The sequence below is a fragment of the Streptomyces sp. NPDC056580 genome (genome assembly GCF_042793175.1).
Classification (GTDB): domain Bacteria; phylum Actinomycetota; class Actinomycetes; order Streptomycetales; family Streptomycetaceae; genus Streptomyces.
This window is the reverse complement of the sequence record NZ_JBHTVE010000003.1, coordinates 134,552-192,222: the sequence shown is the minus strand read 5'-3', so window position 1 is coordinate 192,222 and position 57,671 is coordinate 134,552. Positions and strand designations below refer to the sequence as shown.

Below are 57,671 nucleotides of genomic sequence, written 5' to 3'. Positions count from 1 at the left end.
CACGGAACGGCTCCAGCCGGGCGCTGAGCCGCTCCCTCTCGGGGCCGTTCTGGAAGGCCTCGAGGGCCTCCCGGTCGGCCCAGTCGGCCATCACCAGATGCGTCCTGGGATCGCGCGGGTCCCGCAGCAGCGACTGGGCCACCGAGCCCGGCAGTCGCGCGGCGGCCCGCGCCGTCTCCAGCCAGGCCGCGCGGAACTCGTCCTCGCAGCCCTCCCGGACGGTCATCTCCAGCACGGTGCGGAGCACGGCGTACGGTCCCCTCCGGGTCAGATGCCACCGTCGGCGTCGAGCGTCGCGCCGGTGACGTAGCGGGCGGCGTCCGAGGCCAGGAACAGCACCGTGTCGGCTATCTCCGCGGGCCGGCCGAGCCGGCGCAGCGAGATCCGCTGTTCGTAGGCGGCCCGGCCCTCGGCGGTGACGGCCTTCATCTGGTCCGTCTCGACCAGTCCGGAGGCGACGCAGTTGACCCGGATGCCGCGCGGGCCCAGCTCCTTGGCCAGCGCCCGGGTCAGGCCCATCACACCGGCCTTCGACGCCACGTAGTGGGCGGCGCCCGGCATGCCGTGGTGGGCCACGGCGGAGCTGATGTTGACGATCGACGCGGTCCCGGCGAGGTGGGGCAGCGCCCCGCGGATCACGTGGTACATGCCCGACAGGTTGGTGTCGAGGACGCGGTGCCACTCGTCGGGTGGCAGGTCCGCGAGCGGAAGGTGGCTGATGACTCCGGCGTTGTTCACGACGACGTCGATCGCCCCGTACCGCTCGTGCGCCTCGGCCGCGAGCCGGGCGGCCTGCTCGTGGTCGGCGACGTCGCAGCGGACCAGGGTGCCGTCGGCGCCCAGTTGCGCCAGCTCCGCGCGCAGCGTCTCGGCCTGCTCGCCGCCGTTGACGTAGCAGGCCGTCACCGTGGCGCCCTGTTCCGCCAGGGCCAGCACGGTGGCCCGCCCGATGCCGCGGGCGCCGCCGGTGACGAGGGCGTGCCGGCCCTTGAGCCCGAAGTCCAGGCCGCTCACCGGGCCACCGCCGCACCGGCGCGGGCGGCCGCCTCCACCCGCTCCTTGATGAGCGCCAGCTGCACCTTCGAGTTCCGGTTGATGCGCTCGGTCATGGCTGCGTCGTCCACCGGGGCGTCCGGCTTCATGTGGAACTCCTGCCGCCAGCGCATCTCCACGCCGGCGCCGGTCTCCTCGTACGTCCAGTGGATGTTCATGAAGGCGAACGGACCGGTCTCCACCCGGTGCGCCCTGACCGTCCGGCCGGCGCGGTCCATGACGCGCTCGGAGACCCAGCTCCAGACCTTGCCGTCGGCCTCCGGGTGGAGGGCGAGACGGAAGCGCACCGTGTCGCCCCGCCGGTCCAGGATCTCGGCCGAGGCGTACTCGTCGAACAGCTTCGGCCAGTTCGCCACGTCGTTGGTCATCTCCCAGACCAGGTCGAACGGCGCGTCGATGACGATGCCGTTCTCGGTGCGGGCGGCCGCCGGCCGCAGTTGCTCGTTGATCAGGGCGCAGACCTCCGGGAGGCGGGTGAGGCCCTCGGCGTCCAGGCGGATGTCGTAGCGGTTCTCCACCTCGGTGAGGACGTTGATCAGGCCCAGCGAGTCGATGCCCAGGTCGACCACGCTCGCGGCCGGGTCGTCCGTCCGGAGCGTGTCCAGCGAGACGCCGGTGCACTGCTCGACGATGGTCAGGAAGAAGTCGTACTCAAGGGGCGCCGCGGTCATGGGCGGGTCCTTTCGCTGTCGCGCGGGTGGGAGTTCGTCTGGTGCGTCGTCACGCCCGGAGGTCCCGGACGACGAGCGCGGAGTTGAAGCCGCCGTGGCCGCGGGCGACGACCAGGGCCGTGCGCAGCCGTGCGGGCCGCGGCCGTGTGACCAGGTCGAGGCGGTAGGAGGGGTCCGCCACGACGCCCGGCCCGGTCGGCGGGACGACCTGCTCGCGCAGGGCGAGCAGTGCGGTCACCACGTCGAGCGGCGCGCCGCCCGCGTACAGCCGCCCGTAGCGCGCCTTGGGCGCCGTGACCGGCACGGCGCGCGGTCCGAAGACCGCGGCCAGGCAGTCCGCCTCGGCGCGGTCGAGCTCGGGGGTGCCGGCCGCGTCCGCGAGGACGACGTCCACCTCCTCCGGCCGGACCCGGGCGTCGGCCAGGGCGAGCAGCACGGCCCGGCGCAGCGCGTCGCCCGTGCCGGCCCCCGGTGCGCCGGGAGCGGGGTCGAAGGTGGCTCCGTGGCCCGCGATCTCGCCGTAGGGGGTCTCGACGCCGCGTCCGCGCGCGCTCTCCTCGTCCTCCAGCACGAGGATCGCGCCGCCCTCGCCCGGCACATGGCCCCGGGCGGCCGCGTCGAACGGCAGGTAGGCGCGCTCGGGGTCCGCGCTGTCGCTCAGCCGCCCGGAGGTGGTCTGGCAGGTCAGCGCGTACGGGCTCAGCGGCGCCTCGGTGCCGCCGGTCAGAACGGCTCTGGCGTCGCCCCGCCGGAGCGCGTGGCGGGCCTGCGCGATCGCGTCCAGGCCGCCGGCCTGCTCGGCGACGGCGACACCGCACGGTCCCTGCATGCCGTGCCGGATGGACAACTGCCCGGTGGTGGCCGCGTAGAACCAGGCGATGGACTGGTACGGGCCGACGTGCCGGGGCCCCTTCGACCACAGCGCCGCGATCTCGCGCTGGCCGAAGGCGTTGCCCCCGGAGGAGGACGCCGTGACGACGCCGAGGTCGTACGGGGAGAACTCGCCGGGGCGCACCCCGGCGTCGGCCAGCGCCTCCTCCGCCGCGAGCAGCGCGAACTGGCTCCAGCGGTCGGTCTGCACCGCCAGCCGGGGATCGATACCGGGCAGGTTGCCCTCCGCGAAGACCTCGCCGACGGTCCGCACGGGGAAGCCGTCCGCGTCGAAGTGCGTCACCGGGCCGAGGCCGCCGCGGCCCTCCAGCACGGCCTCGCGGAACTCCTTGACGCCGACGCCGTTCGGCGCCACCGCCGAGATACCGGTGACCACCGCACGGCGCGTGGCCGCCGCCCTGTCAGTCATCGCGGCCCGCCTTCCCCGGCGCGGTGAGCACCACCGCCGTCTGGAACCCGCCGAAGCCGCTGCCCACGCTGAGCACGGTGTCGGTCCGCTGCTCACGGGCCGTGAGCGGCACGTAGTCGAGGCCGAGTTCGGGATCCCGGGTGCGGAGGTTGGCGGTGGGCGGGATCGTGTCCTGCTCGATGGCGAGGGCGCAGGCGGCGACCTCCAGGGCGCCGATCGCACCCAGGGAGTGGCCCACCATCGACTTGATGGAGCTCATCGGGACGCGGTACGCGTGCTCGCCGAGCGAGATCTTCACCGCGGCCGTCTCGTGCCTGTCGTTCTGGCGGGTGCCGGAACCGTGGGCGTTGACGTAGTCCACGGCCTCGGCCGGCACCCGCGCGCGATCCAGCGCCACCCGCACCGCCTCGGCGAGTTCCCTGCCGTCCGGGCGCAGGCCGGTCATGTGGAAGGCGTTGCTGCGCTGGGCGTATCCCGCCACCTCGCAGTACACCCGGGCACCTCGGCGCCGCGCGGACTCCTCGTCCTCCAGCACCAGCACGGCCGCGCCCTCACCGAGCACGAAGCCGTCCCGGTCGCGGTCGAAGGGCCGCGAGGCGTGCTCGGGATCGTCGTTGTTGGGCGAGGTCGCCCTGATCGCGTCGAAACAGGCCACGGTGATCGGGGAGATGGGCGCCTCGGTGGCGCCGGCCAGGACGACGTCCGCCGACCCGTCCTCGATGAACTGGGCGCCCTGGGCCACGGAGTCGAGCCCCGAGGTGCAGCCCGTCGAGACGACCCGGACCGGCCCCTGGGCGCCCGCGGTCCACGCCACCTCCTTGGCGAGCGTGCCCGGGACCAGCGCCGCGTACAGGTGCGGGTACGGGTCCGAGGCGTCCACGACCCAGTTGCCGCCGCGGTCGCTGACCCGGACGTACTGCTGCTCCAGTGTGCTGGTCGCGCCCACCGCGCTGCCGATCGAGACGCCGACGCGGTGCGGCGGCACCCGTTCGGTCACGGCGCCGCTGTCGGCCAGCGCCTCCCGGGCGGCGACCACGGCGAACTGCGCGGCGCGGTCCATGCGTCCGGCCTCCTCCGCGGTCAGCCCCGCGGTGACGCCGTCGAAGTCGCACTCCGCCGCGATCCTCGAGCGGTACGCCGATGCGTCGAAGCGGGAGATGGTGCGGGTGGCGGTACGGCCGTCGGTCAGCAACTGCCAGAAGGCCTTGGTGCCGACGTCACCCGGAGCCACGACCCCGATCCCGGTGATGACGGCCCTGCGCCCGGTCACGCCGGCTCCTGGCCCGGCAGGGGCTCGGTGTCGACGTGGCCCAGTTCGGGCCGGGGCGCCAGCGGGCCGAGCTGGAAGACCATGAAGGCCGGCTGCGTGCCCTGGTTCTCCAGCCGGTGACGGACGTTGGTCTTCAGGTGCAGCGCCTCGCCCGCGGCGAGCGGGACGGGCTCCCCGTCGATCCTCGCCAGCAGGTCGCCGCTGACCAGGTACAGGAACTCCTCGGAGTACGGGTGGTAGTGCTCGGTGACGACCTCGCCGGGCTGCAGGGTGAGCACCCCCATGAAGCCCGCGGTGGCCTGCGCGGTCGCCGGGCTGAGCAGCGTGCGCAGGTCACCGCCCCGGCGCCGGTTGGACTCGACGTCCTTCGCCGCGATCTTGGTCATGCCTTCGCTGGCCACGCCAGCCTCCTCTCGCTGTCCCGCACCGGCGGTGCGGGCCCCCCAACCGGTGACGGTTCGTCGCCGGGCCGTGCGGGCGCGGGCTGTCTCAGCCCTCCGCGCGCCAGGTGTAGAACTCGTGGGCCATGGCGTCCTGCGGGCCGCGCCACGTCTCCGGGGCGTACGCCGCGATGTAGGGTCGCAGCCGCTCGCTGACATCGGCGAAGAGCTTGTGCCCCTTCAATTCGGATATCGGCCCGCGCACGTCCTCGTCGGACGCCATGTAATGCATGTAGAGATCGTGGAATCGGAACAGCCTGCGTTCCCTCACACCGATCAGACGGGGAAGTTCGCCGGCGTCGGATTCGGCGAAGATGCGCTTCACGTCGGCGTCGGCGGACGGCTTCATGCGAGCCACGATGAGAGTGCTGCGCATTCGGATTCCTTCCGTTCCGGGTCCGGTCGCTCGATGACCGGCCGAAACAGATTCACCCGGGACGATAAAGCGCGGATGAGGGCAGGGAAAAACGGCCGGGAAAAAAGCCGGGGGCACGTGGGCGCCGCGCGGCGGCCGGGGCCGCGGCCGTGGCGGCGGCCCTGGTCCGGGCCCGGCCGCCGGCTCTCCCAGATTGCCCAGTCAGGGGTGGCGGCCTGGCTCGAATCGTCCTCCCGACCAGTCCCTGAGCAGGGGTTACGTGATCAGCGCCGTGCTCAGGTAGGGGCGGCCCGGCCGAAAGTACGTCCCGTGTCGTCCTTTGGGACGTAGGCGGTGCCGAGCGGCCTCGTTAGGGTCGGGTGAAGCGCAGCCCGTTCCCGGTGCACGCTTCGCGCCGGCGAGAGAGGTGAGCGCGGTATTTCTAGGGGGAAACACGTTGGACAGCTTGACCGTTTCCATGACTGGAGATAGGGGCGCAGCGCCCGTGGAGACACGGGCGCTGCGCGAGGTCTGCGGCCGTTATCCGACCGGAGTCGCCGTGGTGACGTGCCGGGGGGCCGACGGGGAGGGCCCGGTAGGAGTCACGGTGAATTCCTTCACCTCGGTCTCCCTCGACCCGGCCCTGGTGCTGTTCTGCATGCACCGGGATTCACGGGCGCTCACCGCGGTCGAGAAAGCCGGCGCTTTCGCCGTCAACATTCTGGCGGCCGACCAGGCGGCCCTGTGCCGTGCGTTCGCGCGCCGCGACACCGCGGATTTCGGCGGCCTGCCGCACGGCGCCGGCGCGACCGGCTCCCCGGTCCTCGGCGACGCGCTGGCCTTCCTCGACTGCCGGCTGCACACCACCTTTCCCGGCGGGGACCACACCATCGTCGTCGGCGAGGTGGTCGACCTGGGCCTGCTGCGCGAGGAGCAGCCGCTGACGTACTTCCGCAGCGGCCACCCGCGTCTGGAGGTGCTGGGATGACCCTCACCATCGGGGAGCAGCCGGCCCGCGGGCTCGCGGACGTCACCCCGCGCGGGGTCGCGCTGCGTCTGCTGGGCCCGCTGGAGATCGTCGTGGGCTCGTCCGAGGTCGCCCTGCCCCAGCGCAAGCTGCGGCAGCTCCTGGCCGCCTTGCTGGTCCGGCCCAACGCGACGGTGTCCAACGAGGCCCTCATCCGGGAGCTGTGGGGGGACAGGCCGCCGACCACGGCACTGGCCGCCCTGCGCGTGTACGTCTCGCAGCTGCGCAAGTTCCTGATCCGGCACGAGCTGGACGGCCGCTGGTGCACCCTGCGCACCCGGGCGCCCGGGTACCAGCTCCAGGTCAACGAGGGCATCCTCGACACCGTGTGCTTCGACCGGCTGTGCGCGATGGCCGCGGAGTCCGCGGCGGCGGGCCACCACGAACTGGCCTCCAGGCAGTACCGGGAAGCCCTGGACCTCCGCCGCGGGCCCACGCTGGAGGGCCTGCGGGAGAGCTCGGCGCTGTCCGGCACCGCGCTGCAGTACGACGAGGCCTGGATGACCGCGCTCAAGCGGCGCATCGACCTGGACCTGGAGCTGGGCCGGCACCTCGAACTCATCGGCGAACTCAGCAGGCTGGTGGCGGAGAACCCGCTCAGCGAGGGTTTCTGCGCCCGGCTCATGACGGTGCTGCACCGCAGCGGCCGCAGCGGTGACGCGCTCGCCTCCTACCGCCGCACACGGGCGCACCTCATCGAGGAGCTCGGCATCGAACCGGGTCTGGAACTGCGCATGGCGCACCAGACGGTGCTCGCCGACGACAAGGCGTTCCACACCGCGATGCGAGCGTCCGCCTAGCGGCGGCCGACGGCCGGTCATGAGGAAATCCGGGCTTTATCCCTGCTTTTCCATGACCGGCCACGATGTTCCCATGCGTTTGTTCCTGAGGTCCCTGTGGCGCTTCTGCGCGGACAGTTTCACCGCCTACGGCCAGAGCCAGTTCTTCATCCCCACCCCGGACACCGGCCCGCCGGCGGTGCCCGGGCACCCCGAACGGATGCTCTGGAACCAGCCGTTGACCGAGACGGAGCTGGCTCTCGACCGTCAGCTCGAAGGCCTGTCCGAAGGGGTCACGCGCGGCCCCGAGGCGCTCTGAGCGATGACGAGCAGGACGAAGGCGGCCACGGCCGTGGCGGTCCGCGTCCGGTTGAACAGGTCCCAGCGGTGCAGGATCTCGACGTGGTCGGCCGGTGCCGAGGTGACCGCCCAGGTCTTGATCCGCGCGTTGATCGGGACGTTCCCGAAACGCGTCACCAGGAACGACGTCGCGGTCAGCGCCGTCGCCCCGGCCGCGAGCAGGCGCTCGCGGCCCCTCGTCTGCAGGGCCAGCGCCAGTGAGCCGGCGGTGGCGGTGCCCATCGCCGTCAGCATCACCGGCGAGTTCATCTTCATGAGTTCGGCGTGGAACGACAGCCGCGTCTCCAGCGGCACGCTCCAGAAGGTCGGGCCCAGATTGACCGCGCCGTAGCCGAACGCGCCGGCGAGCAGTCCGGTGGCGGTGACCGCAATGGCCTTCGTGACGCGAACACGCATTTCATTTCCCTCAGTTGAGCAATCCGGCTCTTGCTGCACACGTCGCCGCGGGGACGAGGAGTCCACGGTAGCGGGGGCCCACGACCTGGAGGTCCCATGTCATCAGCACTACAGACCGGCGCGGGCCCCGACGCGGCGGCCGCCGGGGGGTTCAGCCGCCGTCCGGTGCTCGCCCTGCTGGTCATCGCCGCCGCGGAGCTGATGGTGGTGCTCGACGCCACCATCGTGAACATCGCGCTGCCGAGCATCCAGAGCGGGCTGGGCATGTCGGACAGCGGTCTGGCCTGGGTGGTCAACGCGTACGCGGTCGCCTTCGGCGGACTGATGCTCCTCGGCGGGCGGGCGGGCGACCTCTTCGGCCGCCGCCGCGTGTTCCGGCTCGGCATCGTGACCTTCGTCCTGGCCTCCGCGCTCGGCGGCCTGGCCCCCGGCGCCGCGCTGCTCATCGGCGCCCGGGTGCTCCAGGGCCTGGGCGCGGCCGTCGCGGCGCCCACGGCGCTGGCGCTGATCGCGACGAACTTCCCCGAGGGCAGACAGCGCAACCGGGCCATGGGCACGTACGCCGCGATGGCCGGCGTCGGTTCGGTGCTGGGCCTGATCCTCGGCGGGCTGCTCACCGAGTACCTCGACTGGCGCTGGGTGCTGCTGGTGAACATCCCCATCGGCATCGGCGTGCTGGCCGGGACCTCGGTGCTCGAGGAGGCCGACCGCGACGACGGCGGGCTCGACGTCGTGGGCGCGGCGGCCGGCACGGCCGGACTGCTCTGCCTGATCTACGGGGTCACCCGCGGCGGGCAGACCCACTGGACCGGCCTGGTCACGGCCGTGTACATCGCGGCCGCCGCGGTGCTGCTGGTGGTGTTCATGGAGCGGCAGACCCGCAGCGCACACCCCATGCTCCCCTTGCGCGTCCTGCGGGACCGCAGCCGCGCCGGCACCTACGCGACGCTGTTCCTCACCGGGTTCGGCATGTTCTCGACCTTCTACTTCCTGACCTTCTACATGCAGCACGTGCTGGACTACGGCGCGGTCCGGACCGGCCTCGCCTACCTGCCGTTCAGCGCCGGCATCGGGATCATGGCCCCGGTCGCCTCGAAACTCGTGGTCAGGCTGCCGCCCCGGCTGGTGGCGGCGCCCGGCCTCGCGGTCGCCGCCGCCGGGATGCTGTGGTTGAGCCGGCTGACCCCGCACTCCTCCTACACGGGCACCCTGCTGCCCGCCATGTTCCTCACCGCAGCCGGCCTCGGCTGCTGCTTCGTGCCGCTGACGCTCGGCGCGGTGAGCGGGGTCGACGAGTCCGACTCGGGCAGCGCCTCCGGCCTCCTCAACACGGCCCAGCAGCTCGGCGGCGCCTTCGGCGTGGCGAGCCTCGCCATGCTGGCGGCCACGGTCGCCGACACCCGCCTGCCGCGGGCCGGCCTGGTGTACCTGGACGCGGTGGACGACGGCGACACCGCCCTCGTCAGGCGGGCCCAGGAGGCCATGACGTACGGCTACACGCGCGCCCTGGCCTGCGGGGCCGGGGTGTTCCTCACCGGCGCTCTGATCATGGCCTTCGTGGTCACCGCCGGCAAACCGGACAAGCCCTCCGACCGGACGCGATGACGGCCGCCGCGGGCCCGTGTGCGGCCGCGACCGCCACCCACGCCGAACTCATCGCCACCGACGCGCACTACCGCGACCTGGTGGAGAGCCAGCAGGGGTCCCCGCTGGGCGGCGGCGCGACCCCGGCGGCGCTCACACCCTGACAGGCCCGCCCGGCCCCGGCCTCCGGCCCGCCCGCCCGCACTCCACGGACGGACGGGCCGGACGGCTTCCACCGGCGGCAGGCCGCCGGGGCGACCCGCCGCGCCCTTACGCGCGGGCGCCTCAGATGTCCCGGAAGATCTCGATCTGCGCCCCGACCGAGTTCAGCCGCTCCGCCAGGTCCTCGTAACCCCGGTTGATGACGTACACGTTGCGCAGGACCGAGGTGCCCTCGGCCGCCATCATCGCGAGCAGGACGACGACCGCCGGGCGCAGGGCCGGCGGGCACATCATCTCGGCGGCCCGCCAGCGGGTCGGGCCCTCGACCAGGACGCGGTGCGGGTCCAGCAGCTGCAGACGGCCGCCGAGGCGGTTGAGGTCGGTCAGGTAGATCGCGCGGTTGTCGTAGACCCAGTCGTGGATCAGGGTCTGGCCGGAGGCCACCGCGGCGATGGCCGCGAAGAAGGGGACGTTGTCGATGTTCAGGCCCGGGAAGGGCATGGGGTGGATCTTGTCGATCGGGGCTTCGAGCTTGGAGGGGCGGACGGTGAGGTCGACCAGGCGGGTGCGGCCGTTGTCGGCGAAGTACTCCGGCGACCGGTCGTGGTCGAGGCCCATCTCCTCCAGGACCGCCAGCTCGATCTCCAGGAACTCGATGGGCACCCGGCGCACCGTCAGTTCCGACTCGGTCACCACGGCGGCGGCCAGCAGGCTCATCGCCTCGACCGGGTCCTCGGAGGGGGAGTAGTCGACGTCCACGTCGATGTTCGGGACGCCGTGCACGGTCAGCGTGGTGGTGCCGATGCCCTCCACCTTGACGCCCAGCGCCTCGAGGAAGAAGCACAGGTCCTGCACCATGTAGTTGGAGGAGGCGTTGCGGATGACCGTCACGCCGTCGTGCCGGGCGGCGGCCAGCAGCGCGTTCTCGGTCACCGTGTCGCCGCGCTCGGTCAGGACGATCGGGCGGTCGGGGCGGACGGCGCGGTCCACCTGGGCGTGGTACTGGCCCTCGGTGGCCGCGACGTCGAGGCCGAACCGGCGCAGCGCGATCATGTGCGGCTCGATGGTCCGCGTGCCGAGGTCGCAGCCGCCGGCGTACGGCAGCTTGAAGCGGTCCATGCGGTGCAGCAGCGGACCGAGGAACATGATGATGGAGCGGGTGCGGACGGCCGCCTCGGCGTCGATCGCCGCCATCTCCAGCTCGGCCGGCGGGACGAGTTCGAGGTCGACGCCGTCGTTGATCCAGCGGGTGCGCACGCCGACGGAGTTGAGCACCTCCAGCAGGCGGTACACCTCCTCGATCCGGGCCACCCGGCGCAGCACCGTGCGCCCCTTGTTCAGCAGTGAGGCGCACAGCAGGGCCACGCACGCGTTCTTGCTGGTCTTGACGTCGATGGCGCCGGACAGCCGGCGACCGCCGACCACCCGCAGGTGCATCGGACCCGCGTAGCCCAGCGACACGATCTCGCTGTCCAGGGCCTCACCGATCCGGGCGATCATCTCAAGGCTGATGTTCTGGTTCCCGCGCTCGATGCGGTTGACGGCGCTCTGACTGGTGCCGAGCGCCTCCGCGAGCTGTGCCTGTGTCCAGCCACGGTGCTGCCGGGCGTCACGGATGAGCTTGCCGATGCGTACGAGGTAGTCGTCTGCCATGAGGCTGAGGTTATCTCAGATATGAGATGGTGCCTCTTGGGGGGTCCGTTCGGGTGATGCTCCGTCAATGGTCCCTGCTCGTACGGGTGCGGCGCCACCCGAAAGGTCCAGGCAAATCCACTGATGTCGTACGTCGTCCGGTGCTGCTGTGGGTGTGTCGCGGCCCGTGCTTGCCGCCGGTGGTGATGGACCAGGAGTGCCGGTTGATGTTCAGCCGCACCCCGGGCAGGATCCGGAAGCTCTTGCGGAACGTGAGCGGCATGGATGCCTCCTTCGGTGGATCGCGGATCTGGCCGCTCCACCCCGGATACCCCGTAACCGCGCGGAGATGGCGCACGGCCGCGGACGGGTGCGGGGGTGTCCGGTGTGCGCCGGTCCGCCCGGTGTCCGGGTGCCGCGCTGTGGCGGACGCCACCGAAAAACGGCGGGGGCCGGGTGCGGCCGGACATGACCAGTCGGCCCCCATGTACTAGAGTTATCTCGACATCGAGATATCTGCCGAGGCGCACCGTAGTCGCCACCTGGGATAAGGCTTGCCTAACTTAGCCTGACCTCACTGGAACGGCCGAGCCGGCGTGGCGGCACGATTGACGGTGGTACGCGCACATCAATGAAGGAGACTGTCGTGTCGGCGAACAGCTTCGACGCCCGCAGCACGCTGCAGGTGGGCGACGAGTCGTACGAGATCTTCCGGCTGGACAAGGTGGAGGGCTCCGCTCGCCTGCCGTACAGCCTCAAGGTCCTGCTGGAGAACCTGCTCCGCACGGAGGACGGCGCGAACATCACCGCCGACCACATCCGCGCCCTCGGCGGCTGGGACTCCCAGGCCCAGCCCTCCCAGGAGATCCAGTTCACGCCGGCCCGCGTGATCATGCAGGACTTCACCGGTGTCCCCTGCGTGGTGGACCTCGCCACCATGCGTGAGGCCGTGAAGGAGCTGGGCGGCGACCCGGCGAAGATCAACCCGCTGGCGCCGGCCGAGCTGGTCATCGACCACTCCGTCATCGCCGACAAGTTCGGCACCAACGACGCCTTCAAGCAGAACGTCGAGCTGGAGTACGGCCGCAACAAGGAGCGCTACCAGTTCCTGCGCTGGGGCCAGACCGCCTTCGACGAGTTCAAGGTCGTCCCGCCGGGCACCGGCATCGTGCACCAGGTGAACATCGAGCACCTGGCCCGCACCGTCATGGTCCGCGGCGGCCAGGCGTACCCCGACACGCTGGTCGGCACCGACTCGCACACCACGATGGTCAACGGCCTCGGCGTGCTCGGCTGGGGCGTCGGCGGCATCGAGGCCGAGGCCGCCATGCTCGGCCAGCCGGTCTCCATGCTCATCCCGCGCGTCGTCGGCTTCAAGCTCACCGGTGAGCTGCAGCCCGGCACCACCGCCACCGACCTCGTGCTCACCATCACCGAGATGCTGCGCAAGCACGGTGTGGTCGGCAAGTTCGTCGAGTTCTACGGCGAGGGCGTCGCCGCCACCTCCCTGGCCAACCGCGCCACCATCGGCAACATGTCGCCGGAGTTCGGCTCCACCGCCGCGATCTTCCCGATCGACGACGAGACCCTGAACTACCTGCGCCTGACCGGCCGCAGCGACCAGCAGGTCGCGCTCGTCGAGGCGTACGCCAAGGAGCAGGGCCTCTGGCTGGACCCGAAGGCCGAGCCGGACTTCTCCGAGAAGCTCGAGCTCGACCTGTCCACCGTCGTGCCGTCCATCGCCGGCCCGAAGCGCCCGCAGGACCGCATCGTCCTCGCCGAGGCCGCCGACCAGTTCGCCAAGGACATCCTGAACTACGTCGAGGCCCCCGTCGCCCAGACGCCGGCCGCCGCCGCCTCCGTGGTCGACGAGGCCAGCGCCGAGTCCTTCCCGGCCTCCGACGCGCCGGCCTACGGCCACGAGGAGAACGGCGCCGGCGCCCCGCGGCACGGCCAGGGCGCCGGGTCCGTCCCGTCCAACCCGGTCACCGTCACCGCCCCCGACGGCACCTCGTACGAGCTGGACCACGGTGCGGTGACGGTCGCGGCCATCACCTCCTGCACCAACACCTCCAACCCGTACGTCATGGTCGCCGCCGCCCTGGTGGCCAAGAAGGCGGTCGAGAAGGGCCTGACCCGCAAGCCGTGGGTCAAGACCACCCTCGCCCCGGGCTCCAAGGTCGTCACCGACTACTTCGAGAAGGCGGGCCTGACCCCCTACCTCGACAAGGTCGGCTTCAACCTGGTCGGCTACGGCTGCACCACCTGCATCGGCAACTCCGGCCCGCTGCCGGAGGAGGTCTCCAAGGCCGTCAACGACCACGACCTCGCCGTCACCTCGGTCCTCTCCGGCAACCGGAACTTCGAGGGCCGCATCAACCCCGACGTCAAGATGAACTACCTGGCGTCCCCGCCGCTGGTCGTCGCGTACGCGCTGGCGGGCTCCATGAAGGTGGACATCACCCGCGAGCCGCTGGGCACCGACACCGACGGCAACCCGGTCTTCCTGAAGGACATCTGGCCCTCCGAGGCCGAGGTCAACGACGTCGTCGCCAACGCCATCGGCGAGGACATGTTCGCCAAGTCCTACAGCGACGTCTTCGCCGGCGACGCCCAGTGGCAGTCCCTCCCGGTCCCGACCGGCAACACCTTCGAGTGGGACCCGCAGTCCACCTACGTCCGCAAGCCCCCGTACTTCGAGGGCATGGGCATGGAGCCGGCCCCGGTCGAGGACATCGCCGGCGCGCGCGTGCTCGCCAAGCTGGGCGACTCGGTCACCACCGACCACATCTCCCCGGCCGGCGCCATCAAGGCCGACACCCCGGCCGGCCAGTACCTCACCGAGCACGGTGTGGAGCGTCGTGACTTCAACTCCTACGGCTCGCGCCGGGGCAACCACGAGGTCATGATCCGCGGCACGTTCGCCAACATCCGCCTGCGCAACCAGATCGCGCCGGGCACCGAGGGCGGCTACACCCGCGACTTCACGCAGGACGGCGGTCCGGTGTCGTTCATCTACGACGCCTCCCGCAACTACATCGAGCAGGGCATCCCGCTGGTCGTCCTGGCCGGCAAGGAGTACGGCTCCGGCTCGTCCCGCGACTGGGCCGCCAAGGGCACCGCGCTGCTCGGCGTCAAGGCCGTCATCGCCGAGTCCTACGAGCGCATCCACCGCTCGAACCTGATCGGCATGGGCGTCCTGCCGCTGCAGTTCCCCGAGGGCCAGTCCGCCGAGTCCCTCGGCCTGACCGGCGAGGAGACCTTCTCCTTCACCGGCGTCGAGGAGCTCAACGACGGCACCACCCCGCGCACGGTGAAGGTCACCACGGACACGGGCGTGGAGTTCGACGCGGTCGTCCGCATCGACACCCCCGGTGAGGCCGACTACTACCGCAACGGCGGCATCATGCAGTACGTGCTGCGCAGCCTGATCCGCAAGTAAGCGGCACGGCACAGTGCGGACGAGGGCCGCACCCCCGGCAGTCGGGGGTGCGGCCCTCGCGCCGTCTCCGCTGCTCACTCCCCGAGGAGCGCCGAGAGGTCCGGCAGCGCCACCTCCGCCCAGATCACCTTGCCCTGGGGCGTGTACCGGGTGCCCCAGCGCTCGGTCATCTGGGAGACCAGGAACAGGCCCCGGCCTCCCTCGTCGGTGGTCGCCGCGTACCGCAGGTGCGGCGAGGTGCTGCTGCCGTCGGCCACCTCGCAGATCAGCACCCGGTCCCGGATCAACCGCACATGGATCGGGTCCGAGCCGTAGCGGATGGCGTTGGTGATCAGCTCGCTGAGGACCAGCTCCATGCCGAACCCCAGCTCCGACAGGCCCCACTCCTCCAGCTTGGCGGACACGGCGCCGCGCATCCCCGACACGGCCGCCGGGTCCCGCGGCACGTCCCAGTCGGCGACGTTCTCCGGCGGCAGCGCCCGGGTGCGCGCGATCAGCAGGGCCACGTCGTCCTTGGGGCGCTCGGGCAGCAGTTCGTCCAGCACCGCCCGGCAGCTCTCCTCCGGTGAGCGGTCGGGATGGCCGGACAGCGCCTGGCGCAGCAGCTCCATGCTCACGTCCAGGTCGCGCCTGCGGTCCTCGATGAGCCCGTCGGTGTAGAGGACCAGGCGGCTGCCCTCGGGCAGCTCCAGCTCGGCCGTCCTGAACGGCATGCCGCCCAGGCCCAGCGGCGGCCCGGCCGGCACGTCGGGGAAGGTGACCCGGCCGTCGGGGTAGGCCAGCGCGGGCGCCAGGTGCCCGGCCCGCGCCATGACGCAGCGGCGGGTCACCGGGTCGTAGATCGCGTACAGACAGGTGGCGCCGACGATCTCCGCGGCCGCCTCGGCGCGCGCCTCGTCCTGGTCGATGCGGCCGACCAGGTCGTCCAGATGACTGAGCAGCTCGTCCGGCGGCAGGTCGAGGGTGGAGAAGTTGTGCACCGCGGTCCGCAGCCGGCCCATCGTCGCGGCCGCGTGCAGCCCGTGCCCGACCACGTCGCCCACGGCCAGCGCCACCCGGCCCCCGGGGAGCGGGATCACGTCGAACCAGTCCCCGCTCACGCCGGACTGCGCCGGGAGGTAGCGGTAGGCGACGTCGAGGGCGCTCTGCTCGGGCAGCGCCCGCGGCAGCAGGCTGCGCTGCAGGGTGACCGCGAGGGCGTGCTCGCGGGTGTACCGGCGGGCGTTGTCGATGCTGACCGCCGCCCGTGCCACCAGCTCGTCCGCCAGCGACAGCTCCTCCTCGTCGAACGGCTCCTGTTTGGAGCGGTAGAAGTTGGCCATGCCCAGGACGACACCGCGCGCCTGGATCGGGGCGGCGATGAGCGAGTGGATGCCGTAGTCCAGTATTCGCCGGGTGCGCGAGGGGTCCTGGGCCTGCCAGCCCTCGGCGGTCGACAGGCTGGGCACCAGCTCGGAGCGCCCGGCGCCGTAACCGCGCGCCTGCGGGGTGGTGGGCAGGAAGTCGATCAGCCGGCCCTTCTCGTAGAGCGGGTGGTCCTCCCGGATGCCGTGCACGGCGACCCGCCGGATGTCCGTCGCGGTGGGGGCCGGCTCCTCGCCGTGCAGCACGTTGTCGGCCAGGTCCACGGTGACGAAGTCCGCGAAGCGGGGCACGGCGACCGCGGCCAGCTCCTCGGCGGTGCGGACCACGTCCAGGCTGGTCCCGATGCACAGGCCCGCGTCGTACAGCAGCTCGAGCCGCTCCCTCGCGACCTCGGCCCGGCCGGAGACCGCCTGGAGCTCGGTGGAGTCGCGCAGCGTCACCACGGTCCCGCCGCACGCGCCCGCGCCGTCGGTGGGCCGCTGGTTGACCACGAGCAGCCGCCCGCCGGCGAAGTGCACCTCGTCGCTGGCCTCGCGCCCGGAGCCGAGCAGCTCCACCGTCTCGGGCTCGAGGTGGGACAGCTCCCGCACATGGCGTCCCTCGGCCTGCGGGGGCAGCTCCAGCAGCCGCCTGGCCTCGTCGTTGGCCAGCAGCAGCCGGCCGTCCTGGCCGACGATGAGCACGCCCTCGCGCACCGAGTGCAGCACCGTGTCGTGGTGCTCGTACATACGGGTCATCTCGTCCGGGGCCAGGCTGTGGGTCTGCCGCCGCAGCCGCCGGCCCACCAGGGCCGTCCCGCCGGTCGACAGCACGAGCGCGCCGGCCCCGGCGCCCAGGATGATCGGGAGCTGCCGGTCCACCTCGCTGGTGACGTTCTTGACCTTCAGGCCGGCGGAGACCAGGCCGGTCACCTTGCCGCCGGCGTCGCGGACCGGCACCGTCGCCTGCACCTCGTGGCCCAGCGGGCCGTGGACGCTCTCGGTGTAGACCCGGCCGGCCAGCGAGGGGCCGATCCGGCCCACGAACCGTTTGCCGATGCGGCTCGGGATCGGATGCGTGTAGCGGATGCCCTTGGTGTCCATGACCACGATGAAGTCGACGCCCGCGGCCCTGCGTCCCGCCTCGGTGAGGGGCTGGAGGACCTTCGAGGGATCGGGGCCGTCCAGTGCCTGCTGGACGCCCGGCGAGTGGGCGAAGGTCTGTGCGACGGCTATGGACCGGCGCTTGGCCTCCGTGATGGTGTCCCGCTCCGACTGCAGTACCAGGGCGATGACGGCGCAGACCACGAGGATGATCACGAGGGCCGCCTGCAGGAGGAAGACCTGTCCGGCGACGCTGCGTGGGCTCTTGCCGACCATGGAGCGCCAGGACACGCGCCTGAATCGGCCGAATCGGTCCGACATGTGACATTTTTAGCACTGGGTGATTGGCGGTGGCTACGTTCGTTCCCAGCTGTGGACGACCCCGCCCCGGCGTCCCCGTGCGCCCCGCCCCTCTCGTCAGTGCCGTGTCACAGGTGTCGCGGCAGGCGTTTACAGCGGGTGCCGCGCGCGCTAACTTCACGAGTCAGGGGTGGGAGCGCTCCCATAAACGCGCGGCCCCGGTGGACCGGAACCCGCCACGGCCGGGCCGGGTCCGCTCCCACTCCGTCCGGCTCCATCCGCTCCGCCCGCTCGCGCACGGCCCATCCGCTCCTCCCCGCCCCTTCCCGCTCCCGTCCGCGTGCCCGCGGACCCAGTCGGAGGTGTACCTGTCATGTCTGCGACAGTCAGCGCGCCCGGCCGCACCGGGCGCCCGCGATTACCGCGCCCGGCCCGGGGCCAAGGCCTGTTCCTGGTCCTCCTGGCCCTGCTGACCACTCTCCCCGCCCTCGGCCTGATGCTCGCCGCCGGCGCACCGGCCGCGGCCCACGGCACCCCCATGAAGCCGGGCAGCCGCACCTTCCTGTGCTGGCGCGACGCGCTCACCGGCACCGGTGAGATCAAGGCCGTGAACCCGGCCTGCAAGGCGGCCCAGCAGGCCGGCGGCACGACCCCCTTCTACAACTGGTTCTCCGTCCTGCGCTCGGACGGCGCGGGCCGCACCCGCGGCTTCGTGCCGGATGGGCAGCTCTGCAGCGGCGGGAACCCCAACTTCACCGGCTTCGACCTGGCCCGCGACGACTGGCCGGTGACCCATCTGACCGCCGGCGCCACGGTCGACTTCTCCTACAACGCCTGGGCCGCCCACCCGGGCTGGTTCTACGTGTACGTCACCAAGGACGGCTACGACCCGGCCAAGCCGCTCACCTGGTCCGAGATGGAGGACAAGCCGTTCCTCACCGTCGACCACCCGCCGCTGAACGGCACCCCGGGCACGGTCGACGCCGACTACTCCTGGTCGGGCAGGCTGCCGTCGGGCAAGACCGGCCGGCACATCGTCTACATGGTGTGGCAGCGCTCGGACAGCGCCGAGACCTTCTACTCCTGCTCCGACGTCGTCTTCGACGGCGGCAACGGGGAGGTCACCGGCGTCCACGACCCGGGCGTCCCCGGCGAGCCCCCGCCCGGCGCCTGCACCGCCACCCGCAGGACCACCGGCACCTGGTCCGGCGGACAGCAGTCCGAGGTGACCGTGACCAACACCGGGAGCGTGCCGATGCTCGGCTGGATGGTCGACTGGACCCTGCCCGCCGGCCAGTCGGTGGCCAGCCTCTGGAACGGCGACGCCACCTACACGGGCCAGGACGTCATGGTGCACAACGCCGGGTGGAACGGCTCGCTGAGCCCCGGACAGAGCACGACGTTCGGCTACGTGGTCCAGGGTTCCGGCGGTGACGACTCCACCAGCCTCCCCTGCAGGGTCGGCTGAGCCGCTCTGGGCGGACCCGGTGACGTGACGCACCGGGTCCGCGAGCCGGGCAGGTGAGGGGGGTTCGGTCCCTGTCCGGGTGGTGCTGGCTTGTGATGGCCGGGCCCGCGGGCCCGGCCGCGACCGAGTGGAGCGCGACAACGTTGTCTTATGGTCCGCACATGACTCTACCCTGCCAACGGACAACGATGTCAACCCACTTGGGGCAGCCCGGCCGGGCGGCGCCGGGGCGGGCCCGGGCCGGCGCACGCGGTCTTCCGCGGCACCGGTGGCGCGCGTTACTGTCCCTGCGGCTTGTGCGACCCGTGGTGCGCGACCCGTCCATCCCGAGGAAGGGCCGCGTTCCCATGCGTTTCCGTCCCACGTCCCTGCTGCTGGCCGCGGTCCTCGCGACCGGCGGTGCCACCCCCGCCCTCGCGGCGACCGCAGCACCACCCGAACTCGTCAAGGACCCGACCCCGTACGTCGATCCGCTGATCGGCACCAGGAACGGCGGCAACGTCTTCCCGGGCGCCGTGGTGCCGTTCGGCATGCTCTCCTGGAGCCCGGAGAACACCAGAGGCGACGCCACCCGCACCGCCGCGCCCGGCGGCTACCAGTACGACGCCACCCGCATCCGGGGCTTCAGCCTGACCCACATGTCCGGCACCGGCTGCGCGGGCGGCAGCGGCGACATCCCGTTCTTCCCGTACGCGGGCGAGGTCACCTCCTCCCCGGCGAGCGACACCGAGGACGCCGTGTACGCCTCGGACTTCCGGCACTCCGACGAGCACGCCGAGCCAGGGCACTACAAGGTGGGCCTCGCGTCCGGCGTCACCGCCGACCTCACGGCGACCGCCCGCACCGGCTCGGCCCGCTTCACCTACCCGGCGGACAAGCCCGCCTCGCTGCTCGTGCGCACCGCCAACTCCGAGCTGGGGTCAGAGGACTCCTCGGTCACCATCGACCCCGCGACCCGCACCGTCTCCGGCTCCGTCACCTCCGGCGACTTCTGCGGCTACCTCGACCCGGAAGGCCGGCGCTCCTACTACACCCTGTACTTCACCGCCCGCTTCGACCGCGCCTTCGAGGCCACCGGAACCTGGCAGGACGACAAGCTCCAGCCCGGCTCCACCAAGGCCGGCGGCGGCACCGGCGGCTTCTCGCACGGCGGCCGGCCGGTCGCGGGCAAGGGCGCCGGCGGCTACGTCGAGTTCGCGCCCGGCAGCGGCCCGGTGAACGTCAAGGTCGGCATCTCCTACGTCAGTCGGGCGGCCGCGGAGGCCAACCTCAAGGCGGAGAACCCGAATAAGCGGTCCTTCGACGCGGTCGCCGGCGCGGCCCGCGGCGCCTGGCGGGACCGCCTCGCCGCCGTCCGGGTCGGCGGCGGCACGGACGCCGAGCGGACCACCTTCTACACCGCGCTCTACCACTCCCTGCTGCACCCCAACGTCATCAGCGACGCCGACGGCCGCTACCGGGGCGCGGACGGCGAGGTGCACCGCACCGGCCGCGGTCACCGCGCGCAGTACGGCACCTTCTCCGGCTGGGACGTCTACCGCGACCAGGTGCAGCTGCTGACCCTGCTGGACCCGGACACGGGTTCCGACATCGCCCAGTCGCTGTACGAGCTGGCCCGGCAGAACGGCGGCGTCTGGGACCGCTGGCTGCACGGCGCGAGCGGCACCCACGTCATGAACGGCGACCCCGCGCCGACCGCCCTGGCCGGCATCCGCGCCTTCGGCGGCACCGGCTTCGACCTGAAGGGCGCCCTGAAGTCACTGGTGAAGGCGGCGACCGTGCCCACGGCGCAGGACCTGTCGGCGGCCGGCAAGCCGGTGCTGTCGGTGGGCCAGCGCCCCTCGCTCGACAAGTACCTGAAGCTGCACTACATGCCGAGCGTCTCCAACGCCTGGGGCGGCGCCGCCGAGACCCTGGAGATGTCCACCGCCGACTTCTCCCTCGCCCAGCTGGCCGCGGCGGCGGGGGAGAAGGACACGGCGAAGACCTTCGCCCGCCGGGCCCAGTGGTGGCAGAACAACTTCAACCTCGCCGCCGGCCAGGACGGCGGCTACATCGCCAACCGCAAGGCCGACGGCAGCTGGGTGACCGGCTTCACCCCCGACACGGGCAACGGCTTCGTGGAGGGCTCGGCCGCGCAGTACACCTGGATGGTCCAGCACAACCCGGCCGGGCTGTTCGCCGCGATGGGCGGCACCGGCAAGGCCCTCGAACGGCTCGACGCCTTCTTCCACGACGCCGACGGGGGCTGGGCCCTGACCGGCAGGGGCGGCGCCAAGTCCGAGCTGGACAACGAGCCGTCCATCAACGTGCCCTACCTGTACGACTACGCCGGAGCCCCGTACAAGGCGCAGGAGACCGTCCGCGCCGCGATGCGGCAGCTCTGGTCGACCGGTCCCGGCGGCATCCCGGGCAACGACGACCTGGGCGCCATGTCGTCCTGGTACGTCTTCTCCGCGCTCGGCATGTACCCGCAGGTGCCCTCCCGCGCCGAACTGGTCCTCGCCTCACCGCTGTTCGAGCGGGTGGAGATAGACCGCCCGCACGGCAACGACATCTCCGTGCGCGCCGCCGGGGCTGCGGCTGACGCCCCGTACGTCCGGTCCCTCAAGGTCAACGGCCGCGCCGGCGACCGGCCCTGGCTGCCCGCCTCCTTCGTCCGCGACGGCGGCCGGCTGGACTACACCCTGTCCACCACCCCGGACCCCGCCTGGGGCGCGTCCTCGCCGCCGCCGTCCTTCCGCGAGGGCGAGCAGCCGTACCAGATCGGCGTCGGACCCACCACCGCCACCGTCGCGCCGGGTGACAGCACCGGCATCGGCATCCGCGCGCTGGCGCTGAGCGGCGGCACCGGACCCGAGGTGCGCTTCCGGGTCCAGGCCCCCGCCGGGGTCACCGCCACGCCCGCCGAGGGCACCGTCACCGGCGGCGCCCAGCGGATCACCCTGACCGCGGCCCAGAACGCCGCCCAGGGCTTCTACGACGTCGAGGTCACGGTGACCTCCGGCGACACCTCCTACGACCAGCCGGTCTCCCTGACCGTGGCCGCCCCGGGCACCCTGCTGGCCGCCTACGACAACACCGGCGTCTCGGACGACGCGGGCGACCACGACGAGGCCGACTACGACGGCGGCGGCTGGAGCTACTCCCGCCAGGCCCTCGCCGCGGCCGGTCTGACCCCGGGCGGCCGGGGCACGGTGGACGGTCTCACCTTCACCTGGCCCGACTCGCCCGCCGGCCGCCCGGACAACGCCTCGGCCGCCGGTCAGACGATCGAACTCCCCGAGCCCACGGCCCGGTTGTCCTTCGTCGGCAGCGCCGTCAACGGCAACCAGCAGACCAAGGCCACCGTCACCTACACCGACGGCAGCACCGGCACCGTCGACCTCGCCTTCACCGACTGGACCGTCGGCGGCGGGGGCGGCACCGTCGCCTACGGCAACGAGGTGGTCGCGAAGGCCGCCTACCGCAACGTCGCGGGCGCGGACAAGGATCCGGTGGCGACCTACGTCTTCGCCACGAAGCCCGTCACCGCCCCGGACGGCAGGGCCGTCCGCAGCGTGACCCTCCCGCACGACACCGACCTGCACGTCTTCGCCCTGGCCACCGGCTGAGCGCACACGCACGCGACAGGGGGCGGACCCGAACGGGTCCGCCCCCTTCGCTGATGCGCCGGTCAGCCCAGCAGCTCCACCTCCGCCAGCGTCGCCTCACCGTCGAGGACCAGGCGGTACTTCGCGTAGGCGCCCGGGGCGGCGATGGTGAACGCCCTGGTCTGCCGGTCCCAACGGAACGATTCGCCGGAGCGGTGGTCCAGCGTCTTCCAGGTCCTGCCGTCCGCGGACCCCTGCAGGGTCCAGCCGGCCGGCGCCTTCGTGCGGTCCGCCGCCGAGGTCAGCGTGTACTGGACCGGCTTGGCGCCGTCCGCGGCCGGCAGGTCCACCGTGGTGATGGTCGCGCTCGTCGCCGACGTGTTGTCGAACAGGGCGCCGTCGCCCTTCAGCACGTCCGCGCGCGGAGCCGGCACCTTGTCGTCCTGGGTGACGGAGACCGGGGCCGCCTTCGCACCGGTGCCCCACGTCGAGGGCTTGGACCCCATGAAGAACTCCAGCTCCCCGCCCTTGGACAGCAGGGAGTGCGGCAGCGCGGTCGACGTCCAGGGGCTGCCGTTGACCTTCACGCCCTGCACGTACACGTTCTTCGCGCTGTTGTGCGGGGCCTTGATCACCAGGTCGCGGCCGTTCTCCAGGTGCACGGTCGCCTTCTTGAACAGCGGGGAGCCGATGGCGTACTCGCCGCCGCCCATGACCAGCGGGTAGAAGCCCAGCGAGGAGAACAGGTACCAGGCCGACTGCTCGCCGTTGTCCTCGTCGCCGTGGTAGCCCTGGCCGATCTCGCTGCCCGTGTAGAGCCGGGACAGCGCCTCGCGCACGTACCCCTGCGCCTTCCAGGGCTCACCGGCCGCGTCGTACATGTAGGTGACGTGGTGCGCGACCTGGTTGGAGTGGCCGTACATGCCCATCCGGACGTCGCGCGCCTCGGTCATCTCGTGGATGACGCCGCCGTAGGAGCCGACGTAGTCCGGGGAGGCCGTCTCGGGTGTGGCGAAGTACTCGTCGAGCTTGTCCGCGAGGCCCTGCCGGCCGCCGTACAGGTTGGCCAGGCCCCGGCTGTCCTGCGGGGCGGTGAAGGCGTAGCCCCAGCCGTTGGTCTCCGTGTAGTCGTAGCCCCACACGCGCGGGTCGTACTTGGAGGAGTCCAGACGCCAGTCGCCCTTGGCGTCACGGCCCTGGAAGAAGCCCGCCTTGGAGTCGAAGAGGTTCACGTAGTCCCGGGCGCGGTTGAGGAAGTACTCCGACTCCTCCTTGTAGTGCTTCTCGCCCGTCTTCTTGTACAGGGCCTCGCCCATCCTGGCGATGCCGTAGTCGTTGACGTAGCCCTCCATCGCCCACGACAGGCCCTCGTGGGTGTCGGTGCTGGTGTAGCCGAGGAACGGCGAGGTGCTCATGCCCTTGCGTCCCACGCCCGAGGAGGGCGGGACGACCGTGGCGTTCTTGACCGCCGCGTCGTAGGCCGCCTTCGCGTCGAACTTCACGCCCTTGACGTACGCGTCGGCGAACGCGACGTCCGAGGAGGTGCCGGTCATCAGGTCGGCGTAGCCGGGGGAGGACCAGCGGGAGGTCCAGCCGCCGTCCTTGTACTGCTGCACGAACCCGTCGACCATCTCACCGGCCTGCGACGGGGTCAGGAACGAGTACGCGGGCCAGGTGGTCCGGTAGGTGTCCCAGAAGCCGTTGTTCACGTACACCTTGCCGTCGACGATCTTCGCGCCGGTGTGCGTCGGGGTGTCCGGGCCCGGCATGGGGGAGAAGGGCGAGGCGTACTGGTCCCTGCCGGCCACCTTCTCGAAGCCCGAGTTCGGGTACAGGTAGAGCCGGTACATGCTGGAGTACAGCGTGGTGAGCTGGTCCGGGGTCGCGCCCTCCACCTCGACCTTGCCGAGCAGCTCGTCCCAGGTCCGCTGGGCCCGCGCCTCGACGGTGCCGAAGGACGTGCCGTCCGGGATCTCCTGCGCCAGGTTGTCCTTCGCCTGGTCCACGCTGATCAGCGAGGTCGCCAGCCGCAGGCCGACCGTGCGGTCGGCGCCCGCGTCGAAGCGCAGGAAGCCCTTCACCCCGCTGGAGTCGCCGCCGGTCACCGGCTTGTCGAACCGGCCGTACACGAACAGCCGGGTCGCGCCCGTGGACAGGCCCGACTTCACGTCCGAGTAGCCGGTGACGACGCCGTGCTCCTTGTCCAGCGTCAGGCCGGCCTGTTCGGTCACGTTGTCGAACACCACGCTCGCGTCGTCACCCGGGTAGGTGAAGCGCAGCGCGGCCGCGTGGTCGGTCGGGGCTATCTCGGCCTTCAGCCCGTTCTCGAACCGGACGCCGTAGTAGTACGGCCGTGCGGTCTCGTTCTCGTGCCGGAAGGCCAGCCCGCGCGCCGCGCGGCCGGTGTCCGGGGTGCCGGCGGCGGCCGACGGCATGAGCTGGAAGGTCTGCCGGTCGCCCATCCAGGGGCTCGGCTCGTGGCTCGCGCTGAACGCCTGGATCGTCGGCAGGTTGTCGTCGTTGTTCGCATGTGCGTACTCGTAGAGCCAGCTCAGCGAAGACGCGTTGGTCACCGGCGTCCAGAAGTTGAAGCCGTGCGGGACGGCCGTCGCCGGGAAGTTGTTGCCGCGCGAGAAGCTGCCGCTGGAGTTGGTGCCGCGGGTGGTCAGCGCGTAGTCCGACAGGTGCGCCCTGGGCTTCTCGGGCGCCACCCGCTTCAGGGCGACGTCGTCTATCCAGCCGCGGAACTTCGCCGGGCCGTCGGGCGAGTCGTAGGCCACCAGTATCCGGTCCACCGTCTTGCCGGCCGCCACCGAGCCGATCCGGGAGGCCACGTTGTTCCACTGGTTGACGTACAGCGCCTTCGCCGCGCCCTGGCCGCGCGGCGTCAGCGCGAAGCCGTGCTGGTCGGTGGCGCCCAGGTCGCTGAGGTAGGTCCCGTCGGTGAAGGCCAGGTCGACGGCGACGTTGGTGGCGTCGTAGTCGCGGTCGCCGTCGGCCATCGAAGGGAAGACCCGGTAGGAGAGCTGGGTGTCGCCGCTCACCCGCACGTTGACGTCGAAGACCTTGTTGTACGAGTACGCCCGCCCGGCCGCCGTGTGCCGTCCGGCGTAGCGCAGGGCACGCTTTCCGGTGAATCCGGCGCCGGCCTTGGCCGTGGGCGAGCCGGCCGGTCCCTTGTCCACCAGGGAGAGCATGTCCTGGGGCACCGGGGCGTCGCCGCCGCCGGTGGAGAACTGCACGTCGGCGAGTTGCAGGATGCCCGAGGCGCCGTTGTTCGCGCTCACGTCGAGGCGGAAGTGCTGGTACTCGGCGGGCTCGGCCAGATCGTACTTCTTCGTCTGGAACCGCTCCTTGAAGCTCTCACCCGAGCGGGTGTCGAGCGTCTTCCAGTCCTTGCCGTCCGCCGAGCCCTGGAGCGTCCAGTCCTTCGGGTCCCGCTCGGCGTAGTCGTTGGCCGAAGTGAGCGCGTACGTCACCAGCTTGACCGGCTTGTCCAGGTCGAACTCGACCCAGCCGGTGGACTGGAAGGCCAGCCACTTGGTGCCGGGCTCGCCGTCGACGAGGTTCTCCTTCACCTCGCCCGCGCCCGTGTTCTCCGCGCTGGCCCGGACCTCGGTCACGTGGTCGGTGACGTTGCCCGGGATGCCGGTGCTGTAGCCGCCGTCCACGCCCGAGGCGCGTCTGCCCCCGTCCGCCGCCGTGTCCACGGTGTTCAGCCAGTCGGGCGCCGGGTCGCCCGCCTCGAACGAGGATGCGAACTCCCGGTCGGCGGCCGGTGCCTTCGCCGGCAGGGCGACCGCCGCGCCCTGGGTGCCGACGGCCATGACGAAGGCGGCCGTGAGCACGACCGCCGGACCGTTTCTGAGTCGACTTCTGCGCTGCATCTACAGCTTCCCCTCCTGCGCTCACTCCGGACAACGTTGTCAGCTCGATGCGCAGGAACCAGTAGGTGGTCAAGTGGCCCTTGATGTCAAGGGTGTTGGCCGTGGCATTCAGGGCCTTATGTCGCGACTTTTTCCGGCAGGGCGCCCACAGGGCGTTCATATTTCCGGGAGGTCTCAACTCGGAAAAGACCCATCGCGAACCTTGCATTCGATCTTGCTCCGCTGGCGGGAAGTGGACTATACCTGTCGGCGTTTCCCGCATGACCCTGCACTACCCGACAGCGGTGCCGGGGAGGATCCGGTTCACCGCCTGAGTCCTGGAGAAGGCGAGGACTTGAGCATGGGATCCACTGCGCACCACGGTGGCGAGGGCGTCGGCCGTCGCGATCTGATCAAGCGTTCCGCTGCGCTCGGCCTGGTGGCCGCCCCCGGAATGGGCCTGCTGTCCGCCTGCGCGAGCAGCGGCGGCGACGGACAGGACAAAGCGAAGGCGGGCAAGAAGACCGCGAAGAACCCGCTCGGCGTCAACGACGGCGCGAAGATGGAGTTCGTCCTCTTCGACGGCGGCTTCGGCAAGGAGTACGCCCAGGACGCGGTGAAGATCTACCAGAAGGACTTCCCCAAGGCCACGGTGAAGTTCTCCGCCACCCAGAAGATCCAGTCCACCCTGCAGCCCCGCTTCAACCAGGGCAACCCGCCGGACCTCATCGACAACTCCGGCGCCGAGCAGATGGACATGGGCGTGCTCGTCGGCAAGAACCAGCTCGCGGACCTCACCCCGCTGCTGGACGCGCCGTCTTACGACGACCCGGGCAAGAAGGTCCGCGACACGCTGCGCCCGGGCATCGTGGAGATGGGCCAGTTCGACGGCGACAAGGTCTGGATCCTGTACTACGCCTACACGGTCTACGGCGTCTGGTACTCCCAGAAGGCCCTGGACTCGCTGGACGAGAAGTACCCGGAGACCTGGGACGAGATGCTCAAGGTCTGCGAGAAGGCGAAGAAGAAGGGCATGGCGGGCTGGACGTACGCGGGCAAGTACCCGTACTACCTGCCCTTCTCGCTGTACCCGATGATCGGCAAGGTCGGCGGCCGCGAGGTGCTGGACGCCATCGACAACCTGGAGCCGAACGCCTGGAAGCACCCGGCCGTCAAGGCCTGCTTCGAGGCCTACTACGAGCTCTACAAGAAGGGCTACGTCCTCAAGGGCACCCCGGGCCTGGACCACATCCAGTCGCAGACGGCGTGGGCCAAGGGCAAGGCGCTGTTCATCCCGAACGGCTCCTGGGTGGAGAACGAGTCGGCCAACGTCATCCCGGCCGACTTCAACCTCGCCGTCTCCGCGCCCACCGGTCTCGACGGCTCCGACAAGATGCCCTTCGGCACCATCTGGGCGTCCGGCGGCGAGCCCTTCGTGGTGCCGGCCAAGGCGGCGAACTCCGAGGGGGGCATGGAGCAGCTGCGCATCATGCTCTCCGAGGCCTCCTCGAAGAACTTCACCTCCAAGGTGAAGTCGCTGACCGCCTTCAACGGCGGCACCGACGGCATCTCCCTCACCCCCGGCCTGAAGTCCGGCGTGGCGGCGCTGGACAAGGCCGGAGCCAACGTGGTGAATCCGCGTCTGCAGGACTGGTACGTGCAGCTGCAGAAGGAGAAGATCGGTGTGGCCGGGCTCGGCGAGATGATGGCCGGCCGCCTCACGCCGGCGGAGGCCATCAAGAAGATCCAGGGCTTCGCCGACGAGGCCGCGAAGGACACGTCGATCAAGCACTACAAGCACCAGTAGGCCCGAAGTGAGGGTTCGTCACCAGCGGCAGCACCTGACCGGAGATCGGGGTCGGCAGTAATGCAGCACGGCAAGTACCGGTTCATCGTGGGGTTCCTCGCGGTACCCCTCGGGCTCTACGCGCTTTTCGTCGTATGGCCCTTCATCCAGTCCATCTACTATTCGTTCACGGACTGGACCGGACTGAGTCCCGAATTCAAGATGGTCGGCTTCGACAACTACCGGAGGATGTTCGACGACGACATCTTCTGGAAGTCGTTGCAGCACAGCCTGCTCTTCGCGCTGGTCCTGCCGCTGGTGACGATCGGCCTGGCGCTGTTCTTCGCCTTCATGATCAATGTGGGCGGACGGCGCCGGCGGGGCGGCCCGGTGATTTCCGGAGTCCGCGGCTCCGGGTTCTACAAGATCGTCTACTTCTTCCCGCAGGTGCTGTCGATCGCGATCGTCGCGCTGCTTTTCGCCTTCGCCTACAACCCGGACAGCGGCGCCATCAACTCGTTCCTGCGCGGAATCGGTCTCGACAGCGTCCAGCCCCTGTGGCTGGGTGATCCGAACCTCGCCCTGTGGTGCGTGATGGCCGTGCTGGTGTGGTCCACGGTCGGCTTCTTCGTGGTGCTGTTCTCGGCCGGCATGGCGTCGATCCCGGCCGAGATGTACGAGGCGGCCCTGCTCGACGGGGCGAGCCGCTTCACCACGTTCTTCCGCATCACCCTGCCGCTGCTGTGGGACACCGTGCAGTCCGGCTGGGTCTACATGGGCATCCTCGCGCTCGGCGCCGAGTCCTTCGCGGTCGTCCAGATCATGACGACCGGGCCCGGCGGCCCCGACTACTCGACCACCGTGATGGTCCTGTACGTGTACCAGAAGGCGTTCCGGGACGGTCAGGCCGCCTACGCCACCACCATCGGCGTCGCCCTCCTCGTGGTCACGCTCGCCTTCGCGGCGATCGTGATGCGGCTGGGCCGTCGCGAGCGGCTGGAGTACTGAAGCGATGAAGACGACCGAGACCCCCGCACCGCTGCCGGCCGAGTCCGGCGCGACCGTGTCGAAGGTCGACGTGGCGCCGGCGCGGCCGGCCGTGCAGAAGAAGGAGGGCTCCGTCCTCAACGTCTTCTCCCACGGCATGCTGGTCCTGTGGGCGATCATGGTGGTCCTGCCGCTGCTGTGGGCGGTGATGACGTCCTTCAAGGACGACGCCTCCATCTTCGGCTCGCCCTGGTCGCTGCCGGACCGGCTGCACTTCGACAACTGGTCGAGGGCCTGGACCCAGGCCAACATGAGCGACTACTTCCTGAACACGGTCCTGGTGGTCGGCGGTTCACTCATCGGCACCCTGGTGCTCGGCTCCATGGCGGCCTACGTCCTGGCCCGCTTCGACTTCCCCGGCAACCGCTTCATCTACTTCCTGTTCATCGGCGGCATGAGCTTCCCGATCATGCTGGCGCTGGTCCCGCTGTTCTACGTGGTGAACAACATGGGCCTGCTGAACACCATCCACGGCCTGATCCTGGTCTACATCGCGTACTCGCTGCCGTTCACGGTGTTCTTCCTGACGGCGTTCTTCCGCACCCTGCCCACCTCGGTGGCCGAAGCGGCCTTCGTGGACGGCGCCTCGCACACGCGTACGTTCTTCCAGATCATGCTGCCGATGGCCAAGCCGGGTCTGATCAGCGTCGGCATCTTCAACTTCCTCGGCCAGTGGAACCAGTACATGCTGCCCACGGTCCTCAACACCGACCCCGACAAGCGCGTCCTCACCCAGGGCCTGGTGCAGCTCGCGGTCAGCCAGGGGTACAAGGGCGACTGGTCCGGTCTCTTCGCCGGCCTGGTGATGGCCATGCTGCCGGTCCTGGCGGCGTACATCGTCTTCCAGCGCCAGGTGGTGGCGGGGCTCACGGCGGGCGCCCTGAAGTAGCGGCAGGTCCGCGCACGGGCCCGGACCTCCCGCGGGGGAGGCCCGGGCCCGTCCGTCTGCCCGCCGCCCCCGGACCTCCGCCTCACCCGTCCGGCCCAGCCGCGGCGGACCTCCCGCGCCCCTGGGCCGGCGCGCGCTCTTCGCACTCGCGATTCGCACCTCCGTCCCGCGGACCGGCGCCGCAGCGGGTCACGGCCGGGTAACGGGGCCGGTCCGCCGGATTCCGCGGCTGAACGCTCGCGGGGAAGCCGGCGGCGACCCGCCGCGCCGTCGCCCGCCCCTCCCGCAACACCCGCCGCGGCCCCCGTCCGCCCTGCTCGCGGGTGGCCTGTACATGTCGTCGGGGTGTCCTCGGCGCGACCAGGGAAGCGAGAGCGATTTCCGTCAAGGACTTGACTGCGGTAACCCGTACAGCCGAGCTTGGAGTTCATAACTTGTAAGTGGCCCGGTTCCGCAGATGTGACCTGGGCCACGGGCGGCACTGGGGCCGCCCGGCCGATGGCGGGAGTGGATGGGTCGATGGAGACTCCGGGGTCGCAGTCGTCGCTGCACCGAGCCAACCTGGAACGAGTCGTGCGGGCAGTGCGGCTTGCCGGGTCGCTCACGCAGGCGGAGATCGCACGGACGACCGGCCTGTCCGCCGCGACGGTCTCCAACATCGTGCGGGAGCTGAAGGACGGCGGAACCGTCGAGGTCACGCCCACGTCGGCGGGCGGGCGGCGGGCCCGCAGCGTCTCGCTGAGCGGGGACGCCGGCATCGTGATCGGCGTGGACTTCGGGCACACCCACCTGCGCGTCGCGATCGGGAACCTCGCGCACCAGGTGCTGGCCGAGGAGTCCGAGCCGCTGGACGTGGACGCCTCCTCCGCACAGGGCTTCGACCGGGCCGAGGAGCTGGTCAACCGGCTGATCGCGGCCACCGGCGTGGACCGGACCAAGGTGGCCGGCGTGGGGCTCGGCGTGCCCGGTCCGATCGACGTGGAGTCGGGGACCCTGGGGTCCACCGCGATCCTGCCGGGCTGGACCGGCACCAAGCCCGCCGAGGAGCTGCGCGAGCGGCTCGGCGTGCCCGTGCACGTGGACAACGACGCCAACCTCGGCGCGCTCGGCGAGCTGGTCTGGGGCAGCGGCAAGGGCGTCCGCGACCTGGCGTACATCAAGGTCGCCAGCGGTGTGGGCGCCGGTCTCGTGATCAACGGGAAGATCTACCGCGGCCCGGGCGGCACGGCTGGCGAAATCGGACATATTACACTCGATGAATCCGGCCCGGTCTGCCGATGCGGAAACCGCGGCTGCCTGGAGACGTTCACGGCCGCGCGTTACGTGCTTCCGCTGCTCCAGCCCAGCCACGGCGCCGACCTGACCTTGGAAGGCGTCGTACGGCTGGCCAGGGACGGAGACCCGGGCTGTCGTCGGGTGATCGCCGACGTCGGCCGCCACATCGGCAGTGGAGTGGCCAACCTCTGCAATCTGCTGAACCCGAGCCGGGTGGTCCTCGGTGGTGATCTCGCCGAGGCCGGAGAGCTCGTCCTCGGGCCCATCAGGGAGTCCGTCGGCCGCTACGCGATCCCCAGCGCGGCGCGCCAACTGTCCGTTCTTCCCGGGGCACTTGGGGGCCGTGCGGAGGTGCTCGGAGCGCTCGCCCTCGCGCTCAGCGAGATGGGCGATTCGACCCTTCTGGACGGATCTGCCGCGGGCACGCTCGCGGCGGCCACTCCTGCCTTCACTTAGAGAACGGATGGCACCGTTGCCATCTCGTTAAGGATTTACTTCTTGACGTCGCACGCGTGGCCGAGTTGACTTCCAGCCACCTCGGCCGCAACGACGCGGCCTCGTCAGGGAGGTTTACAGAGTGAACACGCGTATGCGTCGTGCCGCCGTTGCCGTTGCCGCTGGTGCGATGGCCGTCTCGCTGGCCGCCTGTGGCAGTGCCAAGGAGTCCAAGGGAGGCGACAGCTCTTCGGCGTCCTCCGCCAAGAAGGGCGACAACATCAAGGTCGGTCTCCTGCTTCCGGAGAACAAGACCGCCCGCTACGAGAAGTTCGACAAGCCCCTGATCACGAAGAAGATCCAGGAGCTGACGAACAACAAGGCGGAGATCCAGTACAACAACGCCCGCCAGGACGCGAACCTGCAGGCCCAGCAGGTCGACACCATGATCACCAACAAGGTGGACGTGCTGATCCTGGACGCGGTGGACGCCAAGGCGATCCAGAACTCGGTCCAGAAGGCCAAGGACGCCGGCATCAAGGTCGTCGCGTACGACCGTCTCGCCGAGGGCCCGATCAGCGCCTACACCTCGTTCGACAACGAGGAGGTCGGCAAGACCCAGGGCGAGGCCCTGCTGAAGGCGCTGGGCAGCAAGGCCACCAAGTCCTCCAAGATCGTCATGGTCAACGGCTCGGTCACCGACCCGAACGCCGCCCAGTTCAAGAAGGGCGCGCACTCCGTCCTCGACGGCAAGGTCACCATCGCCAAGGAGTACGACACCAAGGAGTGGTCGCCGGACAACGCCAACTCCGAGATGGAGGCGGCGATCTCCGCGGTCGGCAAGGGCAAGATCGCGGGTGTCTACTCGGCGAACGACGGCATGGCCGGCGGTATCATCACCGCGCTGAAGGCCGCGGGCGTCTCCGTCCCGGTCACCGGCCAGGACGCCGAGCTGGCCGGTGTGCAGCGCATCGTCTCCGGTGAGCAGTACATGAGCGTCTACAAGCCGTACGCCCCCGAGGCCGAGGCCGCCGCCGAGATGGCCGTCGCCCTCGCCAAGGGCGAGAGCCTGGACTCCGTCGCCAAGGACAAGGTCTCCTCCGGCTCCGCCAAGGACGTCCCCTCGGTGCTGGTCCCGGTCACCGCGCTGACCAAGGACAACATCAACGACACCGTCATCAAGGACGGCGTCTACACCGTCGCCGACATCTGCACGGGCAAGTACAAGTCCGCCTGCGACAAGCTCGGCCTGAAGTAAGCGGCACCACCTCCCGCCCCACGTACCGGCGTTCGGTCGAGAACGCCGGTACCGGGCCGGACCGGGTGCTCCCAGGCTCCTCCGGCGCCCCGCGCATTCACACAGCCCCGCAAGCTCGGCGCGGGGCGCCGGACGGAACTCAGGGCCTGATCTTCGGATCAGGCCCTGCCCCCCAACTTTTCTGCACAACCTCCCGCCGGGTCAGGCGGCGAAGGAGATGGTTCACGTGTCCGCTACGCCCGTGCTGGCGTTGCGCGGGGTCTCCAAGCGGTTCGGTGCCGTTCAGGCGCTCACCGACGTAGAGCTTGAGGTCCACGCCGGTGAGGTGGTCGCCCTGGTGGGCGACAACGGCGCCGGAAAGTCCACGCTGGTCAAGACGATCGCCGGCGTGCACCCCATCGACGAGGGCGCCATCGAGTGGGACGGCAAGCCCGTGTCGATCAGCCGGCCGCACGACGCCCAGGCCCTGGGCATCGCGACGGTCTACCAGGACCTCGCGCTGTGCGACAACATCGACGTCGTCGGCAACCTCTTCCTCGGCCGTGAGCTGAAGAAGTTCGGCGTCCTGGACGAGGTCGAGATGGAGCGCCGCGCCCGCGAGCTGCTCACCACGCTGTCGATCCGCATCCCCAGCGTCCGTATCCCGATCGCCTCGCTCTCCGGCGGTCAGCGCCAGACCGTGGCCATCGCCCGTTCGATGCTCGGCGACCCCAAGCTGGTCATCCTCGACGAGCCCACCGCCGCCCTCGGCGTCGAGCAGACCGCCCAGGTCCTCGACCTCGTGGAGCGCCTGCGCGAGCGCGGTCACGCCGTCATCCTCATCAGCCACAACATGGCGGACGTGAAGGCGGTGGCGGACAAGGTCGCCGTACTGCGCCTCGGCCGCAACAACGGCGTCTTCGAGGTCAAGACGACCTCGCAGGAGGAGATCATCTCCGCCATCACCGGCGCCACCGACAACGCCGTGACCCGCCGTGCGGCGCGCACGAACGGGGAGGTTTCCAAGTGAGCGTCGACAAGACCTCCGTGAACGTCGACAAGACGCCCGAGCCCGACGGGGACACGCCCGTCGTGAACCCCGAGGCGGCCACCGCCGCGGTCACCGCGGTCGACCCCCGGCTGCTGGTGCGCGAGCAGGGCCTGCTCGGCTACTGGAGCGAGTTCAAGCGGAAGATGAAGGCCGGCGAACTGGGTTCCCTCCCGGTGGTCCTGGGCCTCGCGATCATCTGCATCATCTTCCAGGTCCTGAACTCCGAGTTCCTCTCCGCGCAGAACATCAGCAACATCACGGTCACGATGGTCGGCACGGGCATGATCTCCGTCGGCATCGTCTTCGTGCTCCTGCTCGGCGAGATCGACCTGTCGGTCGGCTCGGTCAGCGGCGCGGCGAGCGCCCTCGCGGCCGTCCTCACGGTCAACCAGGGCTGGCCCGAGTGGGTGGCCGTACTGGTCGCCATCGCGGCCGGCGCCCTCATCGGCGCGCTGCACGGCTTCTTCTTCGCGGTGCTCGGCGCCCCCGCCTTCGCCGTGACCCTGGCCGGTCTGCTGTTCTGGCTCGGCTTCATGCTGAAGGTGCTGGGCGAGGACGGCACGATCAACCTCGACAGCGAAGGCCTGATCGGCAAGCTGACCACGTACACCTTCACCGACCTGGCCGCCGCCTACGGCCTGGCCCTCGTCGTGGTCGTGCTGTTCTTCGTCAGCTCCTTCCTCGGCAACCGGCGCCGCGAGGCCGCGGGCGTCCCGTCCCGGCCGCTCAGCGACACGGTCCTGCGCACCGTCCTGCTGGCCGTGGTCTCCTTCGCCGCGGCGTACATGTACAACCAGTACAAGGGACTGCCGCTGGCCACGGTGATCTTCCTCGCATTCCTGGTCGGCACCGACTTCCTGCTGCGCCGCACCTCCTACGGCCGCAAGATCTTCGCGCTCGGCGGCAGCGTCGAGGCCTCCCGGCGCGCGGGCATCAACGTCACCGCGGTGCGCATCTCCGTGTTCGGCATCTCCGGCGGGTTCGCCGCCATCGGCGGTCTGTTCCTGGCCTCCAAGATCGCCTCCGCCAACCAGAGTGCCGGCACCGGCGATCTGCTGATGAACGCCATCGCGGCGGCCGTCATCGGCGGTACCTCGCTCTTCGGCGGCCGCGGCCGCACCTGGAACGCCCTGCTGGGTGTGCTGGTGATCGTGTCCATCCAGTACGGTCTCCAGCTCGAGTCCATCGCCGAGCCGGTGAAGTACATGATCACCGCGGCGGTGCTGCTGACCACCGTGGTCATCGACTCCGTCACCCGCAAGACGCAGAAGACCGCGGGCCGCGCGTAGCGTCCTGGCTCGAACCAGTGCCCGGCACCCGGAAGGTGCCGGGCACTGTCGTGTCCCGCAAACCCGGAACATTAGACTCGACAGGCCCGGCAACAGCTCGATCAGCTCTACTGCAAGGAGGCACGGGTGCCGCTGCTGACCCGCATCAGGGGACCGCGCGATCTGGACCGGCTCAGCCTGGAGGAGCTGGACCGGCTGGCAGAGGAGATCCGGACCTTCCTCGTGGACGCCGTCTCCAAGACCGGCGGCCACCTCGGCCCCAACCTGGGCGTGGTCGAGCTCACCATCGCCCTGCACCGCGTCTTCCACAGCCCCGAGGACAAGGTGCTGTGGGACACCGGACACCAGTCCTACGTGCACAAGCTGCTCACCGGCCGGCAGGACTTCTCCCGGCTGAAGATGAAGGGCGGCCTGTCCGGCTACCCCTCGCAGGCCGAGTCCGAGCACGACGTCATCGAGAACAGCCACGCCTCCACGGTGCTCGGCTGGGCGGACGGCATCGCCAAGGCCAACCAGCTCAAGCAGCGGGACAGCCGCGTCGTCGCCGTCATCGGTGACGGGGCGCTGACCGGCGGCATGGCCTGGGAGGCGCTGAACAACATCGCCGAGGCCAAGGACCGTCCGCTGGTCATCGTCGTCAACGACAACGAGCGTTCCTACGCGCCGACCATCGGCGGCCTCGCCAACCACCTGGCGACCCTGCGCACGACCGACGGCTACGAGCGCTTCCTGACCCGGACCAAGGAGATCCTCGACCGCACCCCGGTCGTCGGCAAGCCGCTGTACGAGACCCTGCACGGCGCCAAGAAGGGGCTGAAGGACTTCATCGCCCCGCAGGGCATGTTCGAGGACCTGGGCCTGAAGTACGTCGGCCCGATCGACGGCCACGACATCGAGGCCCTGGAGTCGGCGCTGGCCCGGGCCAAGCGGTTCGGCGGGCCCGTCATCGTGCACTGCCTGACCGAGAAGGGCCGCGGCTACCAGCCCGCGCTGCAGGACGAGGCCGACCGGTTCCACGCGGTCGGCAAGATCCACCCCGACACCGGTCTGCCGATCGCCAGCTCCGGCGCCGACTGGACCTCCGTCTTCGGCGACGAGATGGTCAAGCTGGGCGAGGAGCGCGAGGACGTCGTCGCCATCACCGCGGCCATGCTCCACCCGGTCGGACTCGACCGGTTCGCCAAGCGCTTCCCCGACCGGGTCTACGACGTCGGCATCGCCGAGCAGCACGGCGCCGTGTCGGCGGCCGGCCTGGCGCACGCCGGCGTCCACCCGGTCTTCGCCGTCTACGCCACCTTCCTCAACCGCGCCTTCGACCAGGTCCTGATGGACGTGGCCCTGCACAAGTGCGGGGTGACCTTCGTGCTGGACCGGGCCGGCGTCACCGGCACCGACGGCGCCTCCCACAACGGCATGTGGGACATGTCGATCCTCCAGGTCGTGCCCGGCCTGCGGCTGGCCGCCCCGCGCGACGCCGACCAGGTACGGGCGCAGCTCCGCGAGGCGGTCGCCGTCGAGGACGCGCCGACCGTGGTCCGCTTCTCCAAGGGCGCCGTCGGCCCCGCCGTACCGGCCGTGGGCCGGGTCGGCGGCATGGACGTGCTGCGCGAGCCCGGCACCGACCGCCCCGACGTGCTGCTGGTCTCGGTGGGCGCCCTCGCGCCGATGTGCCTGGAGATCGCCGGCCTGCTGGAGCGGCAGGGCATCTCCACCACCGTGGTCGACCCGCGCTGGGTCAAGCCGGTCGACGAGGCCATGGCCCCGCTCGCCGAGCGGCACCGGGTCGTCGTCACCGTCGAGGACAACAGCCGGGTCGGCGGTGTCGGCTCCGCGGTCGCCCAGGCCCTGCGCGACGCCGGGGTGGACGTGCCGCTGCGCGACTTCGGCATCCCGCCGCGCTTCCTCGACCACGCCTCCCGGGCCGAGGTCATGGCCGAGATCGGGCTGACCGCGCCCGACATCGCCCGCCAGGTGACCGGTCTGGTCTCCAAGCTGGACGGCAGGTTCGACCGTACGGCGGCGGAGGTCGACTCCGTCGAGCCCGCGCGCGACTAGGACGAAGCAGTTCCCGGGCCGGTCCCGCCCCTCTCCCGGTGGCGGAACCGGCCCTTTTGCGTGAACCTGCCTGTGCCGGGCATACGAAACCCCGGCCCTCTCGATCATGTCGAGGACGACAAGCGTGGGAGGTAGGCACGTGAGCAGCGCGCTCTTCAGGACGAAGAACGTCGAACAGTCCATCCGGGACACCGAGGAACCCGAGCATTCGCTCAAGAAGTCCCTCTCCGCCCTCGACCTGACCGTCTTCGGTGTGGGTGTCATCATCGGCACCGGCATCTTCGTCCTCACCGGACAGGTGGCCAAGAACAACGCGGGCCCGGCGGTGTCCCTGGCCTTCGTCGTGGCCGGCGTGGTCTGCGCGCTCGCCGCCCTCTGCTACGCCGAGTTCGCCTCCACCGTCCCCGTGGCGGGCTCCGCGTACACCTTCTCGTACGCCTCCCTCGGTGAACTGCCCGCCTGGATCATCGGCTGGGACCTCGTCCTGGAGTTCGCCCTCGGCACGGCGGTGGTGGCCGTCGGCTGGTCGGGCTACATCCGCTCACTGCTCGACAACGCGGGCTGGCACCTGCCGGACTACCTCGCCGGCCGGGACGGGGCCCACGGGTTCGGCTTCGACATCCTCGCCGCCGCGCTCGTCCTGGTGCTCACCGGCATCCTCGTGCTCGGCATGAAGCTGTCCGCGCGCATCACCTCGATCGTGGTCGCCATCAAGGTGGCCGTCGTCCTCATCGTGATCATCGCCGGCGCCTTCTTCGTCCACGGCCAGAACTACAAGCCGTTCGTCCCGCCCGCCCAGCCCGTGCCGGCGGGCGGCAGTCTCAAGGCCCCGCTCATCCAGCTCATGATCGGCTGGGCGCCCGCCGACTTCGGCGTGATGGGCATCTTCACCGCCGCCTCGGTGGTGTTCTTCGCGTTCATCGGCTTCGACATCGTCGCCACGGCCGCCGAGGAGACCCGCAACCCGCAGCGGGACATGCCGCGCGGCATCCTCGGCTCGCTGGTCATCTGCACCGTGCTCTACGTCGCGGTGTCCGTCGTCGTCACCGGCATGCAGAAGTACACCCGCCTGTCGGTCGAGGCCCCGCTCGCCGACGCCTTCAAGGCCGTCGGGCACCCCTGGTACGCGGGCGTGATCAGCTTCGGCGCCGCCGTCGGCCTGACGACGGTGTGCATGATCCTGCTGCTGGGCCAGACCCGGGTGTTCTTCGCGATGAGCCGCGACGGGCTGCTGCCGCGCTTCTTCTCCCGCGTCCACCCGCGCTTCAGGACCCCGCACCGGCCGACCATCCTGCTCGGCGTGATCATCGCGGTCGTGGCCGGGTTCACCAGCCTGAGCGAGCTGGCCGAACTGGTCAACATCGGCACGCTGTTCGCGTTCGTCGTCGTCGCGATCAGCGTGATCATCCTGCGCAAGACGCGCCCGGACCTGCCCCGGGCGTTCCGCACCCCCTGGGTGCCGGTGGTCCCCATCGTGTCCGTGTGCGCCACGCTGTGGCTGATGCTCAACCTGCCCGCCGAGACCTGGCTCCGCTTCGCCATCTGGATGGTGATCGGCATCGCGGTCTACCTCCTCTACGGCCGCAGGCACAGCATGCTCGCCCTGCGCGAGAAGGCCCCGGCGGGCGAGGTGCCCGGACCGCCGCCCGGCACCCGGAGCTAGGGCCTGCCGTGAAAGCGGCCTCGTCGTCCGAAGGGCGGCCGCTTTCACGGCAGGCCCCAGGGCCCCTCAGGCGCCGACGGCTCCCCGTTGCCCCGTATGTTCCGCTTCGCCGCAACTGCGGGGCCGTATAGCGTGCTGTCCGTGCTGTCCACGCTCGCCGCCCCGCCCCTCCCCGCACGGCCCCCGCTCTCCCGGACGGCGTACTGGATACGGCTGCTGCCCGCCCTGGCCGCGCTGGCCTGCGTCACCCGGGTGCCGTCCTTCGTCCGCCCGCTGTGGAATCCCGACGAGGGCTATCTCGCCGTCCAGGCGGGCCTGCTCGCGCACGGCGGCCGGCTGTACGAGACGGTCGTGGACCGCAAGCCGCCCCTGGTGCCCTGGCTGTACGAGGCCGCCTTCGCGGTCTGCGGCTCCGGTTCGCTCACCCCGCTGCGGGTACTGGCGGTCGCCGCCCAACTGCTCACCGCGGCCCTGCTGGCCTCCGTGGCCCGCCGCCGCTGGGGCGACACCGCCGGGCGCACCGCCGGGGTGCTGTACCTGCTGGTGTCGGTCGGGCTCAACCCCGAGGACGCGCAGGCGGCCACCTTCGAGGTGTTCATACTGCCCGGCACCGCGGCCGCCGTGTGGTGTGCGGACCGCGGCCGCTGGGGCGCGGCCGGAACCGCCGTCGCCTGCGCCTTCCTCGCCAAGCAGACCGGCGGCGCGGTACTGCTGCCGGTCCTCTGGCTGCTGCGCCGGCGGGCCGGGGCGCGGACGGGGCCGGACGCCTCGGTGCGGGCGGGCGCCGTGCGGCTCGTGTCCGGGTTCGCGGCGCCCGTCCTGGGCGCCGCCCTGGTCACCGACCCCGCCGGGTTCCTGTTCTGGACGGTCACCGGAAGCGCCTCCTACGCCTCCCTCGCCGGCTCCGGACCGCACGTCCTCGGCCGGGCGCTGGCCAACACCGTGATCCTGGCCGTGGCCTGCGCGGGCCTGGTCCCGCCCGTCCTGCGGGTGCTGCGCGCCACCCGGGCCACGGCGGCCGACCTGTGGGTATGGCTGGCCTCATCGGCCGCCGCCGTCGTCCTCGGCTTCCACTTCTTCGGGCACTACTACCTGCAACTCCTGCCGCCCGCAGCGCTGCTGGCCACCGCGGCGCTGCGGCTCCTGCCCCGAGCACGCCTGACGTCCGCCGTACTCACCTCGGCCTGCTGCTGCGCCCTGTTCCTCGCCTGGGGCCTGTTCGCCCCGCGCCCCGAACTCGCCCACGCCCAGCGCCTCGCGACCGCCCTCGCGCAGCGCACCGCGCCGGCCGACCGGGTCCTGGTGTGGGGCATGCACCCCGAGACGTACTGGCTGGCGGACCGCACACCGGCGAGCCGCTACCTCACCGCCGGCCTGCTCACCAACTACAGCGGCGGCCGCGACGGCCCCCGGGTCGGCGAGCGGTACGCGGTGGCGGGCGCCTGGCCCGTCTTCCGTGCGGAGATGGCCGCGCGGGCCCCGGCCCTGGTGGTCGACGACTCACGGGGCAAGCCGTACCGACCCGACCGCCTCCCCAGCCTGCGCCGGCTGCTGACCGGGCGCTACGAGGAGGTGGGCCGGGTCGACGGGGCGGTGTTCTACGCCCCGATCCCGCACGGGTGACGGCGGGCCGCCGCGAGAGGGGCCGCGTCGACCCCGCCCTGCTATGCTCGCGGCAGATATTTGAACACGTTCAAATCTGGGGGAACCACATGTCTGCGCCCACCACGCCGGACCCCGGCGGCACACCCGCCGTCGCCCTCGGCCCCACCGCCCTCGTCCTCGGCGTCGTCGCCGCCCCGGGCGTCTGGCCCGGCCTGATGTTCACCGTGATGCCGTGGTCGTGGCTGACCGGCGGCCTCGCCGTCGCCTTCGGCCTGGCGGGCGTCCGTTACGCCCGCCGGGGCATCGGCCGGATGTGGCCGGCCGTGACCGGGACGGTCCTCGGCGCCCTCGGCCTGGGCGGCTTCTTCTTCCTGCTGGCGGCGCTCTCGGTCTGACGGCGTTCCGGTTCCGCGTCCCAGGCGCAGCCCCGGCCGAGCGCCGTGCGAGGGCCGGCGGAGTCCCGATCCGGACCGGTATCCGTCACCGTGGTGCGGCGCGCCGGGCAGACGTTCGCAACGGCCCGGCGGCCTGGCGGCCTGGCGGCCCGGCGGCCCAGCGGCCCGGCGGCACATCGCCGCGCAGGCCCGGCCGCGCAGCGACGCTTCAGGGCTCAGCCGAGCACCGCGCGCGGACCCGTCACCTCCGCGCCCAACTCGGTCACCCGGCGCCGCAGTTCACGGTCGGCCGTGACCACGAGGCGGCGCCGGCCGGCGTACCGCGCGGTCAGTTCCACGATCAGGTCGTCCCCGCTGCCTGGCGCCGGCTCCACCCGTACCCCCGGCACGGACTCCACCCCGCGCGCAGCGCCCTCGACCACGAGCACGATCTCCACCGCGCCGTCATGCCCGGGCAGCCCCTCGGCGGCCAGCCGGTCGCGCAGCCGCCCGGCGGCGCCCCGGCGGTCCCGCCACCAGCCGTCCGGCCGCGACCCGACGACGTTCGCGCCGTCGACGATCAGCAGCAGGGGGGTGGCCGGGGCCGGGGAGCCGAGGGGATCCGTCATGCTCCAAGGATCCCACGTCCTCGACGGCGTGCTAAGGGCTGTCCCGTAATCCCCGGTGGATCGGCGCGCGGCGTCAGATGCGGTGCATCGCAAGGCGGAGGGTCGTCCTCATACTGGGCGTATTCGGGCGATCCGACAACGCGGCGAGGCGCCGTAGCTGTCGTCGCGTGCCCGCCGGGGATTACGGGACAGCCCTTAGGTGTGGCGAGGTCAGGAGGAGGAGCCGCCGCCCGTGGCGGGGGACTTCTTCGCGGACTCCGGGATCGTGCTGTCGCTGCGGATCGCCTTCCACAGCCGCGACGCCTGCGGCTCGGCGGCCACCACGCGGTTGGGGTCGACCTTGTCGTACCGCACCGGCAGCATGATCGTCTCCATGGAGGAGGGGTCGACGCCGTTGAGGCTGCGTCCGAAGTCCGCCAGCTTGGTCAGCGAGGCGAGGTCGGAGTCGGTGGTGAGGGCGGCCGTGAGCTTGTCCGCGATCTTGTAGGTCTTGGTGGGGCTGCCCAGCAGGTCCTGCTTCTTTATCTCGCTCAGCAGGGCGAGCATGAACTGCTGCTGCAGACCGATGCGGCCGAGGTCGCTGCCGTCGCCGATGCCGTGCCGGGTGCGCACGAACTGGAGCGACTGGGTGCCGTTCAGCCGGTGGGTGCCGGCGGTCAGGTCGAGGCCGCTGGACTTGTCGTGGATGTCCTGGTCGACGGTGACGGTGACTCCGCCGATCGCGTCCACGAGCCCCTTGAAGCCGGCGAAGTCGATCTCCACGTAGTGGTCCATGCGGACCCCGGAGATCTGCTCGACGGTCTTGACCACGCAGGCCGGACCGACCTGCGAGTAGATGGAGTTGAACATCACGCGCTTCGCGGACGCGACCGTGGAGCCGTCCGACTTGGCGCACTCGGGCCGGGTCACCAGGGTGTCGCGGGGGATGCTGACGGCGACGGCCCTGGTGCGGCCCTCGGGTATGTGCATCACCATCGCGGTGTCGGAGCGGGCCCCCGAGACGTCGCCCGTGCCCAGCGCGGCGTTGGCGCCGGCGCGTGAGTCGGAGCCCAGGATCAGGATGTTCTGACCGGACGTGGGCAGCTTCTCGGGCCGGTCGTCGCCGATCGCCCTGTCGATGTCGACGCCCTTGATGTTGCCGTCGAGGTCGCTGTAGAGCCAGTAGGCTGTGCCGGCGGCGGCCACGACGAGCACGGCCAGGCCGATGAGGATCTTCCGGCCTATGCGGCGCCCCCCGGCGCGCTCACGCTTCCTGCCGCGGCGGGACTGCGTTTCGGAGTCGCTGCTCTGGGGCGTCGAGACGTGGCTCATCCTGCTTCGAATCCTCGTTGGTCGTGCCCTGGTGGGGCGTTGTTGTGGCTTGAGGACTCGGGTGGGGGGAGCCGGTCCCAGTGCTGCTGTCTGATCGGAACCGCATGCGGGTGGACGATCGCCCGATCATGCACAACCCGTGGAGTATTTGTAAACAGCAGCCAAAGAAATAATATGCGCCTCATGACTTGGCTGATTACGGGTGGTGCTGGTTTCATCGGCGCCCATGTCGTCCGTTCGATGCTCGCCGTCGGCGAGCGCGTCGCGGTCTACGACGACTTCTCGACGGGCGACCCCGCCCGAGTTCCTGGCGGTGTCACCGTCGTAAAGGGCTCGGTTCTGGATGGCGCGCTTCTGCGGGCGACCCTCTCCGACCTCGGGGTCGACGGTGTGGTTCACCTAGCGGCCAAGAAGCAGGTGGGGGAGTCGGTCGAGCGGCCGCTCTACTACTACCGCGAGAACGTGCAAGGGCTGCACACCTTGCTCGAAGCTGCCGCCGACACTGGCGTCCGGCACTTTCTGTTCTCCTCGTCCGCTGCCGTGTACGGCATGCCTGATGTCGACCTGGTGACAGAGGACACACCCTGCGCCCCGGTCAACCCTTACGGCGAGACCAAGTTGGCGGGGGAGTGGCTCGTGCGTGCCGCCGGCAGGGCGCACGGGATGACGACTGCGTGCTTGCGGTACTTCAACGTGGCGGGCGCGGCAAACGAGGACCTTGCGGACACCGGTGTCTTCAACCTAGTGCCGATGGTCTTCGAGAAGATGACCCAGGGCAGCGCACCGGTGATCTTCGGTGACGACTACGACACTCCGGACGGTACGTGCGTACGGGACTTTATCCACGTCGAGGACATCGCCTCGGCTCATCTCGCCGCTGCGCGTGCGCTGCCGGGGCGGAAGCCCGGCAGTGACCTTACGGTCAACATCGGTCGCGGCGAAGGCGTCTCAGTTCGCGAGATGATCACGCTGATCGGTGAGGTGACCGGTTACGGCTCTGCGGCCGCTCCGGTGTCCGCGCCGCGCCGCATCGGTGACCCGGCGAGGGTCGTCGCCTCAGCCGACCGCATCCGTGCTGAGCTCGGCTGGACGGCCCGCCATAGCCCCCACGCGATGGTGGAGTCCGCCTGGGCGGGTTGGTGCGCGCGAAGGCCGTCCGCACGGTGGGCGGTGGAGGCTACGGAGTGATGACAAGATCCAGATCCGCAGTAAGCGGGCGGGCGAGGTCGACGACCGCTACGCCCCTTGGCCCTGCACAGCCGATCGCCACTGAGGCGGTCCTTGACGGACGGTGGCTGTTGCTAGGCAAGGACATGCGCCTGACCGCTTACACGAGGACAAGGGGCGGCTTGTTGCGATGGACGGAAACCCGTCCAGGAGGTCCGGACTGGCAGGGACCGGAGTTCATCCCCGCGCCGGGTGTCGACGACATCTCCGTCGCTCAGGGAGCCAACAGGTACGTGCACTTCTTCGGCCGACGCGCTGGGGGAAAGGGTCGCAGCCAAGCGCTGGAGATCGTGCACGCGATCCAGTACCAGACGGGCCGCCCGCTCACCGAGTGGACAAGCGTCGGAAACCCATACAAAGAACCTGAGAAGGCGGCATTCGTCGGTGCGCCGGTCGGAGCCGTGAGCACTTCTGGGACGGTTCACGTATTCGTGCGCAATGCGGGCGGTGGTGTGACGATGAGGCGTGAGGGGGAGCGTGGTGGTTGGCTTCCCTGGCGCGACATCCGCGGCAACAAGGCCCAAGACGGGCTCGCGGCCGTAGCGCTCGGCTCAGGCCGGATCGAGTTGCTCGTTCCCGGGGACGGGCCGGCCATGCACTGGTGCCAGACGCAATGCGACGGTGACATGGAGAGAAGGCCGAACATTCACATCGCGCCGGCACCGAACAGCGCCATCGCTGTGGAAACCGGGCCGGATCGGGTCACGTTCTACTGGACAGATCTGGTCACCGGATCGGTCCACGCGCACAGGCCTGGGAGCTGGGTGATACCCATGGGCGCGAGTCCGGTAGCGGGGCGCCACGCGGCTCTGCGGGCCCTCATCGACGGCTACGACTGCACGGTGCTCGCTCACTGCGGCGCGGATGGGGAAGTGATGCTGGCCGCCTGTGTCACGGAGAACGAGCAAGCGGGTGTGTGGTGGTCTCCTACGGGAGAGAAGAGCGCTCACCAACCTGCACTGGCTCGTGATGCTCGAGGGCTACTGGTGCTGGCCGTCATCGGCTCGAGGGGTGAGTTGAGGATCGCGCGCCAACAGGTCGGCCAAGGGCTCGCCTTGGAGGCGGCGCGGACGGTCTGAGGGGATTCCGGTTCCTCCGAGCACTATGATAAGCGTCACAACAGTCGGCGCTATATGACCATTGCACCTTTTTGTGCGCCGCCTTTGTGTCCGAGATAAGCAATCGGTATGGACAAGCTGTAGTTGAAAGTGTGAAGATCCCGTGTCGCTTTGTCGTTTTCGCGACGACGGCCGGTCAAACGATCGAAGTCCCCGGGGGGCACACGCAATCGTCGGCTGGCGCAACGTTTAACGCGCCTTGGCGGCTGCTGAGCACGGCGAGCGCAGGGTGGGCGGCGACGTCCGCGCCTTGTCGGTGGTGGGTTCTTATGTCTTGGACGGTGTGGATCTTCGGTGGTGAGCCTCAACAATCCTGAGGCCAGCGCGCTGGTGTCGACGTATAGGTCGCTGCTGCCTGTGGGAGCACGCCGACGCATCGTGCGTCGCGTACCGCGCCCGCTTCGGAACGCGGTGATGCATCTGCTGGCTTCTCTGGACTCTCTGCGTTCTGCCGTCGTCACGCGTGCCCTTGGAGGTAGCCGCTCACCGGGGAGGCACGGTCCCAACGCGTTCCTTCGGGTGGTTCGGCACAGAGGCAAGCACGTACGGGCCGTAGTGGTGGGGGGTGCCACTGAGTGGGCAGCTCGCGCACGCAATCTGCACATGGTTGTGGCAGTACTCGAAGCGGCCGAGATCGACTACTTCTGTATCAGAGGAACCGCCCAAGCGGTGCCCTGCGTCGCGGTCCCTGCGGAGCAGCGCGAGGACGTGGAGGAACTTCTTCAGATCGCTTTCGGCCGCAACCCTGGATACGTTTCGAATGGCCTAGGGGAACAGCGGGACGGGGCGTCGGCCAAGACGTGGCGGAGGATGCGGACCCACCAGGTGCTGCGCCTGGCGTGGAACGTCTGCGACCCGACTGCTGAGCTGATCTTCGGCCAAGAGTCAGGTTGCGACCTGGAATTTTGGCGGCGAACGGGGGACGAGCTGGTCGCCCCCCGTCCCAACAGCGTCTTGACGCAGACCCCGATCGACGCTGAGCGCCGGGTCATGGAACAGAAGCTGTTCAGTCCGGTGCCGTCCCTCTACCACACCGGCTACGCACGATCGGTCCCCGAGTTCGGTGTGCCTTTGCCTGATGACCACCTCTTCCCCATCGATGTCGTCTACACCTGGGTGGATGACTCGGACCCCGCATGGAGGGCGAGCAGGGACGCGGCCCGTCTCCTCCTCACCCGCGACGCCAGCGGTCCCCTGCACGAGCAGGCGGCCAACGACGCGCGCTACACGAGCCGTGACGAGCTGCGCTACTCCCTGCGATCGATACACCAATATGCGCCGTGGGTGCACAACATCTATTTGGTCACCGCTGGCCAGGTACCACGCTGGCTCAACACGGAGTACCCGGGACTGAGGATCGTGGACCACCGGGAGATCTTTTCTGATCCCACAGCGTTGCCCACGTTCAACTCGCATGCGATCGAAAGCCAACTGCATCGCATCGACGGACTGTCGGACCACTTCCTTTATCTGAACGACGATGTGTTCTTCGGTCGCCCGGTTGGGCCGGGACACTTCTTCCATCCCAATGGCCTTACCAAATTCTTCATGTCCAAGGCGCTCATTCCCTCGGGAGAAGTCAGCGGGGCGGACCTGCCGGTGAACGCGGCGGGCCAGAACAGCCGTGGGCTGATAGCCCAGCAGTTCGGCACCTTCATTGCTCAGAAGATGAAGCACACACCTCACGCTCTCCGGCGCGAGGTGCTCCAGGAGATCGAGCGAACGTACCCCGAAGAGCACCGGAGGACGCAGCATTCGAGGTTCCGTTCGCCAGACGACGTGCCCATCGCCTCGTCACTCCACCACTACCACGCCTTCCACACGGCGAGAGCAACGGTCGGCGACCTTCGATACGTCTACATCGATATCGGTGACTTGAAGGCGCAACAGCGTCTGAACAGGCTCGCTGCGCGAAGGGATTTTGACACCTTCTGCATCAACGACACGATCGTGCCGCAGAATCCCGATGCCCAGGAGCGCATGGTCAGGGACTTCCTGAAGGCATATTTTCCCGTGCCCAGCCCGTACGAACTGCCGGCCGAGGCGGATACCACGCGGGCGCAAGGTGAGCCCGCCGAGTTGCGGAGCGCATGACTATGATCACCAGACTGTTGCGGTTTACCCGCCGGCTCCGTTCGACCGTGAGTCGCAGTGCGCGACGCCCGTTCGTCGCTTTCCGCACTTGGATGCTGCTTCGTCTCTTCCTGCCACACCGGATGCGTGTAGGGCGCCTGCGCTACGCGGCCGTACTTGACGGGCAGACCGTGAACCTTCATGCGGAGCTCCCTGACTCCTTGTCTATACCCGAGCAAGCTGAAATCGAACTGACCCGCCGCCGGGAACGCTATGCGTCTGCGGCTCGGGTCTATGAAGACTCGCAGGGGCAGCTCCTTTGTGACGCGGCTGTCCTCCTGGGCGCGCAAGCGGGAGGTCTTCCGGTCCGCGACGGAGAGTGGAAGGTTCGCCTACACGTCACGGACAGGCGCCGATCCCGAAGGATCCCGCTACTTCTCGTCGAGATGCCCGAGCCGTACGCCGGACCGACCATGCCGCACATGGCATCCCCGATAACTGGACAGAAGTACCGACTTGTACGGTCCGTGACCGGTAATCTGCGCATCGCCACCGCCACGCCCCGGTCGGCGGCCGAGGTGGTCAGGGTCGATCTTTCGCACACCGGACTGACCGTCGACTTCCGTCTGATTGGAGCAGAGGCGGGCGACCCGTGGGTGGAGTTCGCGGCGTCGGGAAGAACCCTCACCCGCCCTGCGGAACAGTGCTTCGAGGCAACGTGGCGAGTCAGTGTGCCCCTGGAGGAGATGTCGCCCACTCGGCGTGACGTGTTGCACTGGGATATGACGGCATGCTTTGTGTCGGGGCGAAGCCTGCGGATCGGCCGCCGTCTTCATGACGTGCGCAACCCGCAACGTGTATTCGGTATTTCCGCCATGGCCGTGGCGCCGCCCGGTACCGCTCCAATGATCGTCCACCCCCGTTACACGCCCGCAGGCAACTTTCGCGTCACCTGCAGCCGTATGCCCGAGTCTGGGCGGAGAACTACATGAAGATCACATTTTTGCTTACTACTGCGGACGCCGTAGGCGGCACCGAGCGAGCGGTCTTCAACCAAGCGGCGGAACTCGCCGGGCAGCATGATGTCCGGATACTAAGCGTCTTCAAGAGCCAGCCGAAGCTCTTCTTCACCGTGGATGATCGAGTGCGTGTCGACTACCTCGTCGACCAGACAGGGCCTGTGCCGCGTCCGGTGCGTCCGACACGCCTGACCGACGGCGAGTTGACGAGCCTGGCGGGACTACCGAGCGAGTATGTGGACCGGGCATGGGAAGCGGCCTTCAACCGGCTGTCCGACACCGAGCTGGAGTTGACACTCCAGCACACGGACACTGACGTGCTCATCACCACAACACCCGCTCTAATGGCTCTGGCCGTGCAGCTCTCCCCGGCTCGAGTGATTACCGTGCACCAAGAGCACCGGGTGTCCGAGCTTAGGGGTAGCAGTGGCGAACCGCTCCTGCGGTACGCGTCCCGTCTGGACGCCCTGGCTGTGCTGAGCGAGCGGACGGCCGAGTGGTTCGCAGAGACCTTCGGCGCTAGCGCGCCGCGCATCGAGGTCATCCCCAATGCTCTACCAGCCGGCTTCCGGCCAAGGTCCACACTGCAGACTCGAACCGTGGTCACCGCTGGGCGGCTTGTCGGCGAGAAGCAGCTCGACCACGCGATCGAGGCTTGGGCGCTCGTTGCGCCGTACCACCCATCATGGACTCTGCGAATCTTCGGGGACGGGCCGCTCAGCGGCGGTCTCAGGCGGCAAATCAATCTTCTCGGTCTGCACGACTCCGTTCAGCTGAACGGTAACTCCCCGCATCTGGCGGAGGAGTGGGCCAAGGCCAGCATCGCCCTGATGACCTCCCGCAACGAGGCGTTTCCGCTCGTGCTGATGGAGGCGCAGGCCGCTGGTGTGCCCGTCGTGTCGTACGACTGCCCAAATGGGCCGCGGGAAATCATCCTCGACGGCCAGTCGGGGATACTCGTTCCTCCCGGGGATGTGGAGGCACTCGCTCAGCGGCTTCATCAACTCATGACGGACGACGTGATGCGTCACACTATGGGAGCGGCCGCCGCGGATTCCATCACACGGTTCGCCCCGCGGCTGGTGACTGAACGCTGGGAAACGTTCTTCCAGGAACTTATCGACTTCCGGGAGCGGGGTGATCGAGCCCGAGTTAAGGCCGACAGGCAGTCTCTGCATGCAGTGTTCAGCGGCCCCAACGGCGTGGTGATCCCCGCTGCGCCGGCTCCTGCCAGCCAGTCACGCTCTGATGCAAACCGCCGTCTCGAAGCGTCCGTCGCCAAGCGACACTCCGAATTGGTACGCGATGGTGGGCAGTTGTGTCGCGTGACAGAATCCGACACACCCTATGACGTGGTGCAGGCCAATCTGGCATTGGCCGCGGACGCCCTGGAAGCGGCTGGCATTCCTTACCTCGTCGTACGCGACACGATGGTGCGCCACACGGTCGCGGTTCATGAGTCGTTCCGGGAGCAAGTCTTTAAAGCGCTTACCGGCCATTACCAGAACGAGGCGGTCTACACGGCACTGCTGAACGATCGGCAGGAGACGGTCTCGACGGTGCTCGCAGGGGCGGCCGAGGAGTTGATGGACCAGGCCAGTTCCGGCGTCCGCGTATACCGAACTGTAGTGAGCAAATCGCGCACCCTGCGCTTGGGGGCGGTCTACGGCTGTACGATCTCTTTCTGGAAGCATGACCCAGAGGACGTCGAGACCATCATCGCCCCGACGCGTACTCTCATTGGCACCGCTATTGCACAAGGCTCTCTGGGTCGGGCCGAAACTATCCTCGGCGGGCGCAGGTACCCGACGGTCGCGCCGTTCACTCGACCCTTGCACAACCAGGTGACGTTCCCCATCGACGCCGTGTACACCTGGGTGGACGGTTCCGACACGGAGTGGCTCGAACGCAAGAACCAGGTGCTGGCCTACTTGGGTCTCGAGACGGTCGATGCGGCAGCCAGCGCCGCGCGCTTCCGTAGCCGAGACGAACTCCGGTACTCCCTCCGCTCAATCGATATGTACGCACCGTGGATCCGCAACATCTACATTGTGACGGACCGGCAGGTGCCGTCCTGGCTTGACACCGGTCACCATCGAGTCCGAGTGGTCGACCACAGCGAGATCTTTACTGAACCGCGGAATCTCCCCACGTTCAACTCGCATGCGATTGAGAGCCAACTGCACCACATCGAGGGACTCGCTGAGCACTTCCTCTACTTCAATGACGACTTCTTCATGGGGCGCACGGTACAACCCAGCCTGTTCTTCCAGGGTAACGGGCAGGCTAAGCACTTCCTCTCCCCGACGGCCGTGCCCATGGTGCCGCCGATGGAGTCTGACGACTTCAACATCAGTGCCGCGAAGAACAACCGTGCCCTGATAGCGGGAGCGTTCGGTCAGGTCATCACCCACGCTTTCCTCCATGCTCCGTACGCATTGAGACGGAGCGTCATGACGGACCTCGAGCGCGCGTTCCCGGAGCCCGTCATGGGCACGGCCGCCAGCCGGCTGCGCAGTCACAGTGATGTGTCGATCGCCTCATCCCTGCACCACTACTACGCTTTCCACACGGGACGTGGTGTGCCAGGCTCCATCTCCTGCGGTTTCGTGAACGTCGGCATCAAGGAGCATCGCTCCCGTCTGAACAGACTTCTCACCGTACGCCCCAACGACGTCTTCTGTCTCAACGACTTCCACGACGGAGACGTCGATGAAGACGAGCAGGATGCCATTCTTGCGGCTTTCCTGCCCAGCTACTTCCCGGTGGCGAGCCAGTTCGAGTGCGGGTCTGCTCGGAACCAGCGCTACCACAGTGGCCGCATACCTGAATGGCCTCTGTGATGAGGCGGATCAAGGAGGGAACATGAGCAAGATTTGTGTCGTGGGGAACTCCGTGGCTGCTTCCCGCAGTGCGCATGAGGCCCCGCTCGCGGGGTGGGGCCAGTTCCTCCAGCAATACGTGACGCCCTATCACGAGGTGCGGAATTATGCGCGAGATGCCATGACCGCTCGGGGGTATTTCACAGAGCGTTTTGTGGACCTGCTGAATCTACTCGACCCGGGTGATTTGGTCTTGTTCAACTTCGGCCTCGTTGAGCAACGGATCGGCGACCCCAAGAGCTACCACGGTCCCCGCGAGTTCAAGGAGTTTCTGCATCTGTATGTCCAGGGTGTGCGGGGCGAGGGCGCGATCCCGGCTCTCGTGACTCAGACGGCACGATGCTCGTTCGACGCGTCAGGTCGGGTCGCCGACACCGGCGACGGTTACCCTCAATTGGTCAGGGAGGTGGCCGCGGAAACGGATGCGCCCTTGATCGATTTGCACGAGCTCACTCTGCGGTTGATACAGGATCTCGGTCCGCAATACGCCCGTCAATTCTACCGATGGTTGGATGCGGGCGAGCACCCTAACCATCCCGACGGAATTATTGACTCGTCCCACTTGAACGAGCAGGGGGCACGGGAATTCGCCAGGCTCGTTGCAGGGAGCCTACAAGCTACAGTGGGTATCCCACAGGGCTTCGTTGACCCGGGCGCCGTTGCCGTTGCCCCTGCGTTCCCGCCCCCTCTTACCGAGTTCACTATCGACAAACCTGAGATGGCCCTTTTCGAGGAATTCCGCGTTGGTTCCGCTCCCCTCCTCTCGAATCCGGCACCACATGCTCTCGTCGGCCCAATGCAGAAGTTCACGGGCACTGTGGCGCCTGGCACGAGTTATCTTCTCTTCTTCGAGAACGGCGTTTACCTGGGTGGTACCCGCGTAGGCGACAGCGGCGCGTGGGGATGGCGCAAGGTCGTCAACTGGCGCGGAGGACCACACCTTGTACAAGCTGTCGGGTTCACCGAGCAAGGGGTCACTCCAGCCGCTGAGTTCGCCTTCACCGTGAAGACCCACGTGAAGCCACCGGTCGTTACGGGTCCCCGTGATGGGGCGTGGACTGGGCCTCGTCCCCGGTTTTCCGGTACCGCTGAACCCGGTGTGTCCACAGTGGCCGTGCTGGAAGGCGGCCGGTTGATTGCCACGGCACCGGTCGACCAGGACGGGTCCTGGAAGGTCACACACTCCCACGACTGGAAACCGGGGTCGCATCTCGTGGAGTTCGTGGCTGTCTTCGGCGCCACCCACTCCGCGCCCGTCCGGCACACCATCCGGGTGCACGGGGTTCCGGAGGGTAACTGGCTCAGGCAGTCGCTCTCCTCCCGCGAACCGTGCTCGGACAAGTGTGATCATTTGCCGTTCAGCGGACGCTGGTGACATCGGTCGTCGCCACAGCGAAGGAGGGCCCCCGCCCGCAGGCGGAGGCCCTCTTTTCGGTCAGGGAGCGCTTACGCCGGAACGCTCGCCACGCCCGCCTCCAGGAACCGCTTCCCGTTCACCCGCTCGGAGACGCCCTCGCGGTCCAGGTACGGCGTGATGCCGCCCAGGTGGAAGGGCCAGCCGGCGCCCGTGATCAGGCAGAGGTCGATGTCCTGGGCCTCGGCGACGACGCCCTCGTCGAGCATCAGGCCGATCTCCTGGGCCACCGCGTCCAGGACGCGGTCGCGGACCTGCTCCTCCGTCAGCACGGTGTCGCCCTGCTTCAGCAGCGCGGCGACCTCCGGGTCCAGCTCCGGCTTGCCGCTGTCGTAGACGTAGAAGCCGCGCTTGCCCGCCTTGACGACGGCCGCGAGGTTCGGGGAGACCGTGAAGCGGTCCGGGAAGGCCCGGTTGAGGGTCTCCGAGACGTGCAGGCCGATCGCCGGGCCGACCAGTTCGAGCAGGACCAGCGGGGACATCGGCAGACCCAGGGGCTCCACCGCCTTCTCCGCGACCTCGACCGGGGTGCCCTCGTCGATGACGTTCTGGATCTCGCCCATGAAGCGGGTGAGGATGCGGTTCACGACGAACGCCGGGGCGTCCTTGACCAGAACCGCCGTCTTCTTCAGCTTCCTGGCCACCGCGAAGGCGGTCGCCAGCGAGGCGTCGTCCGTCTTCTCGCCGCGGACGATCTCCAGCAGCGGGAGGATCGCGACCGGGTTGAAGAAGTGGAAGCCGACCACCCGCTCGGGGTGCTTCAGCTTCGACGCCATCTCCGACACCGACAGCGAGGAGGTGTTGGTGGCGAGGATCGCGTGCGCCGGGGCGACCGCCTCGACCTCGGCGAACACCTGCTGCTTGACGCCGATCTCCTCGAAGACCGCCTCGATGACGAAGTCGGCGTCCGAGAAGCCCTCGGCCTTGTCCAGGACACCGGTCACCAGCGCCTTGAGGCGGTTGGCCTTGTCCTGGTTGATCCGGCCCTTGCCGAGCAGCTTGTCGATCTCGGCGTGGACGTAGCCCACGCCCTTGTCGACCCGCTCCTGGTCGATGTCGGTCAGGACGACCGGCACCTCCAGGCGGCGCAGGAAGAGCAGGGCGAGCTGCGAGGCCATCAGACCGGCGCCGACGACGCCGACCTTGGTGACCGGGCGGGCCAGGTTCTTGTCCGGGGCGCCGGCGGGGCGCTTGCCGCGCTTCTGGACGAGGTTGAACGCGTAGATGCCGGCGCGCAGTTCGCCGCCCATGATCAGGTCGGCGAGGGCCTGGTCCTCGGCGTCGTAGCCGCGCTGCAGGTCGCCGTCCTTGGCGGCCGCGATGATCTCCAGGGCCCGGTAGGCGGCCGGGGCCGCGCCGTGCACCTTGCCGTCCGCGATGAACCGGCCGCGCGCGACGGCCTGGTCCCAGGCCTCGCCGCGGTCGATCGCCGGGCGCTCGACCGCGATGTCGCCCTTGAGGACCTGGGCGGTCCACAGCAGCGACTGCTCCAGGAAGTCGGCGCCCTCGAAGAGGGCGTCGGCGATGCCCAGCTCGAAGACCTGCTTGCCCTTGAGCTGCTTGTTCTGGTTGAGGCTGTTCTCGATGATCACCGAGACGGCCTTGTCCGCGCCGATCAGGTTCGGCAGCAGCGTGCAGCCGCCCCAGCCCGGGACCAGGCCGAGGAAGACCTCGGGCAGGGAGAACGCCGGGATGGCCTTCGACACCGTGCGGTAGGTGCAGTGCAGGCCGACCTCGACGCCGCCGCCCATCGCCGCGCCGTTGTAGTAGGCGAAGGTGGGCACGGCGAGCTTCGCGAGGCGCTTGAACACCTCGTGGCCGCCCTTGCCGATGGCCAGCGCGTGGTCGTGCTGCTTGAGCAGCTCCACGCCCTTGAGGTCGGCGCCGACCGCGAAGATGAACGGCTTGCCGGTGACGCCGGCGCCGACGATCTCGCCGTCCGCGGCCTCCTTCTCCACCTGGTCGATCGCGGCGTTCAGGTTCGCGAGCGACTGCGGGCCGAAGGTGGTCGGCTTGGTGTGGTCCAGGCCGTTGTCCAGGGTGATGAGCGCGAAGCGCCCGGCACCGAAGGGCAGGTCCAGGTGGCGTACGTGCGCCTGCGTGACGACCTCGTCGGGGAAGAGCTCGGCCGCGCCCTTCAGGAGTTCAGCGGTGGTGCTCACTTGTCGCCTCCGTCGAAGTGCGGGTTCTCCCAGATGACCGTCGCGCCCATGCCGAAGCCGACGCACATGGTGGTGAGGCCGTAGCGGACCTGCGGCTGCTCCTCGAACTGGCGGGCCAGCTGCGTCATCAGACGGACGCCGGAGGAGGCCAGCGGGTGACCGAAGGCGATCGCGCCGCCGTACTGGTTGACGCGCTCGTCGTCGTCCGCGATGCCGTAGTGGTCCAGGAAGGCCAGGACCTGCACGGCGAAGGCCTCGTTGATCTCGAACAGGCCGATGTCGGAGATGGACAGACCCGCCTTGGCGAGGGCCTTCTCCGTGGCCGGGATCGGGCCGTAGCCCATCACCTCGGGCTCGACGCCGGCGAAGGCGTAGGAGACCAGGCGCATCTTGACCGGCAGGCCGTTCTCGCGGGCGAAGTCCTCGCTCGCGATGATCGAGGCGGTGGCGCCGTCGTTCAGGCCGGCCGCGTTGCCGGCGGTGACCCGGCCGTGCACGCGGAACGGGGTCTTCAGGCTCTGCAGGTTCTCCAGCGTGGTGCCCGGGCGCATCGGCTCGTCGGCCGTGACCAGGCCCCAGCCGGTCTCACCGGCCTCGGCGTTGGTGCGGCGCACCGAGATCGGCACCAGGTCCTGCTGGATCTTGCCGTTGGCGTACGCCTTCGCGGCCTTCTCCTGCGAGCGCACGGCGTACTCGTCGGCGCGCAGCTTGGTGATGTGCGGGTAGCGGTCGTGCAGGTTCTCGGCGGTCATGCCCATGAACAGGGCGGACTCGTCGACCAGCTTCTCGCTCACGAACCGCGGGTTGGGGTCCACGCCCTCGCCCATCGGGTGGCGGCCCATGTGCTCGACGCCACCGGCGATGACGGCGTCGTAGGCGCCGAACGCGATCGAACCGGCGGTGGTCGTCACGGCGGTCAGGGCGCCGGCGCACATGCGGTCGATCGAGTAGCCGGGGACGGACTGCGGCAGGCCCGCGAGGATGCCGGCCGTGCGGCCGAGGGTCAGGCCCTGGTCACCGATCTGGGTGGTCGCCGCGATGGCCACCTCGTCGATCTTCTTCGGGTCCAGACCGGGGTTGCGGCGCAGCAGCTCCCGGATCGCCTTGACGACGAGGTCGTCGGCACGGGTCTCGTGGTAGATGCCCTTCGGGCCCGCCTTGCCGAACGGGGTGCGGACGCCGTCGACGAAGACGACGTCCCTGACGGTACGAGGCACGATGGCTCTCCTCCAGGGTGCGGGATGCTGAGCGCTTGCTTACGGGCCATGCTACTTGTGAGTAACGTGACTGCCCAGTCCTCCCCCCGGCCGGAGCGGTGAACGTCACACCTGTGGGGGCGCCGAGTCCCCGCGGCAGCCGCCGCGTCCGGGTGCGGAGCCGGGCCTGTTCCCGCGGGCGGCACGGAGAGGGCCCGCGCCCCCACGGGGGGCGCGGGCCCTCGGGCACCACGGGACCGGGCGTGCGCGCCGCCCGGGAACCGCTGAGCGGGGCGCCCGGACGCACCCAGGATCTTGGCGTGAAATCGACGTCCGGTTCCGCTTCAGGCGCCCGTGGCCGCACCCGACAGCGCGGCGACCAGCACGGGGGTCACCTGCTCCACCTGCCAGGGCCGCGCACCGTGGCCGGCCAGCGCGTCCGCCACCGTCCCGGCGTCCACCGGGGCCGGCGGCTCCCAGCACACCCGTCGCACGGTGTCGGGGGAGACCAGGTTCTCCTGGGGCATGCCGAGCCGCTCGGCCAGCGCCGACACCCCCGCCCGCGCGGCCGCCAGCCGGGCCGCGGCGGCAGGATCCTTGTCGGCCCACGCCCGCGGCGGCGGCGGCCCGGCGACCGGCTGCCCCGGCTGGGGCAGCTGCGCCTCGGGCAGCGCCCTGGCCCGGTCGACCGCCGCCTGCCACTGCTCCAGCTGCCGGCGTCCCACCCGGTGCCCGAAGCCGTTGAGCGCGGCCAGCGCGTGCACGTTGGCCGGGAGCGAGAGCGCGGCCTCCACGATGGCCGCGTCCGAGAGCACCTTGCCCGGTGACACGTCCCGCCGCTGGGCGATCCGGTCCCGCGTCTGCCACAGCTCGCGCACGACGGCGAGCTGCCGGCGCCGCCGCACCTTGTGCATCCCGGACGTACGCCGCCAGGGGTCCCTGCGGGGCTCGGCGGGCGGCGCCGCCGCGATCGCCGCGAACTCCTGCAGCGCCCAGTCGAGCTTGCCCTGCCGGTCCAGCTCCTTCTCCAGGGCGTCGCGCAGGTCGACCAGGAGTTCCACGTCCAGGGCGGCGTAGCGGAGCCAGGGCTCGGGCAGCGGCCGGGTCGACCAGTCGACGGCGGAGTGGCCCTTCTCCAGGACGAAGCCGAGCACGCCCTCGACCATGGCGCCGAGGCCGACCCGGGGGAACCCGGCGAGCCGGCCGGCCAGCTCGGTGTCGAACAGCCGGGTCGGCGCCATGCCTATCTCCCGCAGGCAGGGCAGGTCCTGGGTGGCGGCGTGCAGCACCCACTCGACGCCGGTCAGCGCCTCGCCGAGACCGGAGAGATCGGGACAGGCGACGGGGTCGATCAGCGCGCTGCCGGCACCCTCCCGGCGGAGCTGCACCAGGTAGGCACGCTGGCCGTAGCGGTAGCCGGAGGCGCGCTCGGCGTCGACGGCGACGGGGCCGGAGCCGGCGGCGAAGGCGGCGATCACCTCGGCGAGCGCCTCCTCGTCGGCGATCACGGGCGGGATGCCCTCGCGGGGTTCGAGCAGCGGAGTCGGCGCCCCCAGCACAGAAGCCCCGGCGTCGTCCGGAGGGGTGGCTCCGGTGGTGCGCACGGAACTGTCTGCTGCGGTCTCTTGGGCGTCGGTCACCTGTCAAGGGTATCCGGGCACGGACGGCGCCCGTCGACGGAACGTTCCGTCGACGGGCGCCACAGGGGGGGGAAACCCGCACGGGCCTGAAACAATAGGTGGGGAATGCTGTCCGAATGGGGCGCGCACCGGGGGGGGGGGGGGGTGAG

General features: G+C 69.9%; 42 protein-coding genes and 1 pseudogene (1 of these 43 cut by a window edge). 25 read left to right on the top strand and 18 right to left on the bottom strand.

Annotated elements, in window-relative coordinates; all coding sequences use genetic code 11:
• The 8 genes and pseudogenes from ACFQ9Z_RS07545 to ACFQ9Z_RS07510 all read right to left on the bottom strand — a co-directional run.
• Positions 1-247: the 5' portion of a putative quinol monooxygenase gene (locus tag ACFQ9Z_RS07545; protein WP_383012309.1), read on the bottom strand. It extends 77 nt beyond the left edge of the window; 247 of the gene's 324 nt are visible here — the first part of the coding sequence; the start codon lies at positions 245-247; its stop codon lies beyond the left edge, outside the window.
• Between the two features lie 20 nt (positions 248-267).
• Complete coding sequence (locus tag ACFQ9Z_RS07540; RefSeq protein WP_383012306.1) at positions 268-1,014, bottom strand: SDR family NAD(P)-dependent oxidoreductase; 747 nt, start codon at positions 1,012-1,014, stop codon at positions 268-270.
• A complete protein-coding gene (locus ACFQ9Z_RS07535; RefSeq protein ID WP_383013114.1) occupies positions 1,011-1,490 on the bottom strand; it encodes an SRPBCC family protein in 480 nt (159 codons plus the stop codon). The genes ACFQ9Z_RS07540 and ACFQ9Z_RS07535 overlap by 4 nt, the downstream gene beginning before the upstream one ends.
• Positions 1,491-1,538: 48 nt before the next feature.
• Positions 1,539-1,724, bottom strand: a pseudogene (locus tag ACFQ9Z_RS07530) (acyl carrier protein); the annotation flags it as partial.
• A 49-nt stretch (positions 1,725-1,773) separates the two neighbouring features.
• Complete coding sequence (locus tag ACFQ9Z_RS07525) at positions 1,774-3,024, bottom strand: ketosynthase chain-length factor (RefSeq protein ID WP_383012303.1); 1,251 nt, start codon at positions 3,022-3,024, stop codon at positions 1,774-1,776.
• Positions 3,017-4,294, bottom strand: coding sequence for a beta-ketoacyl-[acyl-carrier-protein] synthase family protein (locus tag ACFQ9Z_RS07520; RefSeq protein WP_383012300.1), 1,278 nt, complete (start codon positions 4,292-4,294; stop codon positions 3,017-3,019). The genes ACFQ9Z_RS07525 and ACFQ9Z_RS07520 overlap by 8 nt, the downstream gene beginning before the upstream one ends.
• Positions 4,291-4,695, bottom strand: coding sequence for a cupin domain-containing protein (locus tag ACFQ9Z_RS07515; RefSeq protein WP_383012297.1), 405 nt, complete (start codon positions 4,693-4,695; stop codon positions 4,291-4,293). Before ACFQ9Z_RS07515 ends, ACFQ9Z_RS07520 begins: the two co-directional genes overlap by 4 nt.
• An 88-nt stretch (positions 4,696-4,783) precedes the next feature.
• The gene (locus ACFQ9Z_RS07510) at positions 4,784-5,110 is read right to left on the bottom strand and encodes a TcmI family type II polyketide cyclase (protein ID WP_383012294.1); all 327 of its coding nucleotides are present in this window, start codon (positions 5,108-5,110) and stop codon (positions 4,784-4,786) included.
• A 457-nt stretch (positions 5,111-5,567) separates the two neighbouring features.
• Between ACFQ9Z_RS07510 and ACFQ9Z_RS07505 the strand changes: the two genes are divergently transcribed.
• The 3 genes from ACFQ9Z_RS07505 (at position 5,568) to ACFQ9Z_RS07495 (ending at position 7,214) form a co-directional block, all read left to right on the top strand.
• The gene (locus tag ACFQ9Z_RS07505) at positions 5,568-6,077 is read left to right on the top strand and encodes a flavin reductase family protein (protein WP_383012291.1); all 510 of its coding nucleotides are present in this window, start codon (positions 5,568-5,570) and stop codon (positions 6,075-6,077) included.
• Positions 6,074-6,916, top strand: coding sequence for a BTAD domain-containing putative transcriptional regulator (locus ACFQ9Z_RS07500; protein ID WP_383012288.1), 843 nt, complete (start codon positions 6,074-6,076; stop codon positions 6,914-6,916). Before ACFQ9Z_RS07505 ends, ACFQ9Z_RS07500 begins: the two co-directional genes overlap by 4 nt.
• Before the next feature lie 73 nt (positions 6,917-6,989).
• Positions 6,990-7,214, top strand: a complete 225-nt coding sequence (locus ACFQ9Z_RS07495) for a DUF6059 family protein (RefSeq protein ID WP_383012285.1) — start codon at positions 6,990-6,992, stop codon at positions 7,212-7,214.
• Here ACFQ9Z_RS07495 and ACFQ9Z_RS07490 read toward each other — a convergent pair.
• Positions 7,163-7,651: an anthrone oxygenase family protein gene (locus ACFQ9Z_RS07490; RefSeq protein WP_383012280.1), complete on the bottom strand. Its 489-nt coding sequence runs from the start codon at positions 7,649-7,651 to the stop codon at positions 7,163-7,165. The genes ACFQ9Z_RS07495 and ACFQ9Z_RS07490 overlap by 52 nt on opposite strands.
• Positions 7,652-7,747: 96 nt before the next feature.
• Here ACFQ9Z_RS07490 and ACFQ9Z_RS07485 point away from each other — a divergent pair, with 96 nt between their 5' ends.
• Both ACFQ9Z_RS07485 and ACFQ9Z_RS07480 read left to right on the top strand, forming a co-directional pair.
• A complete protein-coding gene (locus ACFQ9Z_RS07485) occupies positions 7,748-9,256 on the top strand; it encodes an MFS transporter (RefSeq protein WP_383012277.1) in 1,509 nt (502 codons plus the stop codon).
• Entirely contained in the window at positions 9,253-9,399 is a 147-nt protein-coding gene (locus ACFQ9Z_RS07480) for a hypothetical protein (RefSeq protein ID WP_383012274.1), read from the top strand. Before ACFQ9Z_RS07485 ends, ACFQ9Z_RS07480 begins: the two co-directional genes overlap by 4 nt.
• A gap of 121 nt (positions 9,400-9,520) precedes the next feature.
• On the opposite strand, the gene ACFQ9Z_RS07475 is transcribed toward ACFQ9Z_RS07480, so the two are convergent.
• Positions 9,521-11,050, bottom strand: a complete 1,530-nt coding sequence (locus tag ACFQ9Z_RS07475; protein ID WP_383012271.1) for a helix-turn-helix domain-containing protein — start codon at positions 11,048-11,050, stop codon at positions 9,521-9,523.
• Positions 11,051-11,114: 64 nt separating this feature from the next.
• Positions 11,115-11,312 carry a DUF4236 domain-containing protein gene (locus ACFQ9Z_RS07470; protein ID WP_383012268.1) on the bottom strand — a complete coding sequence of 66 codons (198 nt, stop codon included), beginning with the start codon at positions 11,310-11,312 and terminating at the stop codon, positions 11,115-11,117.
• Positions 11,313-11,675: 363 nt separating this feature from the next.
• Here ACFQ9Z_RS07470 and ACFQ9Z_RS07465 point away from each other — a divergent pair, with 363 nt between their 5' ends.
• Positions 11,676-14,471, top strand: a complete 2,796-nt coding sequence (locus ACFQ9Z_RS07465) for an aconitate hydratase (protein WP_383012265.1) — start codon at positions 11,676-11,678, stop codon at positions 14,469-14,471.
• A 74-nt stretch (positions 14,472-14,545) separates the two neighbouring features.
• Here the strand turns inward: ACFQ9Z_RS07465 and ACFQ9Z_RS07460 are convergent, their stop codons facing one another.
• Complete coding sequence (locus tag ACFQ9Z_RS07460) at positions 14,546-17,194, bottom strand: SpoIIE family protein phosphatase (RefSeq protein ID WP_383013111.1); 2,649 nt, start codon at positions 17,192-17,194, stop codon at positions 14,546-14,548.
• Positions 17,195-17,591: 397 nt separating this feature from the next.
• Between ACFQ9Z_RS07460 and ACFQ9Z_RS07455 the strand changes: the two genes are divergently transcribed.
• Together ACFQ9Z_RS07455 and ACFQ9Z_RS07450 are read left to right on the top strand one after the other, a co-directional pair.
• Positions 17,592-18,686, top strand: a complete 1,095-nt coding sequence (locus ACFQ9Z_RS07455) for a lytic polysaccharide monooxygenase (RefSeq protein WP_383012262.1) — start codon at positions 17,592-17,594, stop codon at positions 18,684-18,686.
• 347 nt (positions 18,687-19,033) lie between these two features.
• The gene (locus tag ACFQ9Z_RS07450; protein ID WP_383012259.1) at positions 19,034-22,300 is read left to right on the top strand and encodes a GH92 family glycosyl hydrolase; all 3,267 of its coding nucleotides are present in this window, start codon (positions 19,034-19,036) and stop codon (positions 22,298-22,300) included.
• Between the two features lie 62 nt (positions 22,301-22,362).
• Here ACFQ9Z_RS07450 and ACFQ9Z_RS07445 read toward each other — a convergent pair whose 3' ends face one another.
• Positions 22,363-26,166, bottom strand: a complete 3,804-nt coding sequence (locus tag ACFQ9Z_RS07445; RefSeq protein WP_383012256.1) for a GH92 family glycosyl hydrolase — start codon at positions 26,164-26,166, stop codon at positions 22,363-22,365.
• A 340-nt stretch (positions 26,167-26,506) separates the two neighbouring features.
• On the opposite strand from ACFQ9Z_RS07445, the gene ngcE reads away from it, so the two are divergent.
• The 11 genes from ngcE (at position 26,507) to ACFQ9Z_RS07390 (ending at position 40,872) form a co-directional block, all read left to right on the top strand.
• A complete protein-coding gene (gene ngcE, locus ACFQ9Z_RS07440) occupies positions 26,507-27,952 on the top strand; it encodes an N-acetylglucosamine/diacetylchitobiose ABC transporter substrate-binding protein (RefSeq protein WP_143630744.1) in 1,446 nt (481 codons plus the stop codon).
• A 60-nt stretch (positions 27,953-28,012) separates the two neighbouring features.
• Positions 28,013-28,939, top strand: coding sequence for a carbohydrate ABC transporter permease (locus ACFQ9Z_RS07435; protein WP_383012251.1), 927 nt, complete (start codon positions 28,013-28,015; stop codon positions 28,937-28,939).
• 4 nt (positions 28,940-28,943) lie between these two features.
• Positions 28,944-29,867 (top strand): carbohydrate ABC transporter permease, encoded by a 924-nt coding sequence (locus ACFQ9Z_RS07430; protein ID WP_383012248.1) that lies wholly within the window; start codon positions 28,944-28,946, stop codon positions 29,865-29,867.
• A gap of 519 nt (positions 29,868-30,386) precedes the next feature.
• The gene (locus ACFQ9Z_RS07425) at positions 30,387-31,598 is read left to right on the top strand and encodes an ROK family protein (RefSeq protein ID WP_383012245.1); all 1,212 of its coding nucleotides are present in this window, start codon (positions 30,387-30,389) and stop codon (positions 31,596-31,598) included.
• 133 nt (positions 31,599-31,731) lie between these two features.
• The gene (locus ACFQ9Z_RS07420; RefSeq protein ID WP_383013108.1) at positions 31,732-32,835 is read left to right on the top strand and encodes a substrate-binding domain-containing protein; all 1,104 of its coding nucleotides are present in this window, start codon (positions 31,732-31,734) and stop codon (positions 32,833-32,835) included.
• 217 nt (positions 32,836-33,052) lie between these two features.
• A complete protein-coding gene (locus ACFQ9Z_RS07415; protein WP_174266236.1) occupies positions 33,053-33,844 on the top strand; it encodes an ATP-binding cassette domain-containing protein in 792 nt (263 codons plus the stop codon).
• Positions 33,841-35,154, top strand: a complete 1,314-nt coding sequence (locus ACFQ9Z_RS07410) for a sugar ABC transporter permease (protein ID WP_383012241.1) — start codon at positions 33,841-33,843, stop codon at positions 35,152-35,154. The genes ACFQ9Z_RS07415 and ACFQ9Z_RS07410 overlap by 4 nt, the downstream gene beginning before the upstream one ends.
• A 126-nt stretch (positions 35,155-35,280) precedes the next feature.
• On the top strand, positions 35,281-37,209 hold the full coding sequence (gene dxs, locus ACFQ9Z_RS07405; RefSeq protein ID WP_383012238.1) for a 1-deoxy-D-xylulose-5-phosphate synthase: 1,929 nt from the start codon (positions 35,281-35,283) through the stop codon (positions 37,207-37,209).
• A gap of 139 nt (positions 37,210-37,348) precedes the next feature.
• Positions 37,349-38,872: an amino acid permease gene (locus tag ACFQ9Z_RS07400; protein ID WP_383012235.1), complete on the top strand. Its 1,524-nt coding sequence runs from the start codon at positions 37,349-37,351 to the stop codon at positions 38,870-38,872.
• Between the two features lie 96 nt (positions 38,873-38,968).
• Positions 38,969-40,495: a glycosyltransferase family 39 protein gene (locus tag ACFQ9Z_RS07395; protein ID WP_383012232.1), complete on the top strand. Its 1,527-nt coding sequence runs from the start codon at positions 38,969-38,971 to the stop codon at positions 40,493-40,495.
• An 89-nt stretch (positions 40,496-40,584) separates the two neighbouring features.
• Positions 40,585-40,872 carry a hypothetical protein gene (locus tag ACFQ9Z_RS07390; protein WP_383012229.1) on the top strand — a complete coding sequence of 96 codons (288 nt, stop codon included), beginning with the start codon at positions 40,585-40,587 and terminating at the stop codon, positions 40,870-40,872.
• A gap of 215 nt (positions 40,873-41,087) precedes the next feature.
• Here the strand turns inward: ACFQ9Z_RS07390 and ACFQ9Z_RS07385 are convergent, their stop codons facing one another.
• Both ACFQ9Z_RS07385 and ACFQ9Z_RS07380 read right to left on the bottom strand, forming a co-directional pair.
• Positions 41,088-41,480 carry an NTP pyrophosphohydrolase gene (locus tag ACFQ9Z_RS07385; protein WP_383012226.1) on the bottom strand — a complete coding sequence of 131 codons (393 nt, stop codon included), beginning with the start codon at positions 41,478-41,480 and terminating at the stop codon, positions 41,088-41,090.
• Positions 41,481-41,690: 210 nt separating this feature from the next.
• Positions 41,691-42,791 carry an LCP family protein gene (locus ACFQ9Z_RS07380; RefSeq protein WP_383012223.1) on the bottom strand — a complete coding sequence of 367 codons (1,101 nt, stop codon included), beginning with the start codon at positions 42,789-42,791 and terminating at the stop codon, positions 41,691-41,693.
• Between the two features lie 183 nt (positions 42,792-42,974).
• On the opposite strand from ACFQ9Z_RS07380, the gene galE reads away from it, so the two are divergent.
• The 6 genes from galE (at position 42,975) to ACFQ9Z_RS07350 (ending at position 52,485) form a co-directional block, all read left to right on the top strand.
• Complete coding sequence (gene galE, locus ACFQ9Z_RS07375; RefSeq protein ID WP_383012220.1) at positions 42,975-43,979, top strand: UDP-glucose 4-epimerase GalE; 1,005 nt, start codon at positions 42,975-42,977, stop codon at positions 43,977-43,979.
• A gap of 272 nt (positions 43,980-44,251) precedes the next feature.
• Positions 44,252-45,097: a hypothetical protein gene (locus tag ACFQ9Z_RS07370; RefSeq protein ID WP_383012217.1), complete on the top strand. Its 846-nt coding sequence runs from the start codon at positions 44,252-44,254 to the stop codon at positions 45,095-45,097.
• Positions 45,098-45,430: 333 nt separating this feature from the next.
• Positions 45,431-47,230 (top strand): stealth family protein, encoded by a 1,800-nt coding sequence (locus tag ACFQ9Z_RS07365; protein WP_383012214.1) that lies wholly within the window; start codon positions 45,431-45,433, stop codon positions 47,228-47,230.
• Positions 47,231-47,736: 506 nt separating this feature from the next.
• Positions 47,737-48,201: a hypothetical protein gene (locus ACFQ9Z_RS07360; protein ID WP_383012211.1), complete on the top strand. Its 465-nt coding sequence runs from the start codon at positions 47,737-47,739 to the stop codon at positions 48,199-48,201.
• Positions 48,198-51,071 (top strand): stealth conserved region 3 domain-containing protein, encoded by a 2,874-nt coding sequence (locus tag ACFQ9Z_RS07355; protein ID WP_383012208.1) that lies wholly within the window; start codon positions 48,198-48,200, stop codon positions 51,069-51,071. Before ACFQ9Z_RS07360 ends, ACFQ9Z_RS07355 begins: the two co-directional genes overlap by 4 nt.
• A gap of 22 nt (positions 51,072-51,093) precedes the next feature.
• Entirely contained in the window at positions 51,094-52,485 is a 1,392-nt protein-coding gene (locus tag ACFQ9Z_RS07350) for a hypothetical protein (RefSeq protein ID WP_383012205.1), read from the top strand.
• Between the two features lie 71 nt (positions 52,486-52,556).
• Here the strand turns inward: ACFQ9Z_RS07350 and ACFQ9Z_RS07345 are convergent, their stop codons facing one another.
• The 3 genes from ACFQ9Z_RS07345 to ACFQ9Z_RS07335 all read right to left on the bottom strand — a co-directional run bounded on the left by ACFQ9Z_RS07345 (position 52,557) and on the right by ACFQ9Z_RS07335 (position 57,522).
• A complete protein-coding gene (locus tag ACFQ9Z_RS07345) occupies positions 52,557-54,686 on the bottom strand; it encodes a 3-hydroxyacyl-CoA dehydrogenase NAD-binding domain-containing protein (protein ID WP_383012201.1) in 2,130 nt (709 codons plus the stop codon).
• Positions 54,683-55,903: a thiolase family protein gene (locus ACFQ9Z_RS07340; RefSeq protein WP_383012198.1), complete on the bottom strand. Its 1,221-nt coding sequence runs from the start codon at positions 55,901-55,903 to the stop codon at positions 54,683-54,685. Before ACFQ9Z_RS07340 ends, ACFQ9Z_RS07345 begins: the two co-directional genes overlap by 4 nt.
• Positions 55,904-56,226: 323 nt before the next feature.
• The gene (locus tag ACFQ9Z_RS07335) at positions 56,227-57,522 is read right to left on the bottom strand and encodes a ribonuclease D (protein WP_383012195.1); all 1,296 of its coding nucleotides are present in this window, start codon (positions 57,520-57,522) and stop codon (positions 56,227-56,229) included.
• Positions 57,523-57,671 lie beyond the last annotated feature (149 nt).

What these genes read in the sequence shown, in the direction of transcription:
- ACFQ9Z_RS07460 (WP_383013111.1), bottom strand. Translation starts at nt 17,194, where the DNA reads ATGGTCGGCAAGAGCCCACGCAGCGTCGCCGGACAGGTCTTCCTCCTG.
- ACFQ9Z_RS07385 (WP_383012226.1), bottom strand. Translation starts at nt 41,480, where the DNA reads ATGACGGATCCCCTCGGCTCCCCGGCCCCGGCCACCCCCCTGCTGCTG.
- ACFQ9Z_RS07435 (WP_383012251.1), top strand. Translation starts at nt 28,013, where the DNA reads ATGCAGCACGGCAAGTACCGGTTCATCGTGGGGTTCCTCGCGGTACCC.
- ACFQ9Z_RS07525 (WP_383012303.1), bottom strand. Translation starts at nt 3,024, where the DNA reads ATGACTGACAGGGCGGCGGCCACGCGCCGTGCGGTGGTCACCGGTATC.
- ACFQ9Z_RS07455 (WP_383012262.1), top strand. Translation starts at nt 17,592, where the DNA reads ATGTCTGCGACAGTCAGCGCGCCCGGCCGCACCGGGCGCCCGCGATTA.
- ACFQ9Z_RS07495 (WP_383012285.1), top strand. Translation starts at nt 6,990, where the DNA reads ATGCGTTTGTTCCTGAGGTCCCTGTGGCGCTTCTGCGCGGACAGTTTC.
- ACFQ9Z_RS07485 (WP_383012277.1), top strand. Translation starts at nt 7,748, where the DNA reads ATGTCATCAGCACTACAGACCGGCGCGGGCCCCGACGCGGCGGCCGCC.
- ACFQ9Z_RS07480 (WP_383012274.1), top strand. Translation starts at nt 9,253, where the DNA reads ATGACGGCCGCCGCGGGCCCGTGTGCGGCCGCGACCGCCACCCACGCC.
- ACFQ9Z_RS07415 (WP_174266236.1), top strand. Translation starts at nt 33,053, where the DNA reads ATGGTTCACGTGTCCGCTACGCCCGTGCTGGCGTTGCGCGGGGTCTCC.
- ACFQ9Z_RS07430 (WP_383012248.1), top strand. Translation starts at nt 28,944, where the DNA reads ATGAAGACGACCGAGACCCCCGCACCGCTGCCGGCCGAGTCCGGCGCG.
- ACFQ9Z_RS07470 (WP_383012268.1), bottom strand. Translation starts at nt 11,312, where the DNA reads ATGCCGCTCACGTTCCGCAAGAGCTTCCGGATCCTGCCCGGGGTGCGG.
- galE (WP_383012220.1), top strand. Translation starts at nt 42,975, where the DNA reads ATGACTTGGCTGATTACGGGTGGTGCTGGTTTCATCGGCGCCCATGTC.
- ACFQ9Z_RS07395 (WP_383012232.1), top strand. Translation starts at nt 38,969, where the DNA reads ATGTTCCGCTTCGCCGCAACTGCGGGGCCGTATAGCGTGCTGTCCGTG.
- ACFQ9Z_RS07510 (WP_383012294.1), bottom strand. Translation starts at nt 5,110, where the DNA reads ATGCGCAGCACTCTCATCGTGGCTCGCATGAAGCCGTCCGCCGACGCC.
- ACFQ9Z_RS07390 (WP_383012229.1), top strand. Translation starts at nt 40,585, where the DNA reads ATGTCTGCGCCCACCACGCCGGACCCCGGCGGCACACCCGCCGTCGCC.
- ACFQ9Z_RS07380 (WP_383012223.1), bottom strand. Translation starts at nt 42,791, where the DNA reads ATGAGCCACGTCTCGACGCCCCAGAGCAGCGACTCCGAAACGCAGTCC.
- ACFQ9Z_RS07350 (WP_383012205.1), top strand. Translation starts at nt 51,094, where the DNA reads ATGAGCAAGATTTGTGTCGTGGGGAACTCCGTGGCTGCTTCCCGCAGT.
- ACFQ9Z_RS07425 (WP_383012245.1), top strand. Translation starts at nt 30,387, where the DNA reads ATGGAGACTCCGGGGTCGCAGTCGTCGCTGCACCGAGCCAACCTGGAA.
- ACFQ9Z_RS07505 (WP_383012291.1), top strand. Translation starts at nt 5,568, where the DNA reads ATGACTGGAGATAGGGGCGCAGCGCCCGTGGAGACACGGGCGCTGCGC.
- ACFQ9Z_RS07450 (WP_383012259.1), top strand. Translation starts at nt 19,034, where the DNA reads ATGCGTTTCCGTCCCACGTCCCTGCTGCTGGCCGCGGTCCTCGCGACC.
- ACFQ9Z_RS07475 (WP_383012271.1), bottom strand. Translation starts at nt 11,050, where the DNA reads ATGGCAGACGACTACCTCGTACGCATCGGCAAGCTCATCCGTGACGCC.
- ACFQ9Z_RS07420 (WP_383013108.1), top strand. Translation starts at nt 31,732, where the DNA reads ATGCGTCGTGCCGCCGTTGCCGTTGCCGCTGGTGCGATGGCCGTCTCG.
- ACFQ9Z_RS07445 (WP_383012256.1), bottom strand. Translation starts at nt 26,166, where the DNA reads ATGCAGCGCAGAAGTCGACTCAGAAACGGTCCGGCGGTCGTGCTCACG.
- ngcE (WP_143630744.1), top strand. Translation starts at nt 26,507, where the DNA reads ATGGGATCCACTGCGCACCACGGTGGCGAGGGCGTCGGCCGTCGCGAT.
- ACFQ9Z_RS07490 (WP_383012280.1), bottom strand. Translation starts at nt 7,651, where the DNA reads ATGCGTGTTCGCGTCACGAAGGCCATTGCGGTCACCGCCACCGGACTG.
- ACFQ9Z_RS07355 (WP_383012208.1), top strand. Translation starts at nt 48,198, where the DNA reads ATGAAGATCACATTTTTGCTTACTACTGCGGACGCCGTAGGCGGCACC.
- ACFQ9Z_RS07500 (WP_383012288.1), top strand. Translation starts at nt 6,074, where the DNA reads ATGACCCTCACCATCGGGGAGCAGCCGGCCCGCGGGCTCGCGGACGTC.